Annotated in this window: 51 protein-coding genes (2 of these 51 cut by a window edge); 38 read left to right on the top strand and 13 right to left on the bottom strand. The window is 48.3% G+C overall.

Features of this window, described 5'->3' with window-relative positions; translation table 11 throughout:
- The 4 genes from DW739_RS09180 to DW739_RS09165 form a co-directional block, all read left to right on the top strand.
- Window positions 1–490, top strand: partial view of a DUF5058 family protein gene (locus DW739_RS09180; protein WP_181357189.1) — the 3' portion only. It extends 221 nt beyond the left edge of the window; only the last 490 of its 711 coding nucleotides appear in the window; its start codon lies beyond the left edge, outside the window; its stop codon occupies window positions 488–490.
- 21 nt (window positions 491–511) lie between these two features.
- Entirely contained in the window at window positions 512–1,165 is a 654-nt protein-coding gene (locus tag DW739_RS09175) for a hypothetical protein (protein ID WP_107000619.1), read from the top strand.
- A 19-nt stretch (window positions 1,166–1,184) separates the two neighbouring features.
- A complete protein-coding gene (locus DW739_RS09170) occupies window positions 1,185–2,375 on the top strand; it encodes an amidohydrolase family protein (protein WP_118742929.1) in 1,191 nt (396 codons plus the stop codon).
- 82 nt (window positions 2,376–2,457) lie between these two features.
- Complete coding sequence (locus DW739_RS09165) at window positions 2,458–4,002, top strand: PucR family transcriptional regulator (protein ID WP_118742928.1); 1,545 nt, start codon at window positions 2,458–2,460, stop codon at window positions 4,000–4,002.
- Between the two features lie 87 nt (window positions 4,003–4,089).
- Here the strand turns inward: DW739_RS09165 and DW739_RS09160 are convergent, their stop codons facing one another.
- The 5 genes from DW739_RS09160 to DW739_RS09140 all read right to left on the bottom strand — a co-directional run bounded on the left by DW739_RS09160 (window position 4,090) and on the right by DW739_RS09140 (window position 10,026).
- On the bottom strand, window positions 4,090–5,430 hold the full coding sequence (locus DW739_RS09160; RefSeq protein WP_118742927.1) for an amidohydrolase: 1,341 nt from the start codon (window positions 5,428–5,430) through the stop codon (window positions 4,090–4,092).
- A gap of 47 nt (window positions 5,431–5,477) precedes the next feature.
- On the bottom strand, window positions 5,478–6,383 hold the full coding sequence (locus DW739_RS09155; protein ID WP_118742926.1) for a MetQ/NlpA family ABC transporter substrate-binding protein: 906 nt from the start codon (window positions 6,381–6,383) through the stop codon (window positions 5,478–5,480).
- Between the two features lie 74 nt (window positions 6,384–6,457).
- Window positions 6,458–7,126, bottom strand: a complete 669-nt coding sequence (locus DW739_RS09150; protein WP_022360002.1) for a methionine ABC transporter permease — start codon at window positions 7,124–7,126, stop codon at window positions 6,458–6,460.
- Window positions 7,123–8,148 carry an ATP-binding cassette domain-containing protein gene (locus DW739_RS09145; RefSeq protein WP_107000613.1) on the bottom strand — a complete coding sequence of 342 codons (1,026 nt, stop codon included), beginning with the start codon at window positions 8,146–8,148 and terminating at the stop codon, window positions 7,123–7,125. The genes DW739_RS09150 and DW739_RS09145 overlap by 4 nt, the downstream gene beginning before the upstream one ends.
- A gap of 555 nt (window positions 8,149–8,703) precedes the next feature.
- Window positions 8,704–10,026 (bottom strand): sodium-dependent transporter, encoded by a 1,323-nt coding sequence (locus tag DW739_RS09140; RefSeq protein ID WP_022360004.1) that lies wholly within the window; start codon window positions 10,024–10,026, stop codon window positions 8,704–8,706.
- Window positions 10,027–10,340: 314 nt separating this feature from the next.
- Here DW739_RS09140 and DW739_RS09135 point away from each other — a divergent pair, with 314 nt between their 5' ends.
- Window positions 10,341–10,625 carry a helix-turn-helix transcriptional regulator gene (locus tag DW739_RS09135; RefSeq protein WP_022360005.1) on the top strand — a complete coding sequence of 95 codons (285 nt, stop codon included), beginning with the start codon at window positions 10,341–10,343 and terminating at the stop codon, window positions 10,623–10,625.
- An 83-nt stretch (window positions 10,626–10,708) separates the two neighbouring features.
- Here the strand turns inward: DW739_RS09135 and DW739_RS09130 are convergent, their stop codons facing one another.
- Both DW739_RS09130 and DW739_RS09125 read right to left on the bottom strand, forming a co-directional pair.
- Window positions 10,709–11,632 (bottom strand): LysR family transcriptional regulator, encoded by a 924-nt coding sequence (locus tag DW739_RS09130; protein ID WP_118468310.1) that lies wholly within the window; start codon window positions 11,630–11,632, stop codon window positions 10,709–10,711.
- Between the two features lie 58 nt (window positions 11,633–11,690).
- Window positions 11,691–12,575, bottom strand: a complete 885-nt coding sequence (locus tag DW739_RS09125) for a LysR family transcriptional regulator (RefSeq protein WP_181357188.1) — start codon at window positions 12,573–12,575, stop codon at window positions 11,691–11,693.
- Between the two features lie 651 nt (window positions 12,576–13,226).
- Between DW739_RS09125 and DW739_RS09120 the strand changes: the two genes are divergently transcribed.
- The gene (locus DW739_RS09120; RefSeq protein WP_118742925.1) at window positions 13,227–14,732 is read left to right on the top strand and encodes an alanine/glycine:cation symporter family protein; all 1,506 of its coding nucleotides are present in this window, start codon (window positions 13,227–13,229) and stop codon (window positions 14,730–14,732) included.
- 203 nt (window positions 14,733–14,935) lie between these two features.
- Window positions 14,936–15,676 (top strand): YoaK family protein, encoded by a 741-nt coding sequence (locus DW739_RS09115; protein WP_118468308.1) that lies wholly within the window; start codon window positions 14,936–14,938, stop codon window positions 15,674–15,676.
- A gap of 131 nt (window positions 15,677–15,807) precedes the next feature.
- On the opposite strand, the gene DW739_RS09110 is transcribed toward DW739_RS09115, so the two are convergent.
- On the bottom strand, window positions 15,808–16,620 hold the full coding sequence (locus DW739_RS09110) for an ABC transporter permease (protein WP_118491669.1): 813 nt from the start codon (window positions 16,618–16,620) through the stop codon (window positions 15,808–15,810).
- Window positions 16,610–17,392: an ABC transporter ATP-binding protein gene (locus DW739_RS09105; RefSeq protein WP_118491667.1), complete on the bottom strand. Its 783-nt coding sequence runs from the start codon at window positions 17,390–17,392 to the stop codon at window positions 16,610–16,612. Before DW739_RS09105 ends, DW739_RS09110 begins: the two co-directional genes overlap by 11 nt.
- A gap of 349 nt (window positions 17,393–17,741) precedes the next feature.
- On the opposite strand from DW739_RS09105, the gene DW739_RS09100 reads away from it, so the two are divergent.
- The 25 genes from DW739_RS09100 (at window position 17,742) to DW739_RS08980 (ending at window position 46,438) form a co-directional block, all read left to right on the top strand.
- The gene (locus DW739_RS09100) at window positions 17,742–18,575 is read left to right on the top strand and encodes a carbon-nitrogen hydrolase family protein (protein ID WP_022358927.1); all 834 of its coding nucleotides are present in this window, start codon (window positions 17,742–17,744) and stop codon (window positions 18,573–18,575) included.
- A 112-nt stretch (window positions 18,576–18,687) separates the two neighbouring features.
- Window positions 18,688–19,803 carry a helix-turn-helix domain-containing protein gene (locus DW739_RS09095; protein ID WP_118652444.1) on the top strand — a complete coding sequence of 372 codons (1,116 nt, stop codon included), beginning with the start codon at window positions 18,688–18,690 and terminating at the stop codon, window positions 19,801–19,803.
- Window positions 19,804–19,997: 194 nt separating this feature from the next.
- Window positions 19,998–21,587, top strand: a complete 1,590-nt coding sequence (locus DW739_RS09090; protein WP_118524079.1) for a histidine kinase — start codon at window positions 19,998–20,000, stop codon at window positions 21,585–21,587.
- Between the two features lie 179 nt (window positions 21,588–21,766).
- Entirely contained in the window at window positions 21,767–22,825 is a 1,059-nt protein-coding gene (locus tag DW739_RS09085) for an ABC transporter substrate-binding protein (RefSeq protein ID WP_117796237.1), read from the top strand.
- A 189-nt stretch (window positions 22,826–23,014) separates the two neighbouring features.
- Window positions 23,015–24,529 (top strand): sugar ABC transporter ATP-binding protein, encoded by a 1,515-nt coding sequence (locus tag DW739_RS09080; RefSeq protein WP_117796236.1) that lies wholly within the window; start codon window positions 23,015–23,017, stop codon window positions 24,527–24,529.
- Window positions 24,530–24,531: 2 nt separating this feature from the next.
- Window positions 24,532–25,590: an ABC transporter permease gene (locus DW739_RS09075; RefSeq protein ID WP_118652440.1), complete on the top strand. Its 1,059-nt coding sequence runs from the start codon at window positions 24,532–24,534 to the stop codon at window positions 25,588–25,590.
- A 3-nt stretch (window positions 25,591–25,593) separates the two neighbouring features.
- Window positions 25,594–26,607, top strand: a complete 1,014-nt coding sequence (locus DW739_RS09070; protein ID WP_107000590.1) for a sugar ABC transporter permease YjfF — start codon at window positions 25,594–25,596, stop codon at window positions 26,605–26,607.
- Window positions 26,608–27,063: 456 nt separating this feature from the next.
- Entirely contained in the window at window positions 27,064–28,266 is a 1,203-nt protein-coding gene (locus tag DW739_RS09065) for a sugar ABC transporter substrate-binding protein (RefSeq protein WP_118652438.1), read from the top strand.
- Between the two features lie 137 nt (window positions 28,267–28,403).
- Window positions 28,404–29,375: an ABC transporter permease gene (locus DW739_RS09060; RefSeq protein ID WP_107000588.1), complete on the top strand. Its 972-nt coding sequence runs from the start codon at window positions 28,404–28,406 to the stop codon at window positions 29,373–29,375.
- An 18-nt stretch (window positions 29,376–29,393) separates the two neighbouring features.
- Entirely contained in the window at window positions 29,394–30,893 is a 1,500-nt protein-coding gene (locus tag DW739_RS09055) for a sugar ABC transporter ATP-binding protein (RefSeq protein ID WP_118472222.1), read from the top strand.
- Between the two features lie 10 nt (window positions 30,894–30,903).
- The gene (locus tag DW739_RS09050; RefSeq protein ID WP_107000586.1) at window positions 30,904–31,875 is read left to right on the top strand and encodes an ABC transporter permease; all 972 of its coding nucleotides are present in this window, start codon (window positions 30,904–30,906) and stop codon (window positions 31,873–31,875) included.
- Window positions 31,876–31,907: 32 nt separating this feature from the next.
- Entirely contained in the window at window positions 31,908–33,020 is a 1,113-nt protein-coding gene (locus DW739_RS09045) for a GntR family transcriptional regulator (protein WP_118652436.1), read from the top strand.
- 23 nt (window positions 33,021–33,043) lie between these two features.
- Entirely contained in the window at window positions 33,044–34,483 is a 1,440-nt protein-coding gene (gene araA / locus DW739_RS09040; protein ID WP_118652434.1) for an L-arabinose isomerase, read from the top strand.
- 162 nt (window positions 34,484–34,645) lie between these two features.
- A complete protein-coding gene (locus tag DW739_RS09035; protein WP_118570687.1) occupies window positions 34,646–36,253 on the top strand; it encodes an FGGY-family carbohydrate kinase in 1,608 nt (535 codons plus the stop codon).
- Between the two features lie 3 nt (window positions 36,254–36,256).
- Window positions 36,257–36,955, top strand: coding sequence for an L-ribulose-5-phosphate 4-epimerase (locus DW739_RS09030; RefSeq protein WP_107000582.1), 699 nt, complete (start codon window positions 36,257–36,259; stop codon window positions 36,953–36,955).
- Window positions 36,956–37,205: 250 nt separating this feature from the next.
- Window positions 37,206–37,862 (top strand): fructose-6-phosphate aldolase, encoded by a 657-nt coding sequence (gene fsa, locus DW739_RS09025; RefSeq protein ID WP_022358583.1) that lies wholly within the window; start codon window positions 37,206–37,208, stop codon window positions 37,860–37,862.
- Between the two features lie 135 nt (window positions 37,863–37,997).
- Window positions 37,998–38,465 carry a ribosome maturation factor RimP gene (gene rimP, locus DW739_RS09020; protein WP_118524082.1) on the top strand — a complete coding sequence of 156 codons (468 nt, stop codon included), beginning with the start codon at window positions 37,998–38,000 and terminating at the stop codon, window positions 38,463–38,465.
- Window positions 38,466–38,488: 23 nt separating this feature from the next.
- Window positions 38,489–39,679: a transcription termination factor NusA gene (gene nusA / locus DW739_RS09015; protein ID WP_118468288.1), complete on the top strand. Its 1,191-nt coding sequence runs from the start codon at window positions 38,489–38,491 to the stop codon at window positions 39,677–39,679.
- Window positions 39,680–39,784: 105 nt separating this feature from the next.
- Complete coding sequence (locus DW739_RS09010) at window positions 39,785–40,060, top strand: YlxR family protein (RefSeq protein WP_117796229.1); 276 nt, start codon at window positions 39,785–39,787, stop codon at window positions 40,058–40,060.
- Window positions 40,047–40,355 carry a ribosomal L7Ae/L30e/S12e/Gadd45 family protein gene (locus tag DW739_RS09005; protein WP_107000578.1) on the top strand — a complete coding sequence of 103 codons (309 nt, stop codon included), beginning with the start codon at window positions 40,047–40,049 and terminating at the stop codon, window positions 40,353–40,355. Before DW739_RS09010 ends, DW739_RS09005 begins: the two co-directional genes overlap by 14 nt.
- Before the next feature lie 73 nt (window positions 40,356–40,428).
- Window positions 40,429–43,077 (top strand): translation initiation factor IF-2, encoded by a 2,649-nt coding sequence (gene infB / locus DW739_RS09000; RefSeq protein ID WP_118742924.1) that lies wholly within the window; start codon window positions 40,429–40,431, stop codon window positions 43,075–43,077.
- 16 nt (window positions 43,078–43,093) lie between these two features.
- Window positions 43,094–43,486 carry a 30S ribosome-binding factor RbfA gene (gene rbfA / locus DW739_RS08995; protein WP_022360140.1) on the top strand — a complete coding sequence of 131 codons (393 nt, stop codon included), beginning with the start codon at window positions 43,094–43,096 and terminating at the stop codon, window positions 43,484–43,486.
- A complete protein-coding gene (locus DW739_RS08990) occupies window positions 43,479–44,450 on the top strand; it encodes a bifunctional oligoribonuclease/PAP phosphatase NrnA (protein ID WP_118742923.1) in 972 nt (323 codons plus the stop codon). Before rbfA ends, DW739_RS08990 begins: the two co-directional genes overlap by 8 nt.
- Window positions 44,451–44,532: 82 nt before the next feature.
- The gene (truB, locus tag DW739_RS08985) at window positions 44,533–45,510 is read left to right on the top strand and encodes a tRNA pseudouridine(55) synthase TruB (protein WP_118742942.1); all 978 of its coding nucleotides are present in this window, start codon (window positions 44,533–44,535) and stop codon (window positions 45,508–45,510) included.
- A 1-nt stretch (window position 45,511) separates the two neighbouring features.
- Window positions 45,512–46,438: a bifunctional riboflavin kinase/FAD synthetase gene (locus DW739_RS08980; protein ID WP_118523039.1), complete on the top strand. Its 927-nt coding sequence runs from the start codon at window positions 45,512–45,514 to the stop codon at window positions 46,436–46,438.
- Window positions 46,439–46,459: 21 nt separating this feature from the next.
- Here the strand turns inward: DW739_RS08980 and DW739_RS08975 are convergent, their stop codons facing one another.
- The gene (locus tag DW739_RS08975) at window positions 46,460–46,885 is read right to left on the bottom strand and encodes a DUF3842 family protein (RefSeq protein WP_107000574.1); all 426 of its coding nucleotides are present in this window, start codon (window positions 46,883–46,885) and stop codon (window positions 46,460–46,462) included.
- A 410-nt stretch (window positions 46,886–47,295) separates the two neighbouring features.
- Here DW739_RS08975 and carB point away from each other — a divergent pair, with 410 nt between their 5' ends.
- Window positions 47,296–50,508 carry a carbamoyl-phosphate synthase large subunit gene (gene carB, locus DW739_RS08970; protein ID WP_118472215.1) on the top strand — a complete coding sequence of 1,071 codons (3,213 nt, stop codon included), beginning with the start codon at window positions 47,296–47,298 and terminating at the stop codon, window positions 50,506–50,508.
- 297 nt (window positions 50,509–50,805) lie between these two features.
- Here the strand turns inward: carB and DW739_RS08965 are convergent, their stop codons facing one another.
- The gene (locus DW739_RS08965; protein WP_118570832.1) at window positions 50,806–51,558 is read right to left on the bottom strand and encodes a YwaF family protein; all 753 of its coding nucleotides are present in this window, start codon (window positions 51,556–51,558) and stop codon (window positions 50,806–50,808) included.
- Window positions 51,559–51,885: 327 nt separating this feature from the next.
- On the opposite strand from DW739_RS08965, the gene DW739_RS08960 reads away from it, so the two are divergent.
- The 5 genes from DW739_RS08960 (at window position 51,886) to DW739_RS08935 (ending at window position 56,056) form a co-directional block, all read left to right on the top strand.
- Window positions 51,886–52,485, top strand: coding sequence for a methyltransferase domain-containing protein (locus DW739_RS08960; RefSeq protein ID WP_118523883.1), 600 nt, complete (start codon window positions 51,886–51,888; stop codon window positions 52,483–52,485).
- On the top strand, window positions 52,482–52,952 hold the full coding sequence (locus tag DW739_RS08955; RefSeq protein WP_117796222.1) for an LURP-one-related family protein: 471 nt from the start codon (window positions 52,482–52,484) through the stop codon (window positions 52,950–52,952). The genes DW739_RS08960 and DW739_RS08955 overlap by 4 nt, the downstream gene beginning before the upstream one ends.
- A gap of 720 nt (window positions 52,953–53,672) precedes the next feature.
- Window positions 53,673–54,506 (top strand): basic amino acid ABC transporter substrate-binding protein, encoded by an 834-nt coding sequence (locus DW739_RS08945; protein ID WP_118524506.1) that lies wholly within the window; start codon window positions 53,673–53,675, stop codon window positions 54,504–54,506.
- 118 nt (window positions 54,507–54,624) lie between these two features.
- Window positions 54,625–55,314 (top strand): amino acid ABC transporter permease, encoded by a 690-nt coding sequence (locus DW739_RS08940; protein WP_022360148.1) that lies wholly within the window; start codon window positions 54,625–54,627, stop codon window positions 55,312–55,314.
- Window positions 55,304–56,056: an amino acid ABC transporter ATP-binding protein gene (locus DW739_RS08935; RefSeq protein WP_022360149.1), complete on the top strand. Its 753-nt coding sequence runs from the start codon at window positions 55,304–55,306 to the stop codon at window positions 56,054–56,056. The genes DW739_RS08940 and DW739_RS08935 overlap by 11 nt, the downstream gene beginning before the upstream one ends.
- A gap of 379 nt (window positions 56,057–56,435) precedes the next feature.
- On the opposite strand, the gene DW739_RS08930 is transcribed toward DW739_RS08935, so the two are convergent.
- Together DW739_RS08930 and DW739_RS08925 are read right to left on the bottom strand one after the other, a co-directional pair.
- Window positions 56,436–57,335 carry a tyrosine-type recombinase/integrase gene (locus DW739_RS08930; RefSeq protein WP_118742922.1) on the bottom strand — a complete coding sequence of 300 codons (900 nt, stop codon included), beginning with the start codon at window positions 57,333–57,335 and terminating at the stop codon, window positions 56,436–56,438.
- A 21-nt stretch (window positions 57,336–57,356) separates the two neighbouring features.
- A protein-coding gene (locus DW739_RS08925) for a tyrosine-type recombinase/integrase (protein WP_243023754.1) crosses the window boundary here: on the bottom strand, window positions 57,357–57,671 show its 3' portion. The gene runs 633 nt beyond the window's last position; 315 of the gene's 948 nt are visible here — the last part of the coding sequence; the start codon falls outside the window, past its right edge; it ends in the stop codon at window positions 57,357–57,359.

Raw genomic sequence — 57,671 nt, 5'->3', positions numbered from 1 at the left:
TCCAGTTCTTGGTGTAGCATTGCCGTGGCTTAGGACTTCTGTTATAGGCTCAGCAAATAATGAATTAATTTCAGCAACAATGGCAGCAGAAGCAATGGGAGTTGAGTTTACATCGACGACAATGACGATCGAGGCATGGATTAATGCTGCATGGTCGATGACATTAGGATGTTCAGTTGCATTGCCAATTGTCTTAGTGGTTTTAAAACCAGTTTGTAAAACCTATGATGTTTTCCGAAAAAAGGATAGCCGTTGGATTGGTATTTTCAGTCTTTGTGCATTAGTTACAGTAATTGCTGCGTTTGCAATTAATAGTGGAAAGAAAGGAATTGTTCCGAGTCTGGTTATTATTGGATGTTTTCTGTTTTCATATGTATGTAATTTGGCAGCGAAAAATCCAGCACTAAAATGGTTGAAAGATTATGCTTTTCCGTTAACAATTTTATTTGGATTAGTATTATCAATGATTATAACACCGCTCTTAGCATAATTAGGAAAGGAGTGAAGTCTAATGACTGATTTTGAAAAGAAAATGCATCATGATGGAAGATTATATGGATGGGCAATGTTGATTGCAATCTGCGCATTTCCGTTTTTTGCTTCAGTACGTTCTGGAATATGGCCGGATTTTAAAATAATATGGCCAGGAGTTTTAACAATGTGGATTTTGATGGCTTCGTATGTTTTAAGTGAAATGATTGCTTTTCCACCTATTTTAGGACCAGGAAGCCTTTATTTGACTTATATTACCGGAAATCTGCAGAATCAGAAAATTCCTTGTGCGTTGTCAGCAATGAGTATAGCTGGTATAGAAGCTGGAAGTGAAAAAGCAAATGCTGTATCAGTTGTGGCAGTGGCAGTATCCAGTATCACGACAACGGTAATTATTGCATTGGGAATCGTTTTGATGCAGCCATTGACCCCAGTGTTAAATTCTGCAGTTCTTGCTCCGGCATTTAGTAATGTCGTTCCTGCAATATTTGGTGCTTTAGCTGGACTATGGCTTTTAAAAGAATTCAAGGTTTCAGTTGTTTCAGTTGTTCTTTGTTTATTAGGAATACTAGTATTAAAAATTGATCTTCAGTGGGTATTGTTAGGAGGAATAGCGCTTACAATTATTATTGCCAGATTCATGTATAAAACAGGTATTATAAAACAGGAATAAAAATGGAGGTGAAGGATTTATGAGCACTTTATTATTTAAACATGTGAATGTAGTTGATGTTCGAAATCAGCAGATACTTTCAGATGTGGATGTTTGGATCAAAAATGAAAGAATAGAGAAAATAGGAAGAGATATTAAGAGTTCTGCGGATCAGGTGGTAGACGGTGAAGGAAAATATTTATCACCAGGAATTATTGATATGCATGTGCATAGTACATGGGACGGAAGCGCTATTTCAGAAGATATGGATGAAATGTACGGTCCATATCAAGCTTTTTTGAGAAGTGTACATAATGTTGAAAATTCTTTAAAAAAGGGAGTTACAACCATACGAGAAGTAGGAAGTCCTAAGGATTTATCAATTGAAACGGCGTTTGCAGTTGAAAAGGGATGGATTAAAGGTTCGAGAGTTATTCCATGCGGTTCTGCAATTCAGAGTATATATGGACATGTTCCATCAATTGGAACGATTGCAAATACGAAAGATGAACTTTTGTATGCAATACGGGAAAAAAAGACTTTGTTTGTAAAAAAAGGAATCCGTTGCCAGTGGATTAAAATTATGGATACTGGTGGTGCAGCTGGACTGGAAGATGTTGGACCAAGCATGTACGATTTAGATCAGCTTAAATTTATTGTTCATGAAGCACATCGTCTTCATATGAAGGTTGCTGTTCATGCAGTTTCGCAGGAAGGAATTATTGAATGTATCAAGGCAGGAATTGATACGATTGAACATGGACCGGACATTCCGGATGAGTATTTAGACATGATGAAAGAAAAAGGACTAACTTTGGTTCCAACATTGGCTATTTATAAAATATTATCGGAAAACAAGGGTGTGTTAAGTGATTTTATGGTGGAACGTTCTGCTCTTGTAACAAGACAGCAGAAAAGCACTTTTGCGAGAGCAATGGAAAAAGGGGTGAAGATTGCATTAGGAACGGATGCGGGTTCTCCGTGTTTTGGTTCACAGCCATCTGCATTTAAGGAAATGCTAGTTATGCAGGATTATGGAATGCCTCCAGAAAAGATTATTTCTTCTGCAACGTTAACATCGGCAGAAGTATTAGGGATGTCAGAAGAAATTGGAACGATTGAGCCAGGTAAGATTGCTGATTTAGTGCTTTTGGGAGAAAATCCATATACTAATTTGAAAGCATATACGGATTGCTTGATTCAGGTATACAAATCAGGAGAAATGGTTTAAGATAAAGACAATTAAAACTGGAACTAGAGAGGTGCTGCGCTTGTAGTGCCTCTTTGCTAATTGTAGAAGTAGGTGAGAAAATATGAAGCTTTCCGTTTTGATAGAGGCATTATCAGCTGAGAATATAGAAGAAATTCACATAAAAGATAAGTCTCAGAACATTTGCCAAGTCTGTAATCTTTCATTGACGTCTGTAGCATTCACAAAAAATATTATTTATGTGGTAACAGCTCCGGTATTGTTAGAGGTAGGAGATGGCTGTCTGGAAGCCCCATCTATATTTATTCTTTTAGGAAATTTGAATGATTTTATTGATATGCAGAAACCAGAGAATTATATAATATATCAGAGTGATGCTCCGGGAGAAGTGTTTACAGCACTTTTATCGAAATTAAATTTGGAAAGTCGTATCTTGGAGGCAGAATTGGCGATCAGTCGTGCTTTGTTTGATTGTACGTCTATAAAGGATTTATTGGATGTTGCTGCTAGTATCCTTGGAAATCCTATTTTATTACAAGATTTTACAACAAGATTATTGGTACATTCGGCAAATGAAGTAATGGCTGCAGATGACGAGATATTAAATAGTGTATTTCGAATGGGATATGTGACAAGTGAACTATTTCAAAAATACGATTACGCTAACGTTCTGGAGCAAATAAAAAATACACCGCAGACGTTTCTTTTGAAATCACCCAAAAAAAGAGAACGTTTAATTTGCCGATTGATTGTAAATCGAAGATATTTTGGCTGGTTTTTAACGGTGGCTTATAATCATCCGTTCAAAGATAGTGATATCGAAATTATGAATTTTTTGTGTGGAGCACTTCAACTATTTCTTGAAAAAGAAAATATTTTACCTAATACAACACGAAGTGAAAATCTATTGCAAGAATTAATTCAGGATGCAAAATACTCAGAAGCAGAGTTCAAAAAACGGGCAGAAGGTTTTTCGTGGATGCTTCATGATCATTACTATATAATTGCTATTTCTGATAAAACCAGAAAGGCAGAGTCACGAATGATGATGTCATATAGAAATCATTTGTCGCTGATTTTCCCTGAAGCCATTATTCTTGAAGTCAATAGAAAACTGATTTTATTTTTTGATACAAAAGAGGTTGGAATATGCTTGAATGTGTTGGAAGCATTTCTGGAAAAATATGATTTGCTAGCAGTATGCAGCAATCAATTCCATAAAATTACAGATTTTGCATATATTCTTAATCAACTATTAATGGTTATAGGACTTGAAAAAAGTCTGCATTTTAATAAAAGCCTGATTCATTATCAAGATTATATTATGTATTGTGCTATAAAGAAGATTGGAAGGGAAGGACATATCCAATACTTTTGTATGCCTGAATTACTAGAGGTATTTAGATATGACCACAAATATGGTACTTCATTCGCATATTCTAAAAGAATTGCTTTAGAACTTGCTAGTGTAACAGCAGCTGCACAGAAATTGGGAATTCATCGAAATACAATGGAATATAGATTAAGAAAATTTAATGACTTATCAGGAATTTCAAACTATACGGCAGATATTGTAGAAAGGTTGCTATTTACATATAAAATATTGGATTTATATCCAGAAATACTAGAAGAAAAGGATATTTTGTGAGGGAGGAAAAGACAGGACGTGTTGCAATAAACAATATCTCCTGTCTTTTCTATAAAATATTAGAAATTTAGCAAATAATGAAATCCATTATGAATACGTTTCCGTCTTGATAAAGGAATCCATATATTTGATATACTCCTCTTTGGTAAAGATGGGCTGATAATTCGCTACAATCTCTTTTGCTTTCACAGCCCCGTCCCGAAGCAGGCGGTAAGCGGAGAGGGCGAAGATTTTTGCAGTGACCACATAGGCAAGCTCATCGTCTACGATATCGAAATCAACGGAGTGGAGACCGCTTACCTTACCGCCGGTGTTGAAGGTAAGGACCGGCTGCAGATGCTGTACATCCCCCACATCGGTGGAGCCGCCGCTGTAGGCGTGGGTATCTTCCTGGACGATCTGGTAATCTTTTTCACTGGTTTGTGCGGCAATCTCAGCGGCTGCCAGGACTGATTCATCGGCTTTTTCACTCAGAGCCGGAAGGTATCCGGGCATAGTGGTGATTTCGCAGGAAGCACCGACGGCGATGGCACCTGCCTTGAAGGCACGGTCTGTTTTGGCAGCAGCATCGGCGATGGCATCCTTGTTGGCGGCACGTACCAGAGTTTCGATTACCACCTCATCCGGTACTACATTGACGAGATTTCCGCCTTTTGTGATAATGGGATGGATTCGGACATGGTCATCATCCCGGAAGGTTTCGCGCTGGTAAGCCAGGGCAGAAAGTCCGAGGGAAGCTGCATTTAATGCATTGACTCCCAGATGCGGGGTACCGGCTGCGTGGGCAGCCAGTCCTTTATAACGAATGACCTTGGAGACGAAACCATTGTTGGAGTGGGAACCCACACTGATATCCTTGTCACCGGTGTGGTGGACGATATCCAGGTCGATATCATCAAAAGCACCGATGCGGATGAGTTCACATTTTCCGCCGCCATATTTGATTTTTCCCTGGGCGGTCAGGGAGTTCTTGAATTCAATCTCACCATATTCCTCTGCCGGTACGGCGAAGAATACAACCTGTCCGTCCAGCTCTTTTTTAACATCTTCATTGGTCAGAGCCAGGGCTGCACCGATGACACCGGCCAGCTGGGCATGATGTCCGCAGCAGTGAGCTCCCTGAGTCTCCGGATTGGCATATTTATGTTCCGGGATGCGGAGCGCATCCAGTTCCCCGATGAGGGCCAGACTTACATTCTTTTTCTCTTCTTCATTTAAGTAGGCTTTGACACCGGTGACAGCCAATCCTTCCGTTGTCTCAAGCCCCAGATTTTTCATGAAAGAAGCAAATTTTTCTGCAGTTCTGTATTCTTTATAACCCAGCTCTGCATGGGTGTAGATATCTTTGGCGAATGCAATGATCTCGTTGCGGTGTGCGTCGATGATATCGACAATTTTCTGTTCGGTTTTATCTAAAATGAGAGCCATGTGAAATCCTCCTGTTTCCTGCTGGTGCCTTCCGATGCTGTTTCCTATTAGTTAAACAGTTCCTCCGGAACAAACCATAAACCATTGTTATTCTTGTCTAAATATTCTTTGAATTCATCGGAGTGGTAAGCAGCAACGATATCTTTTGCCCACTGAGCATCTTTATTTTCCTCTTTTACAACGACCTGCAGAATCAGATGCGGCAGAATGTCTTCCTGAAGAAGGGCAGTGGATGGATCGATTCCTGCATTGTATACAATACTTCCGGTGATAACCGCATAATCAAAGTCATCTAAAACAGCTGGAATATTAGTGGAGTTCATTTCGGTAAATTCGATGTTGTACGGGTTTTCCGTGATATCTGCCTGGGTGACAGTGGAGAGATCTACATCCGGGTTTAAAGTGATCCATCCGGCTTTCTGTAAGAGTACATAAGCGCGGGCTGTGTTGGCGGCATCGTCCGGAACGGCTACTTTGGCACCGTCTTGAATGGCGTCCAGAGAGGTTTCGGTGGCAGAAAAGATGGCAGCCGGAACGGTCGGAATCGGGGAAATCGGGACCAGGTTACCCTTCTGGGCTTCGTTGAAATTTTCGGCATAAGCGGTATGCTGCTCTACATTGAAATCGATCTCGCCGTCATTTAAAGCAAGGTCATTCTGGAGAAGGTCAGAGAAATCAACCTCGGTGAGTGTATAGCCCTCTTTTTCCAGAATTGGTTTGATGGCATCCTCAAATAAGACAGTGTACGGACCGGCAGCTTTTCCGTATTTGAGCTCCTTCTTATTAGAATTGGAAGCATCGGCGGAAGCAGCAGATTCGGTGCCGGAAGAAGCAGCGGCAGTATCAGCAGCGGAGCTTCCAGCATCACTCTTTGAGCAGCCTCCCAGAACAGCAGCTGCGAGGATCAGACCGGCGGTCAGGGTGGTTCTTACATAGGCTTTTACGTTTTTCATAATGGGGTTCTCCTTTTTTCGTTTTGTTATTTTGGATATAAAATAATTTAATAGCTTTTATGATATGATTTGGTTTACTGATGTGTCCGTCTCTTCTGTGACAGCCGGTTTCCCAGACTCTGGATGATCCAGACAAATGCAATCAGGATGAAAACGGTCGCAAACATCAGCGGGAAGTTAAAGGTCTGATAGCCGTAGGTCAGGGCGATGTTTCCGATGCCGCCGCCTCCGATGTAGCCGGCCATCGCAGTTGCTCCGATGAGGGCGATGGTGCCGGTTGTCAGAGCCAGGATAACCGAAGCAAATGCTTCTGGAAGCACAAAATGAACGATAATCTGGAACGTGGTCGCTCCCATCGACTGGGCTGCCTCGATGATGCCGCCGCCGACTTCCAGAAGCGATGTCTCAAGAAGTCTTGCTAAAAATGGGGCGGTATAGATAACTAATGGCACGATAGCCGCCCTGGTACCGATCCGGGTGCCGACGATGATTTTCGTAAAGGGCATTACACATACCAGAAGGATGATAAACGGTGTGCTTCGGATGATGTTGATGAAACCGTTTAAAATCGTGTAAAGCAATGGATTTTCCTTGAGCCCGCCTTTGCGGGTCAGCCATAAGACAATGGCGATGAAAAATCCGACGATGGAACCGATAATCAGGGAAAAACCGACCATATACAGGGTTTCCCAACCGGCCTTGATGAGTTTGTCCGGCGAAATGCCTAAATACTGCTGAATCATGGTAATACAACCTCCTTATATTCTTCGTTTGATTCGAGAATGTAGCGCTCGGCTTTTTTGATTTCCTCGTCGCTTCCGATGAAGAGAACGAGCATGATGCCGACAACTATGCCCTGAATAACGTTGATGGTGGAGTAGAGAATGTTGGTTTCCACCTCAAACCGCCGATTGATATCCCAGAGAAGCGGCTCGGTGCTGTCTGTATTTTCCAGCTTGATGCGGAGCAGGCGGCTGTTCCGCGTTTCTCGGCGGATGCTCTCGACGAGCGGTTCCGGAATAACGTCGTGGATGAGATTGCCGACAAACCGTTTGGCGATATCGGACTGCGGGTCTGAGAAAACCTGAATGACAGAGCCCGTTTCTACGACTTTACCGAAATCCATGACGGCGACTTTATTACAGATTTTCTGGATGACATTCATCTCATGTGTGATAATCACAATTGTAATATGAAGAGTTTCATTAATCTTCTTTAGCAAATCGAGAATGGAATCGGTCGTTTTCGGGTCGAGGGCGCTGGTCGCCTCATCGCAGAGAAGAATCGACGGATTATTTGCAAGTGCCCTTGCGATACCGACGCGCTGTTTCTGTCCGCCGGAGAGCTGTCCCGGATAGTAGGACTTCTTATCGGAAAGTTCGACGAACTCCAGCAGCTCATTCACACGCGCTTCGATGTCTTTTTTGGGGGTGCCGTTTAGTTTCAGGGCAATCGCGACGTTGTCGTAAATTGTCTTGGATTCCAGGAGGTTGAACTGCTGGAAAATCATTCCGATTCCCTTTCGGAGGCTGCGAAGCTCTTTTGCACTCAGGCTTCCAATGTCCTTATCTTCGACGAAAATCTTTCCGGAAGTCGGTCTTTCCAGGGCGTTTACCATTCGGATCAGGGTGGATTTTCCGGCACCGCTATAACCGATGACGCCGTAGATATCGCCCTTTTCGATTTCGAAGGACACATCCTTCAGTGCTTCAAATGCACCGTCTTTCGTCTGGAATGTTTTACTTAAATGTTCAAATCGAATCATTTCTGGTCTCCTTTAACTTTGTTTATCTGGGGAAGCACATTTTTAAGGGATAATTCCTGAAAAATGACTTCTGTATGTGTCGCGTTTTTTATACGAATGATATATCTAAATGCAATATAAATATTTAATTTTGCATACTGAAATATAAATGGGTACAAAAAAGGAGGTCTGGTTGTCCAGACCTCCTAAATTGGATTGTATCTATCACTTTCCAGTGAAAGCAAGATGAGAAAAACCTCATGAAGATATCATCCAGTTATCTGTCTGCACAACAAAAGTAAGAGTGTCACAGCAACAGCAGCACATACACTCCATACAACAACACATAGCAGACATAACTGAATAAGATGTTCTCATGATGGTTTCCTCCTTTCCTTAAAATTCATAAACGATTATAAAAATATATTTCCTACTTGTTTTGTGGGTTTTAAATGATAGTTCTTATTATAGCGCGGAAATGAGATTTGTCAATCATTTTTTTATTTCATAGGAAATTGCGTCCTAAGAAATAAAAAACGCTCCGCGAGAATGTGCCAAGGCACATTCTTTTTCATATCATCCAATACCGCCCAATGCGATGCCTAATATTAATACCAGCACACATACCGGAATATAAATATAGCGGCACACCGGTACAAACCATTTTGAAAATTTCTTTTCGCGACCTTTGTTGACCTGCGTTTCTGCATAGTCTTTTCCGAATACCCAGAAGAACATGATTCCGGCGAGTCCGGCACCGAGAGGGCAGATGTAGATGGAGAGAACGTCCATCCAGTCGGAGACGATGCCCTGGATTAACAGGGAGACGGCAGCTCCGATGATACCGATAACTGCGCAGGCAGGGACGCGGCCGAGGTGGAGTTTTTCCTGGACGGTGGCGATCGGTGCTTCGTAGAGATTGAGCAGGGAGGTCATCCCGGCGAAGAGAACGGCTACGAAGAAAATAATCGCGATCAACGTACCGCCCGGCATTGAGCGGATGAGGTTCGGGAGGTAGATGAAGAGAAGTCCCGGACCACCCTGATCAAGTTTTGCGCCGGTGGTTGCCATTGCCGGGATGATGACGAGGGCGGCGAGAATCGCGGCGATCGTATCAAACAGGGCAACCCGCGCGGCGGATGCCGGGATGTTTTCCTCATCGGAGAGGTAGGAACCGTAGATTAAGGTTCCATTTCCGGCGACGGACAGGGAGAAAAATGCCTGCCCCAGTGCGAAAATCCATGTTTTTGGGTCTGCGAGGATCTCAGGATCGATGCGGAAAATGTAGCGGTAACCCTGCATCGCACCCGGCTGGAATGCTACGTAGATGCCTAAAAAGACAAACAGGATGAAGAATACCGGCATCATCAGCTTGTTGGCGTTCTCGATTCCGCTTCCGACGCCGAACATCAGAATCAGAATGCAGAAGAAGAGGGCGGCAAGCTGCCAGCCATTGTTTCCAAATGCGGACGCCATCGAGCCGAAAGCAGAGGCAAAACCGTCTGTGTCGGCCGGGGCAAGCGTGGCACCGGTAAAGGCTCCGATGGCATATTTTAGGATCCAGCCCATGACGACGGTATAGCCGATCGCCATCGCGAGGGAACCGGCTGCCGGGATGAAACCGAGCGCGTCACCCAGTTTGCGCCTGCCGCGTGTCTCGCAGGCAGCGCCGAACGCGTCGATTGGACCGGAGCGGGTGCCGCGTCCCAGGCACATTTCCCCGATGACACCCGTGGAGCCGATCAGGGCGACGAAGATAAAGTACGGGATCAGGAACGAGCCACCGCCGTACAGGGAGACGCGGGTGGGAAACATCCAGAGATTTCCCATACCGACCGCCGAGCCGATACAGGCGAGGATGAAGCCCCACTTACTGTTGAAAGATTCTCTTTTTTCCATGAAATTGTAACTCCTCAAACATTATATAAGATTTGCCGCAAATATCTAGAAGTCCGCCGATTGGAAGCGGTCAGGCAGATGTTTGCATAAGTCCATCTATTATACCAGAAGAGAGGCATTGCTTTCAAGTGGCAGAGCGCGCGAATCGTATGTTTTAGGGGAAAAGGCGATCTAAAGTAACTGCCGGTGAACCGTTACAGGGAAATACCTTGATTTATAGGGTGGAAAGATGGTATTCTATAGAGGACGGCAGCGGCGGGCTTTGGGAGGGTGGCGCCGCGGCAGAGCAGATTCGAAAAGGAGAAGGTAGCACAATGAAAAACGCAAACAGGATTCCGGAGACGTTTCAGACGGATGCGGAATACAGACAGTGGATGGAGCGCTGGCAGCAGGAGGCGCGGGAGGCGACGATCGAGGGATTTAAGCAGAATCGTAAGTTAAACGGCATGACACAGACGGAGCTTGGCAGAAAGGCGGGGATTTCCCAGCCGAATATCACCCGCTTCGAGAGCGGCAGCTACAATCCGTCGCTGGATTTTATGGTAAAGATCGCAGCGGCGATGGGGAAACGGGTACAGATTACATTGGTAGATGAATAAGAGGCGTGCGCCGAGGCGCACAGGGACCATTTGGGGAATAAACAGGGGAGACAGCGGTGTGTGTGAGGCTGTCTCCCCTGTTTTTAATGAGTGCATTTCAGCGACGATTCAATAAACCGTGAAATCATATTCCACTCATAGCTCTGTTCCAGCCACGCAAATTTGATCGGGTACCGCGCTTCTTCCCCGAGCGTAAAGACATGGAGTGTATCCAGCTGTTCCTTGCTGAGAATAGAAAATGCGAGGTTTTTTGGGCTGATGCAGGCACCTTTTCCCATCGCGCAGAGGGCAAGCAGGGTAGCGATGTTGTCAGAGCAGGCATGAACCGAGGGGACGAAGTTGTCTGTCGCGAGGATATTCCGCCCGATGCGTCCGACTAGATCATGTTCACGGTTTAGGAGAAACGGACATGGAGCCAGAAGGGAGTAGCGGTGATGGCGGCTGACTTCCTGGATAATGGCTTCGGTCTGTTTGCCGTAAATGTTCTGCAGCAGGGCAGTGGAGACGATGAGAACCATCTCTTCCTCATAGAAATCCCGCAGAATGATGCCGGGAATGCGAACTGAAAAATTGGCGATCGCCAGATCAATTGTGCCGTCCAGCAGGTATTTTTGCAGCACATCGTTGGAAGATTCGACGAGTTCCACATCCACGCCGGGATATTCCTTTTGAAAGGCGGCGATCAGCTCCGGCATGATGGCGTGTCCGCGCGTGAATGCGATGCCGATCCGCAGTTTTCCTGTCTGGTTATTTAAAATATCGCCAAATTCGTGAAGCATACAGTCATATTTTGTATTAAATTCCGTTGCATAGCGCAGAAATACCTCCCCCGCATAGGTAAGCTCCAGCGGGATGTGACGGATTAGGAGCGGACATCCAAGCTCCCGCTCGATTCCGGCGATATGGGCGCTTAATGTCTGCTGGGTAATATGCAGCGCATCGGCGGCCCTAGTGAAGCTGCGGTTTTTCGCAACCGCGGCAAAATATTCCATTGATTGAAAATTCATATTCGAATGACTCCTCTTTTCCCAAAACTTTCATCTTAAGTTTCTAAAAAGCATCTGACTATAAAAGTGGCCCTTCTAACTCAAACACTGTCCGCTGCAGCTGCGCGATCAGCAGGCTGGCAGCTGGGGACGCTTTTTTGGCTGACGGAATCCGGACACCGAGCACGCGCTCCATCGGCGGATTGAGCGGCAGCCGGACAACATTTTTAGAAATATCACGGACGACCAGCTCCGGCAGGATGCAGACGCCCAGGTTGTGGCTGACCATCGCGAGCATGGAGTAGGTGTTCTGCGAGGTAAACGACGGCTTTGGCGGTGTGATGCCGAGCTGCTGGAACTGGCGCAGCAGGTCATTTTCACCTTTTTCTTCTATATAAGAAACCTTGGGGAGATCCTTTAAGTCAAAGCGCTCATATTCAGCATAAGGGGAATCGTTCGCGCAGACAGCCAGGTAGGGTTCTTTTTTCAGGGGAAGCCAGTCCATCTTTCCGTCCGGGTGGGGGCCGACGATGCCGAAATCGATGGAGCTATTTTCCAGCCATCCTTCAATCTCCTGTGAACACCCCTCCAGCACTTCAACGGTCATATCCGGGTAATCGGTAAGAAACTTTTTGAGGGCGGGCGGCAGCCATTGGACGGAAGCGCTTAAGTAAGCGCCGATCCGGATGTGCCCGGTCTGGACACCCCGGATGGAGGCAGCTGTCTGATCAAAATATTCCGCCGCCGCCAGCGTCCGCCGGATCGGGGAAAGCAGAGCCTCGCCGTTCCGCGTCAGGGCAAGTCCTCTCTGGGAACGCGAAAACAGGGAAAACCCGAGTTCTGTTTCAATATTTCGCAGCATATGGCTTGCCGCCGACTGCGTGTAACCGTTTTTCTGGGCGGCACGCGTCAGGTTATTTTCTTCTGCAATGGCTAAAAAAAGCCGCATATCTTTGAGATCCAAAAAATACTCCCTCCATTTTCGTAATAAGCGTTCGGTCTGATTCATAAAATGTACAGAGCTGACAGATACCAAAGGAGGATGAGAAGATTTGTAAGAATTATGTAGAATACGAATCTGATTCATACGGAATATCCGGGCGGATTACATGGGTGCGTGTGCGGCGGACATTCATTCCGATGGCTCTGCCAAGTGTCCCTAGTATATCATATTCGTGAAAGAAATGGGAGAAAAAGATAGAAATATGCCTACGATCTCAAATACAACATAAAAAATTCATCTAAATGAAACACACAAAAAGTTAAAAAATAAACAAATGGTAAACAAAATTCATGAAACTCCGAAAGAAAATGGACAAAATTCTGAACGGGAGTCTAACGGAAAATGGCGCAGTTGTAGACAAAATATCATGATATCTTGTGCATTTATACTAATTGACGCTCGAAAAAGTGCAATTTATTTCATGAAAAAAACAGAGGGATTCATGATTCTATGCTATATCATGAAAACTCTGCATAATAAATTCAAATAATTTTGTTGAACAAATTTCACTTTAGTGATATAATTTTTTCAAAAGCAAGAAGTTTTTTGAGCGAATTGAAAAACTTGCTTAGCCAGCGCGCGGCACTACATCAAATAAAGGGGGAACTTTATATGGAAGCAATTAACAACATCGTCAGTATGTTGAACGGACCCATTTGGGGCGTTGGAATGTTAGTTCTGATTGTTGGTAGTGGTTTATACTTTACAATCCGTCTCGGCTTTTTCCAGTTTGTTCATTTTAAAGATATGTGGAGCCGAATCATTGACAAGTCGGAGTCTGAATCCGGTATTTCTTCATTCGCATCCTTCTGTACAACCATGGCGATGCGTGTTGGTACCGGTAACGTAGCCGGTGTAGCCGTAGCTCTTTACATGGGCGGACCTGGCGCACTCTTCTGGATGATCATCGCTGGTATGACAAACTCTGCTGTTTGCTTTACTGAGTGTACATTATCCGTACTTTATAAGAACCGTATCGATGGTCAGTATCGAAGCGGCGGCGCTTACTGTGCTGAGAGAGGTCTTGGCTGGAAAGCTTATGGTACCTTCTATGCAGCATTCTTCGGACTGGGCGTTGTATTATTCATGCCGGCAGCAGCTACCTATACAATCTGCGATGGATTTAAGAACGCTTTAGGTATTCCGATGTGGATTACGGCTCTGGTTATCGCACTGGCTATGGCAGTTGTAGTTATGGGTGGTGTTAAACGAATCAGTTCTGTAGCATCTATGCTGGTTCCGCCGATGGTAGGCATTTACCTGATTGCAACCGTTGTTATCTTAATCGCAAACGCAGGTCAGATTCCGAGCGTTATCGCTCAGGTTGTATCCTGTGCATTTGGTTCCAAAGAAGCTCTTCTGGGCGGCGGCGTTGGTATCGCTATCCAGCAGGGTGTTAAACGAGGCACATTCTCATCTGCATCTGGTATGGGTGAGTCCATGCCGACCGCAGCAGCAGCAGAGACCAGCCACCCGATTAAACAGGGTATGGCAAACGCAGCTGGTGTTTGGCTGGATACCGTTATCGTATGTACCGCTTCTGGTCTGATGATGCTCTTAAGCGGATGCTACAATACACAGTTTGGTTACATCGGTGGTACCGGTGCAATGCACGATCAGATGGCTCAGTTAGCAGCAGATGGAACATATGGCGTTATCTTCGTTCAGAATGCCTGCAGCACCGTTATGGGAAGTATTGCTCCGCTGTTCGTTGCTATCATGCTGGCTCTGTTCTCCTTTACATGCTTAATCAGCTACTATTACGAGGGCGAGACTTCGGTTCTTTACCTGTTCCAGGGCGATGATAAAGCAGCTACCCGTAAAGTAGTTATCAGAATTATGCAGATTGTTATGCCTATCCTTATCTTCATCTGGGGCAATATCGATTCCGGTCTGGCTTGGAACCTTTCTGACCTTGCACTTGGTGGATCTACATGGATCAACATGTTAGTTGTACTGCTTCTGTCTCCGAAGGTATTTGCACTGTACAAAGACTACGAAGAGCAGATGAAAGCAAAGAAAGACCCGTACTACAACCCGGATAAGCTTTGCTGGAAGGGCGTAGACGTTGAGATGTGGAAAGACATCAACAAAAAACGTATCGCAGAAGATAAATAATCGAATGTGAATCGTTACATATTATTAGATATAGAGCTTAACTCTTAGAGTCTAATATAAAAGGCAGTCCCTGTCGTGTGGCAGGGGCTGCTTTTTTGCCATTATATAGATAATGTCTATGATAGAAATGGTAATTTTTTGTAAATTGTCATTGACGATCCAGCCGCCGCGCGATACAATCAACCGCGAAAGGCGGTAATGGTATGGTACAGAAAGTGATTCGGGATCGCCTGGATGCGATCCTTCATTGGAATATATCCCTGGTCGGAGGATTTCTCGGAGCCTATGCGATTTTGCTTCATGCCGGAAACTTTGGCTCTGCTCAGACAGGCAACCTGATGGAGATGGGAGCGGAACTGGTATCGATGGAATGGTTTAACGTCCTTCTGCGTCTGGCTGCGCTGGTGCTGTTTGGACTGGGCGTGGCATCCGCATATCTGCTCACGAACTTTACGAAGATAAACATGCGGAAACTTGCCCTCTGGGTGGATGCGGCTGCGCTGGCACTGGCGTCGATGCTGCCGCTTGAACCGGCGCTGGTCGGAATTTATCCGATTTTCTTTGCATCCGCATTTCAGTGGGGCGTCTATTCCGGTGCCGACGGATTTAACAGCGCGACGATCTTTATGACGAACAACTTCAAACAGTCGGTGCTTGGCTGGCTGCAGTACGGTCTGACAAAGGATAAGGAATTTAAGAGAAAAGCAATTCTTTATACCTATACGGTCATCAGCTTTTTCCTGGGCGTGGTACTCGGAGCGTGGGCGGTCGGTCAGTTCGGCATCTACAGCGCCTATGTAGGCTTTTTGCCATTGGCGGCTGCGAGAACCTTTATCGCGGTCGGTACGGCTCCGCTTGAAAGCGAGACTCCGGAGGAGACGGCAGTCGAGGCGGCAGAGGAGATGGAAGAAGCAGAGAAGCTGGAGAAGGAGCAGAAGCTGTAAAGTCTGTTCCCTGCAAGTTTTCTACAAGATGCAGGAAAGAAAAGCGGCAGGAAACAGGCTTTGGCGGGAACAGGATGCGGAAAAATGCAGGCGCTTAAGAACAGCAAACGTGAAGCAGTGGACAGATTGCTTTAATGCTGGTGATATTGCTGCTGTAGGAATTTTCCCAGTATTCCTACTCCTTGATATAGCGCCGCAGACATAATACATAAAAGAATAATACTCATCACAACCATATCCATCTGGAATACCTGTGAGCCGTAGATGATCAGATATCCGAGTCCCTGTTTGGCAGCGAGAAATTCACCGATGATGACGCCGACCAGGCAGAGACCGATGTTGACCTTCATGTTGGCGAGAATCAGCGGGATTGAGCCTGGCAGCAGGACTTTGGTTAAAATATGAATCCGGTTTCCTCCGAGGGACCGGATTAATTTGATCTGGTCGGGATCTATCGAGGAAAATCCGTTGTGGAGTGTCAGGATCGAGCCGAAGACAGCGACCGAGATGGAGGCAACGATGATCGTGCGGATGTTGCTCCCAAGCCAGACGATGAGAATCGGGGCGAGGGCGGATTTCGGCAGACTGTTGAGCATGACGAGATACGGCTCCAGAATCTCTGAAAGATTCCGGCTCGACCAGAGGAGAACCGCGCCGATCAGCCCGCAGAGGATGACCAGTGTAAAGCTGATCAGCGTTTCATAGAGCGTCACGCCGGTGTGGATGAGGATGCTTTTGTCCTGCATCATCCGCAGGAAACAGCGCACGGTGCGTGACGGGGAACTGAAAATAAACGCGTCGATGAGCCCCAGTCGGGCGCTCATTTCCCAGCATATTAAAAAGAAAACGAATAAGAAAATCCGGCAGAAGAGAACCAGACGGCGCCGATGGAGCTGGCGGCGGAGGTAGGCTTTCTGGGCGGTGGACTCTTTCTTACATTTCATACTTTTTGCCCTCCCCTTGCAGTGTCTTCCATAGTTCATTGAAATAAAGAGAAAAAGCCGGATCATTCCGGCGTTCCAGCGGTCGGTTAGCGGACAGAGGGAAGGTAACCGGCAGGATGCGGCAGATGGTTCCGGGGCGTTTAGTCAGAACCAGGATGCGGTCGGCGGCACTCACGGCTTCGGAGAGGTCGTGGGTGATCAGAATCGCTGTTTTGCGGCGCTCCCGGATGATGGTGCTGATATCGTCGCAGACGGTTAAGCGTGTCTGATAATCGAGCGCCGAAAATGGTTCGTCGAGAAGCAGAAGCTCCGGTTCTAGCGCCAGTGTCCGGATCAGGGCGGCGCGCTGGCGCATTCCACCGGATAGTTCGGAGGGGCGGGAATGCTCAAATTGTTCCAGTCCGTAGATTTTTAAGAGCCGGTGGAGGCGGTCTTCCGCGGCATGATCCATTTTTTTCTGAATTTCCAGCCCGAGGGCAGCATTCTGGATGATCGTCCTCCACTCGAAAAGCTGGTCGCTTTGCAGCATATAACCGATGCGGCACTGGCTTTTCGAGAGCGGAACCCCATTTATAAGAATGGAACCTTCTTCCGGCGGCAGGAGCCCGCTGATTAAGGAGAGTAGCGTGGATTTTCCACAGCCGGACGGTCCGACAATGGCGATAAATTCGCCGGTTTCTACCTGAAATGATATATCAGAAAGGGCTTTCGTCTCCCCGGATATCGTGTGGTAGGAGTAGGAAAGCCCGGAAACTTCCAGAATGGGCGGCATAAGCAAATACCTGGGTAACTGTGTATCAGTGGGACAGTTACGCTCCTTGAAATATTCTTACTTTAATAATATGCGGAAATGAAAAGCCGGGTTACTGTACACGGGTAGGCACTTTTGGAACCGAAAGTGCCGTAAGAAAACGTGGTGGCAGCAGGAATTTGCCGTATTGAAATGCGAAGCCACGGCAAATTCCGTTACTGGACACGCATACGTGCCCAGTAACAGCCGGGTTACAGGTTGTGTGAGAAGCGCCTTGCATTGGTTGACCCGTGTGGAAAAGAGATGCTATAATAAAATATAGGTAATTGTGGAGAGAAAAGCGCTTATAGACAGGATACAGGGGGTATTTATGATACGCAGATATACAGTGGCATTGATGCAGATGGATACACAGAATGATAAAGGAAAGAATCTGGAGACGGCATGCGCCTGGATTGACGAGGCGGCGGCAAAAGGGGCGAAGCTTATCTGTTTCCCGGAGGTGATGAATCTGATCGGCAAAAATATCGGTGAAGGCGGCGGACGCGAGGAAATTCCGGGGTACACGACCGAGCGCCTCTGCGCGAAAGCGAAGGAACACGGCGTCTATATTCACGGGGGCAGTATCACGCAGGCACTTCCGGGGGAAAAACGATCGGCAAATACGAGTGTGCTGATTTCGCCGGAGGGGAAGATTCTGGCGACATACAGCAAACTGCATATGTTTGACATCACGCTGGCGGACGGCACGCCGTACCGGGAGTCGGACCGGGTCAAACCGGGCGATTCGATTGTGACGGTGGAGACGGAGCTGGGCGTTTTTGGAATGTCGATCTGCTATGATGTGCGTTTTCCGGAGATTTACCGGCTCATGGCGCTTCGCGGGGCGCAGGTTATCTTTGTTCCAGCGAGCTTTACGATGCCGACGGGAAAGGATCACTGGGAGGTTCTTCTGCGGGCGCGGGCGATCGAGAACGGCTGTTACATCGTGGCACCGGGACAGATTGGACAGAAACCGGCGTATGCAGCATACGGCAACAGCCTGGTGGCAGATCCGTGGGGAACGGTGATTGCACGGTCAAAGGATGCACCGGGGATCACCTATGCGGAGATTGATTTAGATTATCTGGATAAGATACGGAAGCAGATTCCGTCGCTGGAAAACCGGCGGAGTGATTTGTATGAAGTGAGTGAGAAGAAGTAAGGTGTGAATATTTTCAGCCGGCAAAATGGCGTCTGGACGGAAATGAAAAACGGGTGTATTCGGGCAAATGGATAAAAAGGACAGAGAAAAATGGAGTCCAGGGGGGAAAACCATGGTAAAGGTGTTTCTGGTAGAGGATGAGGTGATCATCCGGCACGGTATACGGGATAATATTGACTGGGCGAGCCACGGATTTGAATTTGCGGGGGAGGCGGGCGACGGCGAGTACGCGTATCCGCTGATATTGAAGGCACAGCCGGATATTCTGGTAACGGATATCAAGATGCCGTTTATGGACGGGCTGGAGCTGAGCCGTCTGGTGAAAAAGGCGCTTCCGCGCACGCGGATCATCGTGCTCAGCGGCTATAATGAATTTGAATATGCAAAAGAGGCGATCAAGATAGGAATCAGCGATTATCTGCTGAAGCCGGTATCCTCGGCGGGACTCATCGATGCGTTGAAAAAGGCGGCGGACGAGATCCGGGAAGAGAGGGAAAAATCAAAGCTTCTGGAGAGGTATTTTGTCAGCTACGAAAAATATACGGAATTTCTGGACAAAACGGATTATAGCGGCGTTGACCGGAAGCTCATCAACGATTTTTTAAAGCTCGGCTCAGTCGAAGAGTGCAGTCCGTTTGTCGAGGAGTATTTTGCAGCGATCGGTGAACATAATTACAAATCGCTCTTGCTGCGTCAGTATATGACGATGGATATTTTTTACTGTGTGCAGGAGTTTTTGAAGAAATTGAAAGCGGAGCCGCCGGAGGTTCCGGAAAGTGCGGTTGACATAAAACGGGTTCCGAAGGTGATCGAGAGCGTGGAGATGACGAAAGCCTATCTGGTCGATGAGTTTACGGTTGCCCTGCAGGCGCGTGACCGGGCATCGAACGACCGTTATGGCAGCGTGATCCGGGATGCAAAGGAATATATCCGGGCAAATTTCAGCCAGAGCGACCTGTCGCTGAACCGGATTGCCGCGCATATTGGCGTCAGTCCGAGCTATTTCAGTTCGATTTTCAAGCAGGAGACGGGGCAGTCTTTTGTGGAGTATCTGACGCAGGTGCGGATGGAACGGGCATGTGAACTTTTGAAATGCACCTCCTACCGGACGTCTGAGATCGGGGAGCAGGTGGGATACAACGATTCACACTATTTCAGCGCGGCGTTCAAAAAAGCGATGGGGCAGTCGCCAAAAGAGTATAAGGCGAGCCAGACGCGGCAGGAGTAAGGAAGGTATGTACTCTCGGAGTCTTTCTGCACTTGCTTTTGTGGCTGATTTTCCGCCAGCTGCACCCGAATTTCATCAACGTACGTACCGCGTACGCCTCAGAAATTTGGGCACAACTGACAAAAAATCATCTCACAAAATCAAGCACAGAAAGATTCCGAAAGTACATAGGTGTTCAAAAAGGGAGGAAAGATATGGGAGTGGAGCAGGGGCAGATTGGAAAAACAGAAGAGATGGCAGAGTTGAATAAAAATCAGGATCCGGGCGTTGATTCGTTATCCGCTGCCCGTCCATATCGCCCTCTTTCTCTCCGCGCCCGTCTGATCCTTCTCCTCTTCGTGATTGCCATTCCATTAACAGGCATGGCGCTCGGGTTCCAGAAGATGATCGCCTCCTATTCTGCTTCCTATGACGCGATTCTGGCGAATCTAAAGACGGCGAATGAGTACAACATAAAGTTCAAATCGGATATGGAGTATTCGATGTACCGTGTTATGATCGGGCTGATCGACGCGGAACAGTTCGAAAATGGAGATATTGTCGAGGGCGAGACGAAGTATGCGACGGTGGTCAAGAATCCCCACAGCCTGATTGCGTCGGCGAGACAGGCGTTCGGAACGACGATCGAGCGGGAACCGGGGTCGGACTGTGATATCAAGATAAGAGGTATCCTCTCCTGTCTGGATTCCCTGGAGCGGGCAGTGGATAAAATGATTGGAAATGCCGCCGCCGGTGGATATTACGATGAAAATGTCAATATTTGGGAGAATGACATCCAGGGTCTTTGCTCGATGATTCAGGATTACATTACGCAGTATACCTATTATGAAATGATCAACATGGAGCAGCTTCAGAAAGAACTGAAGGTGCAGATGGCGGATCAGGTGCAGAGCTATCTGGCGCTTCTTCTGGTGGTGTTGGTGGTGGGTATGTTTCTGGCAGTTACGATCACGAAGTCCATCACGGAACCGCTGCAGCAGTTACAGAGGACGGCAGAACAGCTCGGCCGCGGGAACCTGAATGCGAGGGCGAGACCGGGCGGGCTGGAAGAGATTAACGTGCTGGCACGGGCGTTTAACCAGATGAGCGACCGCATCCGGCGGCTGCTTGATAAGACGAGGCAGGAGCAGAAGAACCTGCGGGAGCTGGAGCTGCGCCTCCACCAGGAGCAGATCAGTCCCCATTTCCTCTATAATACACTTGATTCGATCGTATGGATGGCAGAGGGCGGCAACAACCGCCAGGTCGTGGAGATGACGACGGATTTAAGCGACTTTTTCCGCACGGTTTTATCGGGCGGGCGCGATTTCATCACGATCGAGGAGGAAGAATCACACATCCGGAGCTATTTAAAGATTCAGAAGATCCGGTACGAGGACATTCTCGACTATTCGATCGAGATCGAGCCGTCTATCCGGCGCCGGATTGTGCTGAAAATGCTGCTGCAGCCGCTGGTGGAAAATGCCCTCTACCACGGCATCAAAAATAAGCGCGGCGGCGGATGCATTGTGATCCGCGGCTATGAGGATCGGAACGGGCTTGTCTTTGAGGTGGAGGACGATGGGATTGGCATGGATGAGGTGGAACTTGCCGCCGTGCGTGCCAAGCTGACCCTGGAGCCGGAAGAGGAACTTGCCCCCATCGGCAGCGGCGGATTTGGGCTACATAATGTGGTGCAGCGGATTCAGATGTATTATGGCGATCAGGCTGAGATCCTGGTTGAATCTGAAAAGAATATCGGCACCTGCTTTAAGGTTTATTTGGGAAATCAAAAAAAATCATAACTTTTTCAAAAAAAATTGTATTTTTTTAAGGGTACACCTGGAAAAACACAGAAAACGACAAACATCTCAAAAAAATAATATACCTTTTTCCAAAGATGCCCCGTATCCATGATGCGGGGTGCTTTGTTATAATAAATACGCAAAAACAAATATATTGGGTCTTATAAGGAGGAAACAGTATGAGAAAAAGATTAGTGTCCGCAGCTTTAGCAGCAGCAATGGCGTTATCCATGACCGCTTGTACAAGCAATCCGGCTGAGAAAGAGACGGAGGCAGCAGCTCCGGCTGATACAGAGGCAGCAGAAGAGGGCGAAGAGAAAGAAGCGGCAGCAGACGGCGATCTGATTACCGTAGGTTATGCACAGGTTGGTGCTGAGTCTGACTGGAGAACAGCCAACACCGAATCTTTCAAATCTACATTTACTGAGGAAAATGGTTACAAACTGATTTTCGACGATGCACAGCAGAAACAGGAAAATCAGATTAAGGCAATCCGTTCTTTCATCCAGCAGGGTGTTGACTACATCGTAGTTGCTCCGGTTGTTGAGACTGGCTGGGAGACCGTTCTGGAAGAAGCAAAAGAGGCTGGTATCCCGGTTATCCTTTCTGACCGTCAGATGCAGCTTTCTGATGACAGCCTGTATGAGGCATGGGTAGGCGGAAACTTCGTAAAAGAAGGCGAGACCTGCGGCGACTGGCTGGCTAAATATTTAGAGGATCAGGGACGCGGCGACGAAGAGATCAACATGGTTACCATTCAGGGTACCATCGGTGCATCCGCACAGGTTGGCCGTACGGAAGGTATGGACAACAAGCTGAAAGAGCACTCCAACTGGAAGATGCTTGACAGACAGTCTGGTGAGTTCACCCAGGCAAAAGGACAGGAAGTTATGGAGTCCTTCTTAAAGAGCTATGATGACATCGACGTTGTTATCTGTGAGAATGATAACGAGGCATTTGGTGCCATCGATGCTATCAAGGCAGCAGGCAAGACCTGTGGTCCGGACGGCGACATCATCGTTGTAAGTTTTGACTCCGTAAAGGCAGCTTTCGAGTCCATGATCGCTGGCGACTTAAACGCAACCTTCGAGTGCAACCCGCTTCATGGTCCGCGTGTAGCTGAAATCATCCAGAAACTGGAAAAAGGCGAAGAGGTTGAGAAGATTCAGTACGTAGACGAAGCATACTTCGATACAAGCATGGATCTGGAAGAAATCTTAAAGACAAGAGCTTACTAATTCGCTATTGAATGGTATTTTTAAATGTTAATAATCGGACAGGCAATCGCTTTTGACCGTAAGTGAATGAGTGTCAGACCGGAGGTTTCGGCGGACGGCAGGCACTTGGCAATCAGGAGGCGCGGGGCTGGAGGCTTAGGTTTCCGTCCCTGCGCTTTCTTTTTCAAAAAATAAGGAGGCAAAGCTTTTATGGAAAAGGATTCCGTTCTTGAGATGAGGCATATTTATAAGACATTCCCGGGTGTAAAAGCTCTGCAGAATGTGGATTTTACCTTAAAAAAAGGCGAAATTCATGCCCTGATGGGGGAAAATGGCGCAGGAAAATCCACGCTGATCAAAGTCCTGACGGGTGTAGAGGAGTTTGAAACAGGGGAAATCATGATAGACGGCTGCGATCATGCGATCATCAACCGCAGCCCGCAGGAGGCACAGAACCGGGGCATCAGCACCGTGTATCAGGAAGTCAATCTCTGTCCGAACCTGACGGTTGCAGAGAATCTGTTTATCGGACGCGAACCGCGAAAAGGCGGATTGATTGACTGGAAAACAATGAATAAAAAGGCCAGCAAACTGCTGCAGGACCTTGACATACATGCAGATGTAACACAGACGATCGACAATTATTCGATTGCAATTCAGCAGATGATAGCGATCGCCCGTGCAGTCGATATGTCGGCAAAGGTATTGATTCTTGATGAGCCGACCTCCTCCCTCGATGATGGAGAGGTAGAAAAGCTCTTTAATCTGATGCGCCGCCTGAAATCCGAAGGCGTCGGCATCATATTCGTTACACATTTCCTGGAGCAGGTGTATGCAGTCTGCGATAAGATCACCGTTCTTCGGAATGGGCAGTTGGTAGGACAATTTACGACGGCGGAGCTTCCGAGAGTCCAGCTGGTTGCCAAGATGATGGGAAAGGATTTCGATGATCTGGCAGCGATCAAGGATTCCAAGAGTGAGGAGAAACACGGCGAAGCGGACATCGTCATCAAGGCGGTGGGACTCGGAAAGAAAGGATACATAAAGCCGTTTGATCTGGTGATTCACAAGGGTGAAGTCGTCGGATTTACCGGGCTTCTGGGTTCGGGACGTTCTGAGACGGTCCGTGTTCTCTATGGAGCGGAAAAGCCGGATGAGGGCGAGCTGAGCGTCAAGGGAAGACCGATCGCGGCGCGCCACCCGCTGATTTCGATGAATGCCGGCATGGCATATCTGCCGGAGGATCGGAAAAACGAGGGTATCATCTCGGATCTATCCGTGCGTGAGAACCTGATCATGGCACTTCAGGCAAAACGCGGTATGTTCCACCTGCTCAGCCGCAAGCAGCAGGAAGAATTTACCGATAAATACATTGATATGCTGCAGATTAAGACCGCCAGCCGTGAGACACCGATCAAATCACTCTCCGGCGGCAACCAGCAGAAGGTAATCATCGGACGCTGGCTTCTGACCAACCCGGATTTCCTGATTCTGGACGAGCCGACCCGTGGCATCGACGTCGGAACCAAGACAGAGATTCAGAAACTGGTCGTAAAACTGGCAGAACAGGGCATGGCAGTCGTGTTTATTTCTTCCGAGATCGAGGAGATGCTCCGTACCTGCGACCGCATGGTCGTTATGCGTGATGGTGCAAAGGTAGGAGAACTTTCCGAGGATGAGATGAACCAGTCCAACATCATGTCAACCATTGCAGGAGGACAGTAGCTATGAAAAATATGACGTTCAAAAAAATTACCTCGCAGAGGCTGTTTCTCCCGATTTTCTGCCTTGCGCTGGTATTGCTGGTAAATATCGTCACGACGCCGAACTTCTTCGCGATCGAGGTGCGGAACGGCGTTCTCTACGGATACTTAATCGATATCATCAACCGTGCGTCAGAGCTGGTGATTCTGGCAGTCGGCATGACGCTTGTCGTATCGTCCTCCGCTGGAACGGATATTTCCGTCGGTGCGATCATGGCGGTCAGTGCGGCAGTCTGCTGCAACATCTTAACCGGCGGCGAGCGCGCAGCAACTGCATATGCCAATCCGCTGATTCTTGGCTTCCTGGCAGCGCTCATCGTCGGCGCGGCGATCGGCTGCTTCAACGGTTTTCTGGTTGCAAAGTTAAACATCCAGCCGATGGTAGCGACTCTTATCATGTTTACTGCCGGGCGCGGTATCGCACAGCTGATCACGGATGGACAGATCACATACGTGCGCGTGGACAGCTACCGTACCCTGGGCGCTTCCCTTCCGGGATTCCCGGTTCCGACCCCGTTTATCGTGGCGGTTGTCGTTGTGGCACTGACTTCGTTACTTTTGAAGAAAACGGCACTGGGCATGTATATCCAGTCGGTCGGTATCAATAAACGGGCGTCCCAGCTTGTCGGCATCAAGTCGGTTATGATTATTTTCCTCACCTACGCGTACTGTGGACTCTGTTCCGGTCTTTCCGGTCTGATTGCTTCCAGCCGCATCTACTCGGCGGATGCGAATAACATCGGTCTTAATATGGAGCTGGATGCGATTCTGGCAGTTGCCATCGGCGGAAACTCCCTCGGCGGCGGTAAATTCTCGCTGGCAGGTTCCGTCATCGGCGCGTATACAATTCAGGCGCTGACGACCACTCTGTATGCGATGCACGTATCCTCGGATCAGGTTCCGGTTTACAAGGCGATTGTGGTTGTCATCATCGTAGCACTCCAGTCACCGGGATTCGCCAGATGGAGAAAATCTCTGGCACAGAAAAAAGAACTGGGCGCGGCAGGAAAGGAGGCGGCATAAATCATGAAAGAAAAGAAGAGATTAAATCAGAACACGTTCCTGCTTCTTGTCACGATCCTGCTGTTCTTCGTGATGTACGCGATCGGCTGCGTGCTCTTTAATGCACAGGGCTTTGCCAAGACACAGAACTTCTTAAACCTCTTTATTTCCAATGCGGGTCTGATTGTCATCGGTATCGGCATGACGATCGTCATGATCACCGGCGGTATCGATATCAGCGTCGGTTCCTTCGTGGCGATGGGCTGTATGATGTTGGCATGGATGATGGAAAAAGGCGGTATCGGTGCGGTTCCGGCGGTTCTCATCGTGCTGGTGACCGGAATTGTTTTCGGTCTGGTACAGGGATTCCTGGTTGCCTACATGGATATCCAGCCATTCATTGTTACCCTGGCGGGTATGTTCTTTGCCCGCGGCATGACTGCGATCATTTCCAAGGACATGATCAGTATTACGAATGAAACTTTCATGGCATGGGCGAAGATGAAACTTTATATTCCGTTCGGCGGCTATCTCAACAAAAAAGGCATGATGATTTATCCATATATCTATCCGACGGTTGTGATTGCGCTGGTTCTTCTGGTTCTGGCATTTATCATGCTGAAATATACGAAATTTGGACGCAGCATCTATGCGATCGGCGGCAACGAGCAGTCAGCGCTGATGATGGGCTTAAATGTGCGCCGGGTAAAACTGAAAGCCTATATCCTGGACGGTTTCCTTTGCGGCGTCGGCAGCGTTCTGTTCTGTCTGAATACGCTGGGCGGCTTCGTTGAGCAGGCAAAGGGCTTTGAGATGGATGCGATAGCTTCCTCTGTTATCGGCGGCACGCTCTTAACCGGCGGCGTCGGTAATGTATTCGGAACCCTGTTTGGCGTCCTTATCAAGGCGACGATCGAGGCATTTATCACTTTCCAGGGAACCCTTTCTTCCTGGTGGACCCGTATCACGATCGCGGCACTCTTATGCTTCTTTATCGTGCTTCAGTCGATCCTTGCGATGGTAAAGAAGAAAAAGTAGAAATCCTCTTCCAGAGACAAACAAACTGTCATGGATGTCTGGTATGACAGCATCAAGATAGAACAGTCAAAGTGACGGGAAATATCTCTGCAAAGAGGGAGAAGACATCTGAAAAAAGTACAGTACATATCAGAAACAGTATAAAGTTGTATTCCCCTGATTCGACATAATTCGAGAGGGAATCAGCGAACCTATACATGATGCATAAATATTTAGCGAAAATAGCCGCTTTAATTTATGCATCATTTGTATTTTTGATAAAAGAATGTCAAAATCGGACGTGAAATTTATAACAATCTACAAAATAAAATACAACTTTATGAAAAAATGATCTTGTATTTACTTGCACAATTTGTCCTGGATTGCTATAATAAAATTACAAAAAGTTGTGAAAAGCAACAACGCAGTGCGGCTGGGGTGCCGCTTGCAAAGAAAATTTTATGGGAGGTAGTTAGAATGAAAAAAATGTTCAAACGTGCCGCTGCATCCATGACAGTAGCAGCGATGGCAGTGAGCATGACCGCATGCGGCGGCTCTGGAGCAGCAAATGCGACACAGGCAGCAGATGCTTCTGCAGCAGAAGGAAGCGAGGCAGCAGCTTCGACGATCGACAACAAAGACATCAAGATCGGTGTTTCCATCTGGTCCTCCACCGATGTACTTGGTTCCCAGTGTAAGCTGATCATCGACGAGGCAGCAAAGGCTCTGGGCGTTCAGGTTCAGTATGTTGACCAGGGTCATGTGTCGGAGAAGGTTACCGCATCCGTAGAGCAGTTAGCAGCAGCAGGATGCCAGGGTATCATCATCTGCAACTCTTCTGATACAGAGATGACATCCGCTATTAAGACATGTAATGACAATAAAGTATATCTGGCACAGTTCTTCCGTGTTATCAGCCAGGAGAACAGCAAGGATATCTATGATTTAGCAACCGCATCACCGTACTACATCGGCGCTGTTCATGAGAACGAGCCGGAGAACGGTGAAAAATTAGTTCAGATTCTTCTGGACAAGGGCGACAGAAACATCGGTCTGATCGGCTGGGAGCAGGGCGACGCTACCTGGCTTGGCAGATGGGAAGGCTACAAAGCTGGCGTTGAGAAATGGAACGCAGAGCATCCGGATGATCAGGCAAAACTGTCTGAGCCGCAGTACGCAGGTACTTCTTCTGAGGGTGGTTCCAAGGCAGCAGAGGCTCTGATGTCCGCAGATCCGACTCTGGATGCACTGATTCCGGCAGGCGGCGGCGGTGACCCGCTTCAGGGCGCTATCGCAGCAGTTGAGCGTGCAGGCAAGACTCAGGATATCGACATCGTTTCCACAGACTTCCTTCCGGATCTGGGCGAGAGACTTGAAAATGGTTCTATGGCCGGTGAGTCCGGTGGACATTACTGCGATCCGCTTATCGCTTTCATGATGGTTTACAACGCAATCAAGGGCAACTACACAGGTATCGAGGGCAACTTCGAGGATGTTCCGTTCCCGTATCTGTATGTATCTTCTCCGGACGACTACAAAGCATATGAGCAGTACTTCGTAGATCAGCTTCCATACACCGATGAGGAACTGGTAGCTATGTCCGAGCTTAGCCTGGATGACCTGAAAGCAACTGCAGCTGGTATCTCCATCGAGGATGCTGCACAGAGAGCAGGCAACTAATTAGTTCAGAAACTGATTCAAATTATAGAATTTTAAGAGGCTGAATGTAATAGAAAAGGCCGGTATCGCACGGCGCGATGCCGGTCTTTTCTTTAAAAGAAAAAAGAAACTGAGCAGTTATGAATGAGGTATAAAATATGGGTTCTTCTGTTGTTGAAACAACCGGAAAGAAAAAACTTTCGGGAACTGCCAAGGGTTATATCATCCTGGTGGGTTTGGTAGTGCTTTCCTGGGCGATTTTTAAAGCTCTGACGCCGGGCAATTTTGGTTCTCCGGCTAATATGCTGAGTTATTTTCAGGCCAGCCTGATCGCGACGGTTGGCGCTGTTGGTTTTTACTTTGTTATGGTTATGGGTATGTTCGATTTCTCCATCGGCGCGAACATCATGCTTTCAGCGATTGTAGGCTGTGTATTTGCCTCTCGTTTCGGCATGGGATATGCCGGTCTTATCATCGGCAGCGTGCTGACTGGTACGATTGTCGGACTTTTAAACGGTGTTTTTTATGTAAAACTCCGTATCCCGTCCATGATTGTAACGACGGGTCTGGCTCTTATCTATGAGTCGGTTGCCAACTACATCGCAGGCGGCGTGGAGCAGACGCTTCCGTCCAACCTCCGTGCATTCGGACAGATGCCGTGGAACATTATTCTGGCACTTCTGGCATGTGTGGCAGCTTACATTTTCTTAAATTATACAAAGATTGGTACTTATACATATGCGATCGGCAGCAACGAGTTCGTAGCGAAAAACATGGGTATCAATGTCAATAAGTACAAAGTGCTTGCATTTATTTTGAGTGGCGCATTTTTAGGTGTTATGGCTATCTTGACGATCAGCTATGGTTCCTCTATGGTAGCGGTAACCGGTATGGCGTCGATGAGCCGTAACTTCGTTCCGACGATGGGATGCTTCTTCGGTCTGGCATTTAAGAAATATGGTATGCCGCTGCAGGCGATTGTCATCGGAGAGTTCGTTATCAACATTATTTTCTTTGGTTTCATCGCGATGGGCGCACCGACAGCGATCCAGGACGTTATCACGGGTCTGGCACTGTTAATTATCATCACGCTGACCACAAAAGCAGAAAAAGGCGAGATTGTCAAGTAAATCGAGGGAGGAAATGCAATGAGCGAGGTAAGATTACAGGTAAAAAATCTTTGCAAGTCCTTCGGTATCACGAAGGCAGTTCAGAATGTGTCTTTCAATGTCAATAAAGGCGAGGTTCACGCGCTGATCGGAGAGAATGGTTCCGGTAAATCGACGCTGACCAACATGCTGACCGGCATCTACAGTATCGGAAGCGGTACCTTCATTCTGGATGGGAAAGAGATTCATCCGAAGAATCAGGTAGAAGCCAACAACGAGGGTGTTTCTATCATCGTACAGGAGTTAGGAACCTTGTCAGGACTTACAGTAGCGGAAAATATATTCCTGGGACACGAAGATCAGTTCGTACATATGGGAATTAAAAATACAAATGCCATGAATAAAAAGGCGACGGAGCTTCTGAAACAGTACGGCTTCGAGCGTATCAAGGCGGCAGACATTATCGACAACTACAATTTCGAGGACCGGAAGCTGGTCGAGATCGTAAAGGCGACCTACTTCAATCCGAAGATTGTTGTCATTGATGAGACGACCACGGCACTTTCCCAGGAAGGTCGTGAAGAACTTTACAAACACATGAACCGCATCCGTGAGAGCGGCAACACGGTCATCTTTATCTCCCATGACCTTCCGGAGATTCTGGAGAAGTCAGATACCATCACGATCCTGCGCGACGGCGTTTACATTGATACCGTCAAGAGCAAGGATGTGACCGAGGACGATCTGAAACGTCTGATGGTAGGCCGTGAGGTAACAGGTGATTATTACCGTGCAGATTACGGTGAGAAAGTATCAGATGAAGTCGTTCTTTCTGTTAAGAACGTGACGGTTCCGGGACTCATCGAGGATGTCAGTTTTGAACTTCACAAGGGCGAGATCCTTGGCTTTGGCGGTCTGTCTGAGTCCGGTATGCATGAGATCGGCAAAGCAATCTTTGGCGCATCCTATGACAGAACCGGTACGGTAGAGCTGGCAGACGGAACGCAGATTAACGATATCCCGAGCGCGATCAAGCACAGCATCGCGTATACATCGAAGGATCGTGATAATGAGTCGGTCGTTTTAAACCAGAGCATTGGCGACAACATCTGCCTGCCGTCCCTGGATTCGCTGGCAAACAAGATTCACCTGTTGAGCGATAAGAAATTAAGAGAATTTTCCAACCAGTTTGCAAAACAGATGTCCGTTAAGATGGTAAACGTAAACCAGTTTGTTTCGGAGCTTTCTGGTGGTAATAAGCAGAAGGTCGTTCTGGCAAGATGGATTGGAAAAGATTCCGATATTGTCGTTCTCGACAGTCCGACCCGTGGTATTGATATTAAGGTTAAACAGGACATTTACCAGTTAATGAACCAGATGAGAAAGAATGGAAAATCGATTATCATGATTTCCGAGGAGCTGATGGAGCTGATTGGTATGTGCGACCGCATCATTATCATGAAGGACGGCAAGATCAGCGGTGAGCTGGAACGTGATGAGGCGATGGATGAGAACAGCCTGATCACGATGATGGTATAAGGAGGATGCAATGGAGAATCAAGTTAAGACAAGTACGGAAAATAAAGAGCAGCAGCTCAAAAAGTTATCAAAAATGACGATGATCCGTTCGCTTCTGCCGATTGCGGGACTGATTATCATCTTTCTTATGTTCAATGCCCTGACGAATTTCCGGATGATGAATAACCTTCCTCTGGTACTTTCCCAGGTGTATGTCACCATGATTTCGGCAACCGGCGTATTCTTTATCATGACGATGGGCGGTCTAGATTTCTCCCAGGGTTCCATTCTTGGTATTGCATCGATTGTTGTCTGCATGGTTTCCAAGACCAGCATTCCACTGGCGATTGTGGCAGGTATCGCGGTTGGTGCAGCGATCGGCGCCATCAACGGTTACTTCTATGTATACCGCAAGATTAAATCCTTCATCGTTACGATTTGTACGATGTTCTTATTCCGTGGATTTATCAAATATCTGACGACCAACGCGCCGGTAGCCGGCTCTGCGATGTTAATCAACTTCGATAGCACTGAATTAAAGCTGGCTTGTACGTTGGTGGTCCTGATTATCGGATTTATTTTATTCCGCTTTACCAAGTTTGGTACCTATTTAAAGGCGATCGGAGCAGGTGAGAAAGCAGCGATGTTCTCCGGCATCCGTACCGACCGCATGAAGTTCCTTATCTACACACTGGCAGGTGCGATCACAGGATTTGCCGCATTTATCAATGTTATCAAGGTTGGTTCGGTTACTTCTTCCGGTGGTAACCAGCTTGAGACCCAGATCCTGATTGCACTGGTACTGGGCGGTATGCCGATTTCCGGTGGTGCGAAGGTACGTTTTGAGAATATCATCGTTGGTTCTCTTCTGTACATCGTCCTGAACAGTGGTCTGACGATGATGGGCTTTACCACACAGATGATGCAGCTCATCCAGGGTGTTGTATTCCTGATATTCGTAGCTGTATTCGCAGACCGTCAGTCCCTGCAGGTTATCAAATAGGACAGACAAAAGCGACATCTGGAGGTTACAGTATGAGGGAGAACAGCAGCCGGAATCAGGATGGACTTAAATATCAGAAGCTCTACAACTGGGGTCGGACGCTGATTATGAGCGGGGTGCTCCGGAATATGGACAAGTTTCCATCCGAGCATATGCTCCAGAATAAATTTGGATACTCCCGCCAGACGGTCCGCAATGCGCTCAACCGCCTGGAGCAGGACGGGCTGATTGCCCGGGTCAAGGGAAGCGGCACCTACGTTTCCTACGCGCCGGAGAAGGATAAGGAAGAACGTCCCCGCATCGGACTGATTCTCAGTTATTTTTCAGATTACCTGTTTCCGCAGGTGTATGAGGGAATCGAGTCCGTCCTGCGGGAGGAAGGTTATGAGATCAGCGTTTCGGTCACGCGCAACCGCTTAAATGATGAGGCCATGTATCTCAAGGGGATGCTGGGGCGCAATGTGTCCGGACTCATCATCGAGGGGACACGTTCCAGTTTCCCGAATCCGAATCTGCGGCTTTACAAGGAGATACGGAGGAGAAATATTCCGACGCTGTTTATTCACAATCATTACCAGAATGAGACGTTTGACAGCGTGGAGATGTCGGATGCGCGCGCGGGCTATGAGCTGACGCGGATTTTGATACAGAACGGACATACCCGGATCGGCGGTATTTTCAAATACGATGACTGGCAGGGGATCGAGCGTTACCGCGGCTTTATCGAGTGTCTGTCGGATTTCGGGATCGATTTCCAGGAGGACTGGATCCGCTGGTATTCGACCCGGGATATGGAAGAAAAATTAAGCAAAAAAGGACTCCAGCGGATGTACCGCCGGACGAAGGACTGTACCGCGATGATCCTCTACAACGACGAGGTGGCGGGCAGCTATATGGATTTTTTAAAGGACCGCGGACTGCGCGTGCCGGAAGATATTTCCCTGGTATCGTTTGATGATGCCGGACCGGTGCAGGAGGGGGATCTCACGATCTTGTCCGTGATTCATCCCAAGTACAATCTTGGGCGGCTGACAGCGCGCAATCTTCTGCGGATGATAGAGGATTCGGATTGGCAGGAAAAGAAGTATTCGTACCGGTTTCCGGTGATGTTTAACAACGGAAATTCGGTTCGGGATATACATTGAAAATGACAAGGAGGCAGATTAAAATGAAAAAGTTATACTTTATTGTGGGTTCCCAGGACTTATACGGAGAGGAATGCCTGAAACAGGTTGCAGAAGACAGCCGTCAGATGGTTGCATTCTTAAACGAAACAGTGGGCGATCTGGCAGAGATCGAACTTCTTCCAACCGTAGAGACTTCTGAAATCTGTATTCAGGATATGCGGAAAGCTTCCAATGATGATGACTGTGTCGGCGTTATCACATGGATGCACACCTTCTCCCCTGCAAAAATGTGGATCAAGGGTCTGCAGGAATTAAGAAAACCGCTGCTTCATTTACATACACAGGCAAATGAGAAGCTTCCGTATGATGAGATCGACATGGATTTCATGAACCTGAATCAGTCCGCACATGGCGACCGTGAGTACGGCTTCATCGTTGCCAGAATGGGTATTCCGCATGAGGTTGTAGCTGGATATTACAAACATGATGATGTGGTAGCAAAGATCCGCCAGTTTGCATCCGTTGCAAAGGCTATCTCCTACTCCAAGTCCTTAAAGGTGGCTTCCTTCGGCAACAATATGCGCGAGGTGGCGGTTACCGACGGCGACCGCGTAGAGAGCCAGATCAAATACGGCTGGGAGTGCAACTATTACGCACTGGGCGATCTGGTTGACATCATCAACCAGGTAACCGAGGAAGAGATCGACGCGAAGATGAAAGAGTATACCGATAAGTATACAATGAAGACCGACCGCATTGATTCTGTCCGCGAGCAGGCTAAATATGAAGTAGGTCTGGAAAAATTTCTCTCCGCGAACGGAATCGGCGCATTCGCTGATACATTCCAGGATCTGCACGGCTTAAAGCAGCTTCCGGGTATCGCAGCACAGAACCTGATGGGCAAAGGCATTGGCTTTGGTCCGGAGGGTGATTACAAGATTTCCGCTCTGTCTGCAGTCCTGATGAAGATGTCCGAGGGCAAAGAGGGCGCAACCGGCTTTATCGAGGATTATACCTACGATCTGACTCCGGGACAGGAGTTAGAGTTAGCTTCCCATATGCTGGAGGTTCCGCCGGCATTTGCAGCAACCAAGCCGGAGATCGATGTAATTCCGCTGGGTATCGGCGGCAAGGAGGATCCGGCAAGACTGATTTTCGACGGCGTGACCGGCGATGGTATCCAGGTAACGATGGTAGATATGGGCGATCATTTCCGCATCATCTGTGCAGATATCGAGCTTGTAAAACAGCCGAAACCGATGCCAAAACTTCCGGTGGCGAGAATTATGTACCGTCATAAACCGAACTTCCAGATCGGTACGGCTGCATGGTGCTACGCAGGTGGCGCTCATCACTCCGTTGTATCTACCGCTCTGACGAGAGACGACATCGCTATGTTCGCGCGTCTGACCGGTACCGAGTTAATTACAATCGGCGAAGATACGACAGAGGCTGATTTACAGAAATTCTTTATGAAATAATAGGGTGTTTGAAAGATAAAAAAATTTGAAAAAGACGTAACTGCATAAGTTTTCGCCACAATTGTGAAAATAAAATAGTTATGAATGACGGGGCGTGCCGCAGCCAAGGGGATGATAATTCCGGCGGCGGTGCGCCTTTTTGCTACAATGAGGAGGATGGATATGGGCCGCAGTGCGGAAGAGATCAAGAAAGACATAGAGAGCGGAAATACAGCGCTCGGAATTGAATTTGGTTCGACCCGAATCAAGGCAGTCTTGACGGACGGCACGACCGCGCCGATCGCGCAGGGGAGCTATGAGTGGGAAAACCGTCTGGAAAATGGTATCTGGACCTATTCCCTGGAAGATATCTGGAAAGGCTTAAAGGACTGCTACGCGGATCTGGCTGCCGATGTGAAGAAACAATACGGTTTAACGCTTAAAAAGGTTGGTGCGATGGGCGTCAGCGCCATGATGCACGGCTATATGGCATTTGATGCGGACGGAAAACTGCTCGTTCCGTTCCGTACCTGGAGAAATACGATGACCGCCGAGGCAGCAAGACGCCTGACGGACCTGTTTAACTACAATATCCCGCAGAGATGGAGTATTGCACACCTGTATCAGGCGGTAATCAACGGCGAGGAGCATGTATCCCGCGTGCATTTCCTGACCACCTTAGCCGGATATGTACATTGGAAACTGACCGGTAAGCAGGTACTTGGCGTCGGCGATGCTTCGGGTATGTTCCCGATCGACCCGGCAACCGGACAGTATGATGCTGAAATGCTGGATAAGTTCGAAGAAATGATGGTTCCAAAGGGATATCCGTGGAAGCTGCGCGACCTTCTGCCGGAGGTTCTGAGCGCTGGCGATGAGGCGGGAACGCTGACGGAGGAAGGCGCGAAGCTGCTGGATGAGAGCGGCAATCTGGAAGCTGGCATTCCGCTGTGCCCGCCGGAGGGCGATGCAGGAACCGGTATGACGGCAACCAATAGCGTGGCAGTCCGCACCGGTAACGTATCTGCCGGAACCTCCGTATTTGCAATGGTTGTTCTGGAAAAGACTCTGGAGACGGTTCACCAGGAGATTGACATGGTAACTACGCCGGATGGTCATCTGGTCGGCATGGTTCACTGCAACAACTGTACCTCCGATCTGAATGCCTGGGTAGGTCTGTTTGAAGAGTTCTATGAGCTGATGGGTCAGAAAACAGACCGCAACACCCTGTTTGGAACCCTGTACCGCAAGGCGCTTGAGGGCGATGAAGATTGCGGAGGACTGATGTCCTACTGCTACCTCTCCGGCGAGCCGATCACCGACTTCGAGGAGGGACGCCCGCTGTTTATGCGCCATCCCGACAGCAAGCTGGGACTGGCAAACTTCATGCGTACCCACTTATACAGTTCCCTGGCAACCCTGAAATATGGTCTGGACATTCTGTTCAAGGAAGAGCACGTGACACTGGATAAACTGATGGGTCATGGCGGATTCTTCAAGACCAAGGGTGTTGGACAGCGTATCATGGCGGCAGCGGCTGATGTGCCGGTATCCGTTATGGAGACAGCCGGTGAGGGCGGTGCCTGGGGTATCGCGGTTCTGGCGGCATACCGCAAGGATAAGAAGCCGGGACAGAGCTTGTCCGATTACTTAAATGAGCAGGTATTTGCAGATGCAAAGGCGGAGACGATGGAGCCGGATGCAAAGGATGTCGAGGGCTTCAATGCGTTTATGACAAGCTATATCAATGGTCTGGCTGCCGAGAGAGGCGCCGTAGAAGGAAGGTTTTAATCGATGCTGGAAGAATTAAAAAAAGAAGTATACGAAGCCAATATGCTGCTTCCGAAATACGGTCTGGTTACCTTTACCTGGGGCAATGTTTCCGGGATTGACCGTGAGAAGGGGCTGTTTGTCATCAAACCGTCTGGCGTGGACTATGACAAACTGACGCCAGATGATATGGTTGTCATGGATCTGGAAGGAAACCGCGTTGAGGGAACGCTGAATCCGTCCTCTGATACAAAAACCCACCTGATTCTTTATAACCGTTTTCCGAAGATCGGCGGCGTGGTTCACACGCACAGTCCGTGGGCGACTTCCTGGGCGCAGGCGGGACGCGACATTCCGTGCTACGGAACGACCCATGCAGATTATATCTACGGTTCCGTTCCATGCGCGAGAAACTTAAATGAGGAAGAATTAAAGAATTATGAGTGGAACACAGGCGTGCTGATCGCAGATTTGTTCGAGGAGAGGAAGCTTGACCCGATGGCTGTGCCATGTGTGCTCTGCAAGAACCATGGACCGTTTACCTGGGGCAAGGATGCCCATGAGGCGGTTCACAACGCGGTTGTACTCGAGGAGGTTGCCAAGATGGCGGCGCGCTGCGAGATGATCAATCCAGATGTGAAGGAAGCGCCGCAGTGCCTGCAGGATAAACATTATCTGCGGAAGCATGGTCCGGGGGCGTATTACGGACAGGGAAATTTGTAGTTACTGTTCCCGGGCAGGCACTTTTGAAACCGAAAGTGCCGTAAGAAAACGTGGTGGCAGCAGAAATTTGCCGTATTTAAATACGAAGCCACGGCAAATTCCGTTACTGGGCACGTATGCGTGAACAGTAACAATTTGTAAAATATAGATACAAGTATGGAAATAGATGGGACAAGTATGGTATACTTATGTATAGTAGATATAGGAGATACTGGCTATCTATCTTATAAAAATTAGGAGGATATGGGAAATGAAATTTTTTATTGATACCGCGAATGTTGATGAGATCCGTGAAGCGAATGATATGGGTATTATCTGTGGCGTTACCACAAACCCGTCTCTGATTGCAAAAGAAGGCCGTGATTTTAATGAGGTTATCAAAGAGATTACCAGCATTGTAGATGGACCAATTTCCGGTGAGGTTAAGGCTACGACTGTGAAGGCAGAGGATATGATCGCCGAGGGTCGTGAGATCGCTAAGATTCATCCGAACATGGTTGTTAAAATCCCGATGACTACCGAGGGCTTAAAGGCTGTGAAAGCTCTGTCCGCTGAGGGCATCAAGACCAATGTAACCCTGATCTTTACTGCCAACCAGGCACTTCTGGCTGCAAGAGCAGGCGCTACATACGTTTCTCCGTTCTTAGGCCGTCTGGATGACATCTCCACCAACGGTACAGACCTGATTTACGATATCGTAGAGATCTTTGACAATTATCCGGAGATTTCCACCGAGATTATCTGTGCTTCCACCAGACATCCGATGCACATCATCGAGTGCGCGAAGGCTGGCGCTGACATCGCAACGGTTCCGTTTAAGGTTCTGATGCAGATGGTAAAACACCCGCTGACCGATGCTGGTATCGAGAAATTCAAAGCAGATTATGAGGCTGTATTCGGTAAATAAAGAGAAACAATAGGAAATACCTCTTGAACTTCCGAAAAAAGCATGTTATACTAGGCACGATAACATAATAGACTGACTGGAAAGAGTGGACAAAAAAGTCCACTCTTTCTAATTTCATAGAAAGGTGGTGGGGGTGTGGCAAAGGGAGAGCAGTACGAAGCACGGGTAGAGGCGTGGATCACGCCGGTTCTGGAGCAGCATCAGTTTGAGCTGGTTGATGTGGAGTATGTCCGCGAGGTCGGCGTCTGGTATCTGCGGTGCTACATTGACAAAGAGGGCGGTATTACCGTTGATGACTGCGAGGTAATCAGCCGTCTGCTTGGTGAATGGCTGGATAAGGAAGATTTCATCGAGGACAGCTATATACTGGAGGTGAGTTCTCCGGGACTGGGACGTCCTCTGAAGAAAGAGAAAGATTTTGCAAGAAGCATCGGCAAAGATGTGGAGATCCGCCTGTATAAAGCGATCGACAAACAGAAGGAATTTACAGGAACGCTTACGTCCTATGACGCGGATTCCGTGACACTCACGATGGAGGACGGCAGCGAGCGTACATTTGAAAAATCAGAGATTGCTTTGATTCGTTTAGCCTTTGATTTTTAGACGGTAGGAGGAGATAAAATAAAATGAATAAAGAGTTGATTGAGGCAATAAATCTGCTGGAAAAAGAAAACAATATCAGCAAAGATGTTCTTTTAGAAGCAATTGAAAATTCTCTGCTGACAGCATACAAAAACAATTATGGCCGGGCAGATAATGTCAAGGTAAACATCAACCGTGAAACAGGAGATTTTTCCATCGTGGCAGAGCGTGAGGTTGTGGAGACCGTAGAGGATCCGATGACCCAGGTAAGCCTGGCAGAGGCAAAACTCTTAAACAGCAAGTATGAGCTGGGCGACATCGTTCAGTTTTCTGTCAATTCCAAGGAGTTTGGACGTATCGCCGTTCAGAACGCGAAGAATGTTATCTTACAGAAGCTTCGTGAGGCAGAGCGCAACGCCCTGTATGAGGAGTGGCACTGCAGAGAGAAAGATATCGTAACGGGTATCGTACAGCGCTATGTAGGACGCAACATCAGCATCAACTTAGGCAAGATCGACACGATCCTGAACGAGAGTGAGCAGGTAAAGGGCGAGGTATTCAAACCGACCGAGCGTATCAAACTGTATGTCATCGAAGTAAAAGAGACACAGCGCGACCCGCGTATCACCGTATCCAGAAGCCATCCAGATCTGGTAAAACGCCTTTTTGAGTCTGAGGTTGCCGAGGTCCGAGACGGTACCGTAGAGATCAAGGCGATCGCACGTGAGGCAGGTTCCCGTACGAAGATGGCAGTCAGCTCCAACGACCCGAACGTCGATCCGGTCGGTGCATGTGTCGGCTTAAACGGCGCGCGTGTCAGCGCGGTTGTCAATGAGCTGCGCGGTGAGAAGATCGATATCATCAACTGGGATGACAACCCTGCATTCCTGATTGAGAACGCGTTAAGCCCGGCAAAGGTTATCCTGGTTGCAGCAGATGAGGAAGCACGCGAGGCACAGGTGATCGTTCCGGATTACCAGCTTTCCCTGGCAATCGGTAAAGAGGGTCAGAATGCACGTCTGGCAGCCCGCCTGACCGGATTCAAGATCGATATCAAGAGCGAGACACAGGCAAGAGAGTCCGGTCTTTTAGATGAGCTTGAGAGCGGTTATGAGGAAGGCTTCGAGGGCTACACCGATGACCCGCTGATCAGCGTGGCAGAGGAAGACGCAGCCGAGGCAGCAGAAAATGAGGCGGCTGAGGGCACAGAAGAGCCGGCAGCGGAGCAGGAATAATCCTGACAGATAATGTGCGGGGATGCTGATTTCGGGCGGAACGAGCAGATTTGGCAGAAAGAAAGCAGCAGAACCGGGATTTGACAGAAATGGAAGTGATAGACAGTGGGAGCAAAGAAAGTGCCGCTCAGACAGTGCATCGGATGCGGAGAAATGAAGAGCAAAAAAGAAATGATCCGCGTTTTAAAGACAGCCGACGATACGATCGAGATTGACGCGACAGGCCGTAGGAATGGACGCGGCGCCTACCTCTGTCCTTCGATGGACTGCTGGAAAAAGGCGGTAAAGAGCAAAGGACTGGAGCGGTCGCTCAAGATGGCGATTCCGAAGGAAGTCTATGAGGCGCTGGAAAAGGAGATGGAGCAGTTTGGAGAATCGTAAAAAGGTGCTGAATCTTCTGGGACTGGCGACGCGCGCCGGTAAGACGGCAAGCGGCGAGTTCATGACCGAGAAAGCGATCAAGAGTGGAAAAGCGTATCTGGTGATCGTGTCAGAAGAAGCGTCGGATAATACAAAAAAGATGTTTGAAAATTCATGTGCATACTACAAGGTTCCCGTGTACCAGTTCGGCATGAAAGAAGAGCTGGGACACGCGATGGGAAAAGAGATGAGAGCGTCTCTGGCCGTTTTGGATTCCGGTTTTGCAAAGGCGTTAAGAGAGAAGTTAGATGATTAACGCTTTTCTGGGCAGGCTCTTTTAGGAGCTTATGCAGAACGGGAAGGCAGTGCCGGAACGGAGGTAGCAAAACATGAGAGTTAATGAGTTGTCAAAACAGATTGGCAAATCAAATAAAGAAGTTTTAGAGATACTGCAGAAAAATCATTTTGACGTAAAAAGCCATTCTTCCAAGGTGACGGAGGAACAGGCAGAAGCAGTCAGACGCTTCCTTGCAGGAGCAAAGAGACAGACGACAGCGTCAAAGACAGATACAGGAAAGGCGGAAACAAATCGAGTGGAAGATATAAAGAAAGAGCCGTTAGAGGCAGAGAAGAAAGAGGCGGAGAAGACAACTGAGCCGCCGAAAAAGCGGATTGCAGCGGTTTATCGTCCGCAGAACAGCGTACAGAGAGGAAACCGTCCGGCAGGCAAGGGTAATGCAGGAAACGCAGCCAAGACCGGCGCACCGGCAAGCCGTCCGGCAGCAGCAAGTGCAGAGCAGACCGCAGAGCCGGCTAAGAGCGCAGCTCCAGCGGAGAACCGTGATGGACAGAGAAGCGGCTATCAGGGAAACCGCGACGGCCAGAGAAGCGGCGGCTATCAGGGAAACCGCGATGGCCAGAGAAGCGGCGGCTATCAGGGAAACCGTGACGGCCAGAGAAGCGGTTATCAGGGAAACCGTGACGGCCAGAGAAGCGGCGGCTATCAGGGAAACCGTGACGGCCAGAGAAGCGGCGGCTATCAGGGCGGCCGTGATGGTCAGAGAGGCGGACGCGATGGACGCGGCGGTTTAAATATTCCGAAGCCATCCTTCGACAGCCCGGTTGTACAGAAACCGCAGAACAACAAGCAGAATAAGAATAATTACAAGAACGATAAATACAGCAAGATCGACCATGAGGAAGAGATGCACTCCAAGGGAAGAGGCGGAAAGAACGTAAAGAGCGCTGTTCAGCCGCCGCAGAAGAAGGAGGCAAAGGTTGAGGAGATCAAGACAATCACGATCCCGGAGGTAATCACCATCAAGGATCTCGCAGACAAGATGAAACTTCAGCCGTCTGTGATTGTAAAGAAGCTCTTTTTACAGGGCAAGGTTGTCACCATCAATCAGGAAGTAGATTACGAGCAGGCAGAAGAGATCGCGATGGAGTTTGACGTACTCTGTGAGAAAGAGGTCAAGGTTGACGTCATCGAGGAACTTCTGAAAGAGGAAGAAGAGGATGAGAAGGACATGGTAACCCGTCCGCCGGTTGTATGCGTTATGGGCCATGTCGATCATGGTAAAACCTCCCTTCTGGATGCAATCCGCCAGACCAATGTAACTGCAAAAGAGGCAGGCGGTATCACCCAGCACATCGGTGCGTACATGGTAGAGATCAACGGACAGAAGATCACATTCCTCGATACGCCGGGACATGAGGCATTTACCGCAATGCGTATGCGTGGTGCAAAATCCACTGATATTGCAATCCTCGTTGTTGCAGCAGATGACGGTGTTATGCCGCAGACCATCGAGGCGATCAACCATGCGAAGGCAGCAGGGGTTGAGATCATTGTAGCGATCAACAAGATCGATAAGCCGAGTGCCAATATTGAGAAGGTAAAACAGGAGCTTATCGAGTACGAACTGGTTCCGGAGGACTGGGGCGGCAGCACCATCTTCGTTCCGGTATCTGCACATACCAAGGAAGGTATCAAGGAACTGCTTGAGATGATCCTTCTGACCGCAGAGGTCAAAGAGTTAAAGGCAAACCCGAACCGTAATGCGAGAGGTCTTGTCATCGAGGCGGAGCTGGATAAGGGTAAAGGTCCGGTTGCAACCGTCCTGGTACAGAAGGGTACCCTGCATGTCGGTGATCCGATCGCGGCAGGTGCCTGCTACGGCCGTGTCCGTGCGATGATGGACGATAAGGGACGCCGCGTCAAAGAGGCTGGTCCGTCCACTCCGGTCGAGATTCTGGGTCTTAATGACGTGCCGAACGCCGGCGAGGTATTTGTACAGCCGGAGAACGAGAAAGAGGCAAGAAGCTTTGCAGAAACCTTTATCTCTGAGAGCAAGAATAAGTTAATTGAAGATACAAAGATGAAGCTTTCCCTGGACGATCTGTTCTCCCAGATCAAGGCAGGAAATGTAAAGGAACTTCCACTGATCGTCAAGGCAGATGTACAGGGTTCTGTCGAGGCAGTAAAACAGAGCCTGATGAAGCTGTCCAACGAGGAAGTTGTAGTCAAGGTCATCCACGGCGGTGTTGGTGCGATCAACGAGTCCGACGTCAGTCTGGCAGCCGCATCCAACGCGATCATTATTGGTTTCAATGTGCGCCCGGACGCAACCGCGAAGTCCATCGCAGAGCGTGAGAAAGTAGACGTTCGTCTCTACCGCGTCATCTATCAGGCAATCGAGGATGTCGAGGCAGCGATGAAGGGTATGCTTGACCCGATCTACGAGGAGCAGGTAATCGGTCACGCCGTTGTACGTCAGACCTTCAAGGCTTCCGGCGTTGGTACTATCGCTGGTTCCTACGTCCTGGATGGTAAATTCCAGAGAGGCTGCAAGGCACGTATTACCCGTGACGGCGAGCAGATCTTCGATGGTCCGCTGGCATCCTTAAAGCGTTTCAAGGACGACGTGAAGGAAGTTGCTTCCGGATACGAGTGTGGTCTTGTATTTGAGAAGTTCAACGATCTGCAGGAAGACGATATGATCGAAGCATATGCGATGGTAGAGGTTCCGCGCTAGAAAGGCAGAGGGATTCATGCGTAAAAATAGCATTAAAAATACAAGAATTAACAGTGAAGTACAGAGAGAGCTGAGTTCCATCATCAGCCGTGAGCTGAAAGATCCGCGGATTCATCCGATGACAACGGTTGTCTCCGTGGAGGTAACTCCGGATCTCAAGTACTGCAAGGCGTATATCAGCGTGTTAGGCAACGAGGAAGCGGCGAAGGATACGATCCAGGGACTGAAAAGTGCTGTCGGATTTGTCCGCACCCAGCTTGCAAAACGCATTAATTTACGGAATACGCCGGAAATTACATTTATTCTCGATCAGTCGATTGAGTACGGTGTACACATGACCCGCCTGATCGATGAAGTAACTGAAAACCTCAGAGACTCAGAATCGGGAGATGAGGAAGAAAATGAGTAAAAATATCTTAGAGGCGTCACTGGAAGGGGCGGAGCACATCGTACTGCTTGGTCACATCCATCCAGACGGGGACTGTATCGGAACGACTCTGGGACTGCTTAACTATCTGCGGGAGAATTATCCGCAGATAGAGGCAGAACTGTTTCTCGACCATCCGGCTGCTAAATTTTCTTATATGAATGATTTTGAGAAAATTCATACCGAGATTGTGCCGGAAAAACAGTTTGATCTGTGCATTACGCTGGATGCCAGCGACAAAGAGCGTCTGGGCGGCTACGCGGTCTATTTTGACAGCGCCGCCAAGACACTCTGTATCGATCATCACAGAACCAATACAGGATTTGCAGAACAAAATTACATCATTCCGGACGCAAGCTCCTGCAGCGAAGTGTTATACACGCTTCTTGATGAGGCAAAGATCAGCAGGGAGGCGGCAGAGTGTCTCTATACCGGAATTGTGCATGACACAGGTGTATTTAAGTACAATTCAACGACCCGGAAAACGATGGAAATCGCGGGCGCGCTGATGGAAAAAGGCGTGAACGCGGCGAAGATCATCGACGACAGCTTTTACCGCAAGACCTACGCACAGAACCAGATTCTCGGAAAAGCGCTGCTTGGCAGTACACGGATTCTGGATGGAAGATGTATTTTCAGTGTGGTTTCCCAGAAAGAAATGGAGTTTTACAGTGTCGATACGAACGATCTGGATGGCATTATCGATCAGCTCCGGATTACCGAAGGAGTGGAATGTGCCATTTTCATCTATGAAAAGGCGTTCAACGAGTACAAGGTCAGCCTTCGTTCCAACGACTATGTCGATGTGAGCAAGGTGGCGGCGTATTTCGGCGGCGGCGGACACATCCACGCGGCGGGCTGCACGATGCAGGGACATCCGAGGGATGTGATCAACAACCTGACGGGACATATTGAGAAACAGATGGATGCCCGTAGGGAGGAATAGGAGGTTCTGTTGCTGATTGCGCTGCCTGCTTTCAGGTGCACAGCGCATGGACGGTAATAGTTCTGATTTTTTAGGAGATTTTATGTTTCACGGTGTGATAAACATTTATAAAGAACCGGGGTTTACGTCCCACGATGTGGTGGCGAAGCTCCGGGGCATTTTGAGACAGAAAAAGATCGGTCATACGGGTACGCTCGATCCGGCAGCGGAGGGCGTACTCCCTGTATGTCTGGGGAAGGGCACGAAGCTGTGCGACCTTTTGACGGATAAGAGAAAGACGTATCAGGCAGTTCTTTTGCTGGGAACCGAAACCGATACGCAGGATACGACAGGAACGATTCTTTCGGAGAAACCGACGGAACAGCTGACAGAACCGGCAGTCCGCGGGGCGGCGGAGAGCTTTGTTGGTCCGTATATGCAGGTACCGCCGATGTATTCGGCGCTCAAGGTCAACGGAAAGAAGCTCTACGAGCTGGCGAGAGCCGGAAAAGAGGTAGAGCGGGCAGCACGCCCGGTGGAAATCTATGATCTTCAGATAGATGCGGTGGAAATGCCGCGTGTGACGATGACCGTGACCTGTTCCAAGGGAACCTACATCCGTACCCTGTGCCATGACATCGGTGAAAAGCTGGGATGCGGCGGCTGTATGGAAAAACTGATCCGCACCCGCGTCGATCGATTTGCGATCGGGGACAGCCTGCGCCTGTCCGAGGTGGAAGCGCTGGCGAAAGCCGGTCAGATCGAGGATAGGATTGTGCCGGTGGATGGAATGTTTGAGGACTGCCCGGCGTATGTGTCGGAGAGCGAAGTTCTGGATAAGCTTCTGCAGAATGGAAATCCATTCCCGAAGGGGCTGGGACCGAGAGACGGCTGCTTGGTGCAGATCGGAAGCAGTTTGGCTGAACACCAGGTTTCTGCGGATGGAAACTCAGAGATGGTACTTCCGGATTCTGGAATCATCCGCGTCTATGACAGCGCAAACCAGTTTATCGGTCTCTATGCCTATCAGCCGGAGAAGAAACAATGGAAACCACGTAAGATCTTTCTGGGAGGAGAGTAAGATGCAGTATTTTGCCGGAACCAGAGAATTTCAGATAAAAGAGCCGACTGCGGTCACGATCGGTAAGTTTGACGGTCTTCACAGAGGGCATCAGAAGCTGCTGCGGGAAGTGATGCGGTATCGGGAAAAAGGATATAAACCAGCGGTGTTTACCTTTGAGACGGCACCGGGAACCTTGATCCGGGGAAAGCTGCAGACGATGATCACGACCAACGAGGAGCGCGAGGAGAACCTGCGCGAGGCGGGGGTGGAGTATCTGGTGGAATATCCGTTCAACCAGGAAGTCGCACATATGGACCCGGAACAGTTTGTTGCCGAGATTCTGGTCGGCAAGATGGGCGCAAAGGCGATCGTGTCCGGTCCGGACTGCCATTTTGGCTACCAGCGGAAGGGCGATGCTGAACTGCTTCGGAAACTGGCACCGAAATATGGATATGAGGTATCGATCGTTGAAAAGGCGATGGATGGAGAACGCGAGATCAGCAGCACCTATATCCGGGAAGAGCTGGAGAAGGGAAATATCCGCAAGGCGAATGAACTGTTGGGATACGAGTACCGGATCAGCGGACAGGTGGTACACGGGGAGCATTTAGGTTCCACCCTAGGGTTTCCGACGGCGAATATCCTGCCGGGAATCCAGAAACATCTTCCAGCGTTCGGGGTATATCTCTCCCGGACGGTGATTGATGGTGTTTCTTATGGAAGTATCACAAATATTGGAAAAAAACCGACGATTGCCGGGGAACGACCGGCGGGTGCGGAGACATATATCTATGATCTGGATGAAAACCTGTATGGGAAAAAGATAGAGGTTCATTTTTTAGATTTTATGCGGCCGGAGATGAAATTTTCCGGGGTGGATGAGTTGAAGATGCAGGTTTTGAAGGATAAAGAAACCGGGAGAAAAATGCACGGAGCGGAACGATGAGAGTTCAGCTTCGTGCATTTTTTAAATATGATTCAGGTAGGCAGCTGCTTCCTCTGCCGCCAAATGGATATATTCATTCATTGGTAAATTCTGTGTTCCTACTAAAATATGGCGGCAATAGGAGCTTCCACTGACAGGAATCAGGATTTTCTGGGCGCGGCTTTGTCCGATGGCGGCTGCCATGGCGGGGGTGATTTCTCCTAAGAGGGAGTCTGCAATGACGATGCCGATTGGTCCGATGATTAGGTCGGCATCTCGGCAGGCGACGAGAACGGGGTTTTCTCCGGTGGCGCCCATGGCAGCTCCGGCTTTCATCATCGCGGCAGTGGCAGTAGTGTTGGCACCGAGCGCGAGAAGCGGCTGTCCGGGACAGAGTTTCTGGATTTCTTCTACGAGGGCGCGCCCCATGCGTCCGCCCTGACCGTCGATGATGACAACTTTTTTCATAATGGATAACCCCTTTCCTTTTCGTAGGATTTTCGTAGGACAAGATAATAAAAAAGAATGTGCCTTGGCACATTCTCGCGCAGGAACGAAAATAAGAGGGTCTAAATCTGCCTTTTGGACAAAATAAACACCCCAGTATATCTTTACTATAATATCATACATTTTGAAAAAAGAAAAGCAAAAAAGATCGATTTTTGTAAAATTTTTTGTTTACAAATAAAGCGCTTTCTATTATAATGCTGATAATGGCTAACTGGGGTCTGGCAGAGCTGCGATTGGCGGAGGCTGTCAGGGTGACGGAAGATCAGACAGACGCGCGTGAAGGCACCGCGGAGGTGCTTGATTTTTAGTTGATCCGGGAGGCCGCTTTTTTAAAGCCAAAAAACAGCAGACAATGAGAGGGAGAAAACATGAGGAGAAATGACATTCACAAAGTATTGATTATCGGTTCCGGTCCAATCATTATCGGACAGGCGTGTGAGTTCGATTATTCGGGAACACAGGCGTGCAAGGCACTGAGAAAACTCGGCTATGAGATTGTGCTGGTCAATTCCAATCCGGCTACGATTATGACGGATCCGGAGACAGCAGATGTGACTTATATTGAGCCGCTGAACGTAGACCGTCTGACTCAGATCATTGAAAAAGAGCGCCCGGATGCGCTGCTCCCGAACCTGGGTGGACAGTCCGGACTGAACCTCTGCTCCGAATTGGCAGCAGCAGGTGTTCTGGATAAATATGATGTTAAAGTAATCGGCGTTCAGGTTGATGCTATCGAGCGTGGTGAGGACCGTATCGAGTTTAAGCATACAATGGAAAGCCTGGGTATCGAGATGGCTAGAAGTGAGGTTGCCTACAGCGTTGAGGATGCACTGGCAATCGCAGATAAACTGGGTTATCCGGTTGTTCTTCGTCCGGCTTACACCATGGGCGGCGAAGGCGGCGGTCTTGTATATAACGTAGAAGAACTGAAGACCGTGTGTGCAAGAGGCCTGCAGGCCAGCATGGTTGGTCAGGTTCTGGTAGAGGAGTCTATCCTTGGATGGGAAGAGCTTGAGCTGGAAGTTGTCCGCGATGCGAAGAACAACATGATCACTGTCTGCTTTATTGAAAATATTGATCCGCTGGGCGTACACACCGGAGATTCCTTCTGTTCTGCTCCGATGTTAACCATTTCGGAAGAAGTACAGAAACGTCTGCAGGAGAAATCCTACAAGATCGTAGAAGCAATCCAGGTAATCGGCGGTACCAACGTACAGTGGGCACACGATCCGAAGACAGACCGTGATATTGTTATCGAGATCAACCCGAGAACCTCCCGTTCGTCCGCACTGGCATCCAAGGCAACTGGTTTCCCGATTGCACTGGTATCAGCGATGCTGGCAACCGGTATGACTCTGGATGAGATTCCATGCGGCAAGAGCGGCACTCTGGATCAGTATGTTCCGTCCGGCGACTATATTGTTATCAAGTTTGCACGCTGGGCATTTGAGAAGTTCAAAGGCGCAGAGGACAAGCTGGGAACCCAGATGAAGGCAGTCGGCGAGGTTATGAGTATCGGAAAGACCTACAAAGAGGCATTCCAGAAGGCGATCCGAAGCCTGGAGAGAGGCCGCTACGGTCTTGGTCATGCGAAAGACTTCGATAAGAAGACAAAAAAAGAACTGCTTGCGATGCTGCATGTTCCGAGCAGCGAACGTCAGTTCATTATGTACGAGGCACTTCGTAAGGGCGCTACCGTAGACGAGCTGTTCGAATTAACCAAGATTAAACATTACTTCATCCAGCAGATGAAAGAACTGGTAGAAGAGGAAGAAAGCCTGATGCAGTATAAGGGCGAGGTTCCGCCGGTTGAGGTTCTCCGCCAGGCGAAGCTGGACGGTTTTGCAGATAAATATTTAAGCGAGCTGTTAGGCGTTACAGAGGAAGAGATCCGCGATGCAAGAACCAAAGAAGGTATCGTAGAAGGCTGGGAGGGCGTACACGTAAGTGCCACACCGGATTCTGCATACTACTTCTCCAGCTATCACATCAAGGATCAGAGTCCGTGCAGCGACAACAAGAAGATCATGATTCTGGGCGGCGGTCCGAACCGTATCGGTCAGGGTATTGAGTTTGACTACTGCTGCGTACATGCAGCTATCGCCCTGAAAGAGCTTGGATTTGAGACAATTATCGTTAACTGCAACCCAGAGACTGTATCTACAGACTATGATACCTCCGATAAACTGTATTTCGAGCCGCTGACTCTGGAAGATGTATTAAGCATCTATCACAAGGAGAAACCGCTGGGAGTTATCGCACAGTTTGGTGGCCAGACACCGCTGAACCTGGCAGCAGACCTGAAGAAATATGGTGTCAACATTCTGGGTACAACTCCGGAAACCATCGACATGGCAGAGGATCGTGACCTGTTCCGTGCGATGATGGATAAACTGCAGATTCCGATGCCGGAGTCAGGCATGGCAGTTACTGTAGAAGATGCATTGGAGATTGCTAATAAGATCGGTTACCCGGTTATGGTTCGTCCGTCCTATGTACTTGGCGGCCGCGGCATGGAGGTTGTTCATGACGATGAAGCGATGACCTTCTATATGAGAGCAGCTGTCGGCGTAACTCCGGACCGTCCGATCCTGATTGACCGTTTCCTGCATCATGCAACCGAGTGTGAAGCAGATGCGATCAGCGACGGCGAGAACGTATTTGTTCCGGCAGTTATGGAGCATATCGAGCTGGCAGGTATCCACTCCGGAGACTCCGCTTGTATCCTTCCGTCCAGAAATCTGACCAAGGATCAGGTAGAGACAATCCGCGATTACACAAGCCGTATCGCAAAAGAGATGCACGTAGTAGGTCTGATGAACATGCAGTATGCAATCGAGGACGGCGAAGTATACGTGCTGGAGGCAAACCCGAGAGCATCCCGTACCGTGCCGCTGGTATCCAAAGTATGCAACATCAAGATGGTAAAACTGGCAACGGATATCATGACTTCCTACTTAACAGGTCGTCCGTCACCGGTTCCGGCACTGAAAGAGAAGAAGATTCCGCACTACGGTGTTAAGATGCCGGTATTCCCGTTCAAGATGTTCCCGGAGGTTGACCCGGTACTTGGACCGGAGATGCGTTCCACCGGTGAGGTTCTTGGTATGTCCACCAGCGTTGGTGAGGCTATCTACAAGGCACAGGAAGCAACCCAGACACGTCTTCCTTCCTCCGGAACTGTCCTCCTGAGTGTCAATGACAAGGATAAGATAGAGCTTATCGAGGTTGCAAGAGGCTTCTACGAGTGTGGCTTTACCCTGATGGGTACAGGCAGAACCTGTGATGTGATGGTAGCAGCAGGACTTCCGGCTGAGAAGGTATGCAAGATCAACGAAGGCCGTCCGAACATTTTAGATAAGATTACCAACGGAGAAGTGGCAATCATTATCAATACCCCGAACGATAAGAAGGGCAGAGGCGATGACAGCTACATCCGTAAGGCAGCTGTAAAGGCGAAGATTCCGTACTTCACCAACATGGCAGCAGCAAAGGCTACTGTACAGGCGCTGAGAAGTATCAAGAAGAACGGACATCTGGAGGTTAAGTCCCTGCAGGAGTTCCATAGCGAGATTCAGTAAATAAAAATAAAAGGGTAAAATCCATTGTTACAGAGTCGTTTCAGTGGATTTTACCGTGACAGTGAATTAATTGAGCTATTATAGAAAAGAGCGTCTGCCCGGCTGTGAATGCGGGGCTGGCGCTCTTTTAATTGCAGATAGGAATTTTCTGAACTGAAAATTCCGTATGATATCGTATCGATAGCAGATTTTGCCGATTTGAAATGCGAAGCATCGGTAAAATCCCGTTGATGTGCACGGAATGAGTGAGCAGCAACGAATATGCCAGCTTTGCTGACCAGAATCACGCGCCAAGTCTCACGGACGTTCGACTTGAAATACGAGATGCAGCAGCCATGCGCCCAAAATGATTGAAAGCACATACACCGTGTTTCCGGCAAAAATTCCAAATTTAGCAGCGATCTGGGAGTACACAATCTGCGTGGTCGCGTAGTACGGCGTGATATAAAACATATCCGCGTTTCCATACGGATGTGAGGTAACATTGATGATGGTTGCGATGACGCATCCGACCGCAAATACAGCTGTAGACTGCCAGAATCCTTTGGCGGTTGGCAGCACCATGCGGGAAAAGGCGATGAGTAGCCCGATGAAGATCAGAAGGATATGCCAGATAAATCCATGCAGGGTCAGCGTCCAGTACGGGTGCATCAGACCGGACGGATCGACGAACACCATGACGGCACCGAGCAGGTTGTAATTATACATAAAAGTGCAAAAAATACGCTGATATTTATGCGGAACAAAGGGCAGCAGCAGGCAGAGGTACATCGGCAGGCTGCAGAGCTGGAATGGAAAATACCACCAGTCGTAGTGCCGGTTGTTTTCTATGTAATAGAGAAAAAGCTGTTTGTAGACCTCGGAAAATGCCAGAAAAACACCGCAGGCAAAGAGCAGATGCAGACGGAACGCTTCGGAGCGCGTCCGCAATTTCCATGCGGCAAAGGCGGCGAGCGGGATGCCGATCAGCATAAATACTAAATGAAAGGGAGACCAGACTGCGGGCGGTGTCATAGACCAGGCAGTTAAGGTAAGTAGACGGGAAATCATAAAAAGCCTTCTTTCGTAATAAAACCTAAGGAATGGTTCCGTATCTTGTGAATCATGCTGTAAGCGACCGCGCCCGGCGAGAGAATGTGACAAGGCACATTCTCTTTACGGAAGCAGATGCCCAGTACAGAGAAAACGGTACAGAATAGTTATAGTACGAAATATTAGATTTGCCAAGAATTAACAACAAGATCTGCCCATAATAAGACGATGGGAGATTTACATATTTGCAATTTTTTTCTTTCCAAAGCTGCAAGTTGACAAGCGCCGCCAATTTCCTATATTCTGTAGATATAAGAATCGAGTAAATGATACGGGAGATATACCATGAACCAAAATGAGACCCAATGGGATAGATTTCTGAAAATCCGAACAAGCGGCAGAGATGATTCGCATGCGGATCAATACCGATACCCATACGAACCGACGGCATACGTGGTTCTGGAACGGTTGGCGAACAGCGGATTAATTCGGAAGAATAATACCTTATTGGACTATGGAACCGGCAAGGGAAGAGTCTGTTTTTACTTGTCCTATCAGACAAGGAGTAAAACAATCGGAATCGAATACGATGAACGTATTTATCAGGGGGCAGCAGAAAATAAGGAGACGGCAGTGTCCGGAAACCGTACTTCCTTTATCTTAAGCAGTGCGGAGAACTATGAGCTTCCTCCAGAAGTGGATCGGTGTTATTTTTTCAATCCATTTTCGGTAGAGATATTGCACTCTGTTCTTGCCAGGATATATGAGTCCTATTACGAAAATCCGAGAGAGATACTGCTGTTTTTTTATTATCCATCGGAGGAATATATCAGTTGTCTGATGACGGAGGAACAGCTAATGTTTTATGATGAGATTGACACATCGGATTTGTTTCCGGGCGAGGACAAAAGAGAACGGATTATGATATTTGAGGTGATTTTATGAAGCTTTTATTTAAACAGCGGTTATTTTCGTGGTTTGACAGTTATGATATTTATGATGAGTTTGGCAATACAGTATATGTGGTAAAAGGCCAGTTGTCCTGGGGCCATAAGTTGGTGATATATGATGCAGACGGCAATGAAATTGGAATGGTTGTTCAGCGTGTACTGACATTTCTGCCAAAATTTGAGATATATAAAAAAGGCACCTATATCGGATGCTTGAGTAAAGAATTCTCTTTCCTGATGCCGCATTACAATATTGATTACAATGGCTGGCATATCGACGGTTCGATTATGGAATGGGATTATAATATCCTCGATCAAAGGGGATATTCGGTTGCCAGTGTCAGCAAAGAGCTGTTCCATATGACGGACACGTATGTGATTCAGGTAAATGAGCCGGAATATGCACTGGATGCATTAATGTTTGTGCTGGCGATCGATGCGGAAAAATGTTCGAGGACGTAAGAAAGGGTGCGTCTGCTTTTTGCTACAAGAGCACCGAGGCATTCTTGAATAATGACAGGACGATATGGTGAACACAAAAAAGAAACGAGCACCCCGCTTAAGCAATAGCTGTACGGTAACAAACCCATTTCTTGATTATATGATACATTGAACAGTATTAAATGTCAACGAAAAAAAGCATAAGAAATCTCAATGAAAAGCTAGCCCAGTTATTCATCGGAAAGACCATAGAAAAGCCAGGTTCAGATACACCAGTCTTTGGCAGTTGAGTGAAAATAAAATCGCTGTAACCCTTGTATTTGCTGGGGTGCAGCGATTTTTGTTGCTGTTGCAGACTATAGTATTTTTTTCTTCCTTGTCCATTTTTGGAATTGTTCTCATTTTACTGTTCGTTATGAATTGATAATCCGTTCGGAAACCGGAAACATTCTTCAAGCTGTCATCTGCTTTCATTTACTTTCAAAATTTCACTAACCTGATTATGCAACTATTAAACTCTCGTGCCAAGAATTAACAACAAGATCTGTCCGTAACTGGAACCGTACAAATTGGAAAAGAATGCATAATCATACAAAACCCTGTAAAAAACAGGAATTCAGGCTTGATTATTTATAAAAATGCGGTATAATGTATTCCTAGATACAGTAATAAAAGTAAGAATATTCGTATTTACTGCATAAAAATACAAAAGCAGCGAATAGAAATGAGGAGGAATTTATTATGAAAAAGAAATTAGCAGCAATCGCTATGGCAACTGCTATGGCAGCATCGTTAGCAGCATGCTCTTCCAAACCGGCAGAGACAACCGCAGCCGCAGAGGAGAATGAGGAGACAACCGCAGAGGCAGCAGAGGGCAGCGAGGCAGCAGAGGCTGGCGACAGCGCATTTGCAGGAAAGACTCTGGTTATGTCCACCAACGCTGAGTTCGCACCGTATGAGTACCACGATGGAAATGATATCGTAGGTATCGACGTAGATATTGCAAACGCTATCTGCGAGGATATGGGAGCATCTCTGGAAATCACCGACGTAGCATTCGATTCTATCATCCCGGAGGTTCAGTCTGGCAAAGCTGATTTCGCAGCAGCAGGCATGACTGTTACCGAGGATCGTCAGACCCAGGTGGATTTCTCTGACACTTACGCAACCGGCGTTCAGTCTGTTATCGTAACCGAGGACAGCGACATCAAATCCCTGGATGATTTAAAGGGCAAACAGATCGGTGTTCAGCAGGGTACCACCGGTGACCTTTACTCCACCGATGATTTCGGCGAGGAGAGTGTACAGAGATTTTCCAAGGGCGCAGATGCAGTACAGGCACTGTCTACGGGCAAGATCGATGCAGTTATCATTGACAACAAACCGGCACAGGTATTTGTAGACGAGAATGACGGCTTAAAGCTTCTGGAAACACCGTACGCAGAAGAAGAGTACGCAATCGCAGTTAAGAAGGGCAATACAGAGCTTCTGGACGCTATCAACGCATCCATCGCAAACCTGAAAGAGTCTGGAAAACTGGACGAGATCGTTGCAAAATACATTACCGCTGAATAATTTGACAGAAAAAGCTACATCTGTTTGATTAAGAAAAAGGTTGCTGCAGAATGAAAAAGATGAAATTCGGCAGCAGCCCTTTTTCGGGTCTATATCATCTTACAAGGAGGAAAACGGATTGGAGAAACTCAAGCAGGCCTTATATTTAAACCTGATCAAGGATGACAGGTGGCAGTATTTGACAGGGGGCCTGAAAAATACCCTGATCATCACGTTATTTGCAACCCTGATCGGCATTGCCCTTGGTCTGCTGATTGCGATTGTCCGTGCGACTCACGACAAAACCGGTAAAATGAAATTTTTAAATGGTGTCTGCCAGGTATATCTGACGGTCATCCGGGGAACGCCGGTTGTCATCCAGTTGATGATTTTCTATTACTGTATTTTTGTATCGCGTGTATTTGCCGGCGTCTTTGTCGGTGTGATCGCGTTTGGTCTTAACTCGGCGGCATATGTAGCGGAGATCTTCCGTTCCGGTATCATGTCGATCGACGAGGGACAGATGGAGGCAGGTCGAAGCCTTGGTTTTAACTATGTCCAGACGATGCGTTATATTATTATGCCGCAGGCGTTTAAAAACGTACTTCCGGCGCTTTGCAATGAGTTTGTTGTTCTTCTGAAAGAGACTTCGGTAGCCGGTTACGTGGCGGTGCAGGATCTGACAAAGGGCGGTGATATCATCCGTTCCAGAACGTATGACGCGTGGACACCGCTTCTGATCGTGGCTGCTGTTTATCTGGCGCTGACGATGATCTTCAACCACTTTGCACAGAATCTGGAAAGGAGCCTGAGAAAGAATGAACGATAACGTACAAAACGGAGAAGTGATAATTGACATCAATGACCTTTCCAAGGCGTTCGGTGATTTAAAGGTCCTGACCAATATTTCCACCCAGATACGCAAGGGGGATGTTGTCTGCGTGATCGGACCATCCGGTTCCGGTAAATCCACATTTCTGCGCTGCATGAACCTGCTGGAAACACCGACCGGCGGACACATCTATTTTGAGGGAACGGATATCACGGATCCGAAGACAAACATTGACAAACTCCGTCAGAAAATGGGAATGGTATTCCAGCAGTTCAACCTGTTCCCGCATATGACGATTCTTGATAATATGACGCTAGCACCGATGAAACTGCTCGGACGCCCGAAGGACGAGGCGGAGACGGAGGCATTGAAACTTCTGGAGCGTGTCGGATTAAAGGAAAAGGCATCCGCCTATCCGGGACAGCTCTCCGGCGGTCAGAAACAGCGTGTGGCGATCGTCCGCGCTCTGGCAATGCATCCGGATGTGATGCTCTTTGACGAGCCAACCTCTGCACTTGACCCGGAGATGGTAGGCGAGGTATTAAACGTAATGCGTCAGCTTGCCGAGGAACACATGACGATGGTCGTGGTTACCCATGAGATGGGCTTCGCCCGCGAGGTGGCAACCCGCGTTATGTTCATGGAGGGCGGCAACTTCATCGAAGAAAACGAACCGAAGGAGTTCTTTGAGCATCCAAAGAGCGAAAGATTGAAGGCATTTTTGAGTAAGGTGCTGTAAGGAAATTTAATATTAGGAAAAGTCCGGTAGGGAGAGAATGTCATAGCACATTTTCTTTCTGCCGAGCTTTTTTTATGCCTGTAATATCTTTATGCGTTTTCTATTATCCATCTGGTTCTTCTAACTTCCGTTTTGAAAAATATTTATTTGGAAAGAAAAGTTGTTAAAAAATGCAAATATGTAAAACCAAATGAAATCTCCCATCGTCTTATTAGTAGAACAGCAGAAAAGGAGGAAGATTCTGAAAAGAAGGCGGAACAGAATGTTGAGACAAAGCTGGATAGTGGGAAGCAGGAGAAAAAATAAATCTATAATAAAGGGGAAAGAATTGTGGAAAATGGCAGTTCTTTCCCCTTTTATGGTTTTCACACACCTGTGCCTACCACGTCACCACCCGGTCAATCACCGTCTGCTGTTCCTGACTCGATTTCATCAGGTAAATCCGGGTTGTCTCGATGCTTTCATGTCCCAGAAGATCGGCCAGGAGAGAAATATCATTGAACCGTTTCAAAAAATTGATGGCGTAGCGGTGCCGGAAAGAATGCGGGTACATTGTTGCCGGATTGATGCGGTAGCGCTTTGCGATGTTTTTTAACTGCATCTCGATGGCGCGTGCGGAGATGCAGGTGCGGCGGCGGGTCAGGAAGAGAAAGCCGCTGTCGATGCCGCGGGAGGCAAAGTAGGGGATTGCTTCCCCGCATAGGGAGCGGGGGAAGAACAACCGCCGTATCTTGCCGCCTTTGGAGTAGAGATCGAGATAGCCAAGCTGCAGATCCTCCATTTTGATCTGGCGCAGTTCACTGACGCGCGCGCCGGTGGAGGCGAGAAAACGCACGATGAAATACCAGAAGTAATTTTCATCCTTTTTTAGCCGCCGTTTGAGCCGGTCGTAATCTTTTTGGGAGATCACTGTATCAAGGTAGGTGTGCTTCTGCTCCCGGATGGGGCGCAGGCGGTAGTGACCCGTGGGAGTGATGCGGAGTGAATCTGTGGGGGCGGATATGGGTGATTGAAAATTCGCCTTTTCATTATCCAACAATCCACTGTTTTGCATAAAATCGAGAAAACGGTTCATCCCCAGAATCCGCGTATTCACTGTTGATGGCTTATAACATTCCAGCAGCCAGCGCCGGTACGACTGCAGGAACTCGACCGAAAGGCTGTTATAATGCGAAAAAAACAGCCGGATGGAACAGCTGTAGACCCGGATGGTGCTGGCGGCGTGCCCCTGTTGTTCAAGGTAAACGCCAAAGTCGGAAATAAGTGTTTCAAAATTCATATGTGCTTCATTTACTCCTCTCTACCAGGTGACTACCCGGTTGACAATCTCATACTGCTCGCTGCTGGAACGACGCAGGTAAATCCGGGTTGTTTCGAGATTTTTGTGTCCAAGCAGGTCGGAGAGCAGGGAAATATCGCCGCATTTTTCGATAAAACTCTTGGCAAACCGGTGGCGGAATGCATGCGGATGTACCATTTCCGGTGTCATGTGGTAGGAGAGGGCGATGGTTTTGAGCTGGCTGCGGATGCCGCCTGGAGAGATGGGGGAACCGAAGCGGTTGAGGAAGATGGGACCGTGGGATTTGTGGAGAAAGGAAAGCCATTTGAGGGTATC

The sequence above is a fragment of the Clostridium sp. AM28-20LB genome (genome assembly GCF_003480665.1).
GTDB classification, from domain to species: domain Bacteria; phylum Bacillota; class Clostridia; order Lachnospirales; family Lachnospiraceae; genus Otoolea; species Otoolea fessa.
Note: the sequence above shows the minus strand (reverse complement) of the source record. Positions and strands in the feature narration are given on the sequence as shown.

Coding starts and splice junctions, on each gene's coding strand:
- truB (WP_118742942.1), top strand. CDS start 44,533: ATGTTTCACGGTGTGATAAACATTTATAAAGAACCGGGGTTTACGTCC.
- DW739_RS08935 (WP_022360149.1), top strand. CDS start 55,304: ATGAACGATAACGTACAAAACGGAGAAGTGATAATTGACATCAATGAC.
- DW739_RS09175 (WP_107000619.1), top strand. CDS start 512: ATGACTGATTTTGAAAAGAAAATGCATCATGATGGAAGATTATATGGA.
- DW739_RS09130 (WP_118468310.1), bottom strand. CDS start 11,632: ATGAATTTTCAATCAATGGAATATTTTGCCGCGGTTGCGAAAAACCGC.
- DW739_RS09085 (WP_117796237.1), top strand. CDS start 21,767: ATGAGAAAAAGATTAGTGTCCGCAGCTTTAGCAGCAGCAATGGCGTTA.
- DW739_RS09135 (WP_022360005.1), top strand. CDS start 10,341: ATGAAAAACGCAAACAGGATTCCGGAGACGTTTCAGACGGATGCGGAA.
- infB (WP_118742924.1), top strand. CDS start 40,429: ATGAGAGTTAATGAGTTGTCAAAACAGATTGGCAAATCAAATAAAGAA.
- DW739_RS09170 (WP_118742929.1), top strand. CDS start 1,185: ATGAGCACTTTATTATTTAAACATGTGAATGTAGTTGATGTTCGAAAT.
- DW739_RS09090 (WP_118524079.1), top strand. CDS start 19,998: ATGGGAGTGGAGCAGGGGCAGATTGGAAAAACAGAAGAGATGGCAGAG.
- DW739_RS09065 (WP_118652438.1), top strand. CDS start 27,064: ATGAAAAAAATGTTCAAACGTGCCGCTGCATCCATGACAGTAGCAGCG.
- DW739_RS08930 (WP_118742922.1), bottom strand. CDS start 57,335: ATGAATTTTGAAACACTTATTTCCGACTTTGGCGTTTACCTTGAACAA.
- DW739_RS09160 (WP_118742927.1), bottom strand. CDS start 5,430: ATGGCTCTCATTTTAGATAAAACCGAACAGAAAATTGTCGATATCATC.
- nusA (WP_118468288.1), top strand. CDS start 38,489: ATGAATAAAGAGTTGATTGAGGCAATAAATCTGCTGGAAAAAGAAAAC.
- DW739_RS09115 (WP_118468308.1), top strand. CDS start 14,936: ATGGTACAGAAAGTGATTCGGGATCGCCTGGATGCGATCCTTCATTGG.
- DW739_RS09075 (WP_118652440.1), top strand. CDS start 24,532: ATGAAAAATATGACGTTCAAAAAAATTACCTCGCAGAGGCTGTTTCTC.
- DW739_RS08965 (WP_118570832.1), bottom strand. CDS start 51,558: ATGATTTCCCGTCTACTTACCTTAACTGCCTGGTCTATGACACCGCCC.
- DW739_RS09110 (WP_118491669.1), bottom strand. CDS start 16,620: ATGAAATGTAAGAAAGAGTCCACCGCCCAGAAAGCCTACCTCCGCCGC.
- DW739_RS09035 (WP_118570687.1), top strand. CDS start 34,646: ATGGGCCGCAGTGCGGAAGAGATCAAGAAAGACATAGAGAGCGGAAAT.
- DW739_RS09055 (WP_118472222.1), top strand. CDS start 29,394: ATGAGCGAGGTAAGATTACAGGTAAAAAATCTTTGCAAGTCCTTCGGT.
- DW739_RS08990 (WP_118742923.1), top strand. CDS start 43,479: ATGAGTAAAAATATCTTAGAGGCGTCACTGGAAGGGGCGGAGCACATC.
- DW739_RS08955 (WP_117796222.1), top strand. CDS start 52,482: ATGAAGCTTTTATTTAAACAGCGGTTATTTTCGTGGTTTGACAGTTAT.
- DW739_RS09145 (WP_107000613.1), bottom strand. CDS start 8,148: ATGATTCGATTTGAACATTTAAGTAAAACATTCCAGACGAAAGACGGT.
- DW739_RS09105 (WP_118491667.1), bottom strand. CDS start 17,392: ATGCCGCCCATTCTGGAAGTTTCCGGGCTTTCCTACTCCTACCACACG.
- DW739_RS09155 (WP_118742926.1), bottom strand. CDS start 6,383: ATGAAAAACGTAAAAGCCTATGTAAGAACCACCCTGACCGCCGGTCTG.
- rbfA (WP_022360140.1), top strand. CDS start 43,094: ATGCGTAAAAATAGCATTAAAAATACAAGAATTAACAGTGAAGTACAG.
- DW739_RS09060 (WP_107000588.1), top strand. CDS start 28,404: ATGGGTTCTTCTGTTGTTGAAACAACCGGAAAGAAAAAACTTTCGGGA.
- DW739_RS08960 (WP_118523883.1), top strand. CDS start 51,886: ATGAACCAAAATGAGACCCAATGGGATAGATTTCTGAAAATCCGAACA.
- DW739_RS09140 (WP_022360004.1), bottom strand. CDS start 10,026: ATGGAAAAAAGAGAATCTTTCAACAGTAAGTGGGGCTTCATCCTCGCC.
- DW739_RS08980 (WP_118523039.1), top strand. CDS start 45,512: ATGCAGTATTTTGCCGGAACCAGAGAATTTCAGATAAAAGAGCCGACT.
- DW739_RS09100 (WP_022358927.1), top strand. CDS start 17,742: ATGATACGCAGATATACAGTGGCATTGATGCAGATGGATACACAGAAT.
- DW739_RS09030 (WP_107000582.1), top strand. CDS start 36,257: ATGCTGGAAGAATTAAAAAAAGAAGTATACGAAGCCAATATGCTGCTT.
- DW739_RS09080 (WP_117796236.1), top strand. CDS start 23,015: ATGGAAAAGGATTCCGTTCTTGAGATGAGGCATATTTATAAGACATTC.
- araA (WP_118652434.1), top strand. CDS start 33,044: ATGAAAAAGTTATACTTTATTGTGGGTTCCCAGGACTTATACGGAGAG.
- DW739_RS08945 (WP_118524506.1), top strand. CDS start 53,673: ATGAAAAAGAAATTAGCAGCAATCGCTATGGCAACTGCTATGGCAGCA.
- DW739_RS08975 (WP_107000574.1), bottom strand. CDS start 46,885: ATGAAAAAAGTTGTCATCATCGACGGTCAGGGCGGACGCATGGGGCGC.
- DW739_RS09120 (WP_118742925.1), top strand. CDS start 13,227: ATGGAAGCAATTAACAACATCGTCAGTATGTTGAACGGACCCATTTGG.
- DW739_RS09165 (WP_118742928.1), top strand. CDS start 2,458: ATGAAGCTTTCCGTTTTGATAGAGGCATTATCAGCTGAGAATATAGAA.
- DW739_RS09045 (WP_118652436.1), top strand. CDS start 31,908: ATGAGGGAGAACAGCAGCCGGAATCAGGATGGACTTAAATATCAGAAG.
- DW739_RS09050 (WP_107000586.1), top strand. CDS start 30,904: ATGGAGAATCAAGTTAAGACAAGTACGGAAAATAAAGAGCAGCAGCTC.
- DW739_RS09070 (WP_107000590.1), top strand. CDS start 25,594: ATGAAAGAAAAGAAGAGATTAAATCAGAACACGTTCCTGCTTCTTGTC.
- DW739_RS09095 (WP_118652444.1), top strand. CDS start 18,688: ATGGTAAAGGTGTTTCTGGTAGAGGATGAGGTGATCATCCGGCACGGT.
- DW739_RS09150 (WP_022360002.1), bottom strand. CDS start 7,126: ATGATTCAGCAGTATTTAGGCATTTCGCCGGACAAACTCATCAAGGCC.
- fsa (WP_022358583.1), top strand. CDS start 37,206: ATGAAATTTTTTATTGATACCGCGAATGTTGATGAGATCCGTGAAGCG.
- carB (WP_118472215.1), top strand. CDS start 47,296: ATGAGGAGAAATGACATTCACAAAGTATTGATTATCGGTTCCGGTCCA.